Genomic DNA, 57,671 nt, shown 5'->3' on the forward strand with positions numbered 1-57,671 from the left:
TTCCGTTTTGAATCCCAGTTTCCCGGACATATTGCTGAACTTCATGGGTAATGTCTATCATGTCAGCGTGTTTGTCTGTTTGTACGTTGATTTTTTTCATTTCACTGGCTCCTTTTGATCATGTCTATAAAACCATACCCTTTTTATGTGAAATCAATCACTGCCGGTTGGCAGAAACAAATCTTCTTACCTAAAGTTTACCAAGCAAAAAAACCTCGTCAATAGCTCCGAGGTTTTTAGGAAAAGTGAACCTTTTTTACTTCTATGGTTCGAATATGATGATCTTCTGCATCGACAATTTTAAATTCACAGCCTTCTGCTTCAATGATATCTCCAATGTCAAAATCAATTTTATGCGTCATCATCCAGCCGGCAATTGTATCAACATCATCATTTTCAATCGCTAAATCCAATAAATCATTTACTTCATCGATCAAGGCTTTTCCATCCATGACATAGTGGAAGTCACCTTTTTTCACAATATGCGGGGTTTCATCTTGATCATATTCATCTCGAATCTCACCCACAATTTCTTCTAATATGTCTTCAACTGTGACGAGACCTGCTGTTCCGCCGTATTCATCTACAAGCACCGACATATGAATCCGTTCCTTTTGCATCAAAATCAGCAGTTCTTGAATCGGTGTACTTTCAATGACACGAATGACAGGGCGCATTAAGTCTTCAATGGACACCTCTTGATTGAGAAAACTTGCTTTAAATACGTCTTTGCTATTGATCACACCAATGACATGATCTTTGTCTTCTTTAATGACAGGATAACGTGTATACCTTTCGTTCAGCATATAATGCGTCACGTCTTCCAGGCTCTGTTCAATTTCAATGGCAGAGATTTCTGTGCGCGGGATCATGATCTCTCTCGCCACTCGGTTATCAAATTCAAATATTTTATTGACATATTTGTATTCAGATTGGTTGATCTCGCCCTTTTCGTAGCTTTCAGACAGGATGAGACGCAATTCTTCCTCACTGATCGCCACTTCATGTTCTTTGACAGAATGAAAACCAAATAATTTCACAATGCCTCGTGCAGCCCCATTTAATGCTTTAATAAACGGGTACATGACTTTATAGAAAAAAATAAGAGGTTTTGCCGTCACAAGACTGACAGCTTCTGCCTTTTGAATGGCAATCGTTTTGGGAGCAAGTTCCCCAACGACAACATGCAAAAACGTAATGATCACAAAGGCAATGATAAACGATATGATGTCTGTCAAAGCGGAATGAAGCCCTGCCTTTTCAAAAAGCGGATGCAGGAAATGTTCCACTGTTGGCTCCCCTAACCACCCTAAGCCTAATGCCGTGATGGTAATGCCAAGCTGACAGGCAGATAAATATTCATCAAGGTTGGTTGTCAGTTTTTGAACATGAATGGCTCTCTTATCACCGCTTTCAATCAGCTGATTGATTTTTGAGCCTCTAATTTTCACAATCGCAAATTCAGTGACAACAAAAAATGCTGTCGCAGCAATGAGTAATAGGACTAAAAATACGTTTAAAATATACAAAAAAACCCTTACCTAACACGGGTAAGGGCTCACCTCCTCTGGCGTCAATTAATCATTACGGCCATTTAGGAAGATCATTACAAAACGGAGCAATTCAAACAGGGAGACAAGGGCCGCTGCTACGTACGTAAGAGCTGCGGCATTTAACACCTTGTTCACGCCTCTTTCTTCACTGCTTCTAATGATTCCTTCTGAAACAATGATATTCTTTGCACGAGAACTTGCGTTAAACTCAACAGGCAATGTCACTAGCTGAAAGAACACAGCAGCTGAGAACAGAACGATCCCAAGCCCGATTAAGTTAAGGCTGCCGAGCAATAATCCACCTAGGAAAAGAAGCGGGGCAACACCAGATGCAAAGTTCACGACAGGGAAGATCTTATGTCTCAAGACAAGCGCACCATAGGATTCCTGATGCTGCAAGGCATGTCCAACCTCGTGTGATGCGACTGAAATGGCCGAAATAGAATGGCCATAATACACTGGTTCAGATAAACGAACCACACGCTGCGTCGGGTCGTAATGATCAGTCAAAGTTCCTCTTACCGGTTCAACGGGTACATCGTATAACCCGTTGCGATCTAAAATATATCGAGCGGTTTCAGCACCTGTTTTCATACTGGCAGCTTCAACCTTTGAATACTTTTCAAAATTATTCTTTACTTTAAATTGTGCCCAAAAAGACAATCCCAATGCGGCAAATGTTAAAAAATAAAAAAACAGCATGCTCATCAGCTTCCTTTTTATTTTATATATTTATTTACAATTTTAATGACTTTTATGTAACGTGTACAGCAAAAAGCACTAGGTCTTTTTAAGGGGAATCACTACACCAATGAAAAAGAAGAACATTCCGATGCATGCTGTATAAAATGTCACCGTTCCATATAGGTCTTGAAAAAAACGAAGCCACGAGAAATCGTTCATAAAATGGTTCACCGCATTTAAATCAAACACGAGTAAAATCACCGCAGATGATAAAAAGTGTGCGCCGATAAAAAGAAGTACGGTCTTTTGAACAAACGACATTCGCATTCCCTCCTTCTTCTCTCTTATTTTAAGATATGGGTTCTGTTTCAATACATGACGATGATGAAAAATTGTTTCCTAATCGGGCATACTGACATTAGCAGTCTCCCTGAAAGGACGAGTTCGATGAAATCAAACCGTATCTTCATTGCCTGGCTAAGATGGCCTCTTTATGTTCGCATTGCGATCATCATCTGTTTCTTGCTTCTCTTTTTTGGACAATTAATCGTCATACTTGAACCAAAGCAGTATCATACGATCTTTGATGGGATCTGGTGGGCTCTCATTACAGTTGCGACGGTAGGCTATGGTGATTTTGTGCCGCAAACCATGCCCGGACAAATCGCAGGTATGGCGCTGATTCTGATCGGGGCAAGCTTTGTCACGGCTTATTTTGCCACACTCGCTGCCGCTGTGTTCAGTAAGCAGCACCATTATGTAGAAGGAAAGGTCGCTTTTAAGGGGAAAGGACATGTCATTATCGTTGGCTGGAATGAGAAAACGAACAAACTGCTTCAATCGTTTCAAACCATTGATCCCGCCATGCCGATTGTACTCATTGATGATTCCTTAAAGGAAGGACCTCTTTTAGAGAATGTCCATTTTATTAAAGGCCATGGTACAGAGGATGCCACACTTCGCAGAGCAAATATTATGAGTGCTGATACATTGATGATTACCGCCGACCAGCATGAAAATGAAGTGACGGCTGATATGCAGAGTGTCTTAACCTTGCTTGCGGCAAAAGGATTAAACCCTTCGTTATATTGTTTAATTGAAATTTTAACCGATCGCTATGTGAAAAATGCTGAGCGGGCTGGCGCCAATCAAGTCATCCATACTTCTGATGCCGTGAATCATTTAATGGTGGAGCATTTTCTTTTAAAAGAACAGCTCATGGCGTTAAAAATCAAAAGAAACATGACCCTCCATAAACAGATCACCATCATTCCAGTACCGGCTTCATTAGCTGGAGAGACATTCTTAACGGCACTTCATCACTTTTTAGAGCATCATGTGATCATTGTAGGCGTACAAAAAAAAGAAGGACCCATGATGAATCCTCCTTTTGGATATGAGCTTCATCCAGAGGATGAGCTGATCAGCTTTTAAAGCAGTACATCTTCTAATTCTTTGACGAGTGAAAAGCCAATTTCGGCATAAGCCTTTGACACATCTCCGTCTTTCTCTTTCGGTTCTTGGAATTGGTTAAAAGATGCCCCTACATTTCCAACCATCGCATGGTCATCTAATTTATCTTGATAGACATGCTTTAAGAGAAATGGATGTCCCATTTTCACCACAACGCCTGGCTGATCCAGCTGTCCTTTCTCGGCTGTAAACGGAACTCTGAGAAAGGTATAGCCGTCACGGTTGTCAATTTTATAATCAAAATATCCATGATCATAATCCCAATTCCCATTAATGACATATCCGAGCGGCTTCATATTTTCTTCTAAATGGTACAGTGAAAAGCTTTCACCAGTCAGCCTAGATGGTACATGAATCATACAGAACCCTCCTTTTTGTATAGGGTTCGTTAAAGAGAGGAATTCATACATTTACCTTTCGTGATTTGCACATTGTTTGTAAAAGCAGCATCAAATAAGCTTTGGCTGGATGATGCATTTGTCTCGTTCACACTGCCCGCTCCTGATGTCTCTTTCGTAGCACTCATTGGACAAATCCGCCCAACATTCCCAAAGTTAACGATGGCCTGCCCGGAAATGTCATGGATATAAATATGATTTGTTCTCATCGCTTCATCAACCCCCTCCATTGATTATTCTATGTACAGAGCTTAGGGAGGCTTGCACTGACACCATGAGAACATAAAAAAAGGCACACCTTATGCAAAGATGTGCCTTAGCGTGTAGACAAACCCTCGCATTCGTTGTCAGTCCTGCGCACTGGTGCTCACGAATGTCAAATTCGCTCCGCTCCAGTGCTCGTCCTTCCTAGACTTCAAAGGTTTTCTATCACGCTAAAAAGAAGACAAAGGGCTAAAATACAGTTCATTTTAGCCCTTTGTCAACAATCTGAGGCACATCTTATGAAAAGATGTGCCTTTTATTCTTATGATTGTTTGAGACGGCTCTCAAGTTCTGCCTTTTTCTCTTCGAAGCCCGGTTTTCCTAATAAAGCAAACATGTTCACTTTATACGCTTCTACTCCAGGCTGGTCGAATGGATTGACGCCTAGTAAATACCCAGACATCGCACATGCTTTTTCAAAGAAGTACACGAGATATCCGAATGTATAAGCATCCATTTCAGGAATTGTCACAATCAGGTTCGGTACTTTTCCATCCGTATGAGCAAGCATTGTGCCTTCAAATGCTTTTTTATTGACGAAATCAACCGTTTTTCCTGCAAGATAGTTTAACCCATCAAGGTCTTGTTCTTCTGCTTCGATGACAAGTTCATGTCGTGGCTTGTCTACATTCACGATGGTTTCAAACAAGTCTCTTCTTCCTTCTTGTACATATTGACCAAGTGAATGAAGATCCGTTGAGAAGTTCGCAGATGAAGGATAGATTCCTTTTTCATCTTTCCCTTCACTTTCGCCGAATAACTGCTTCCACCACTCCGCAAAGTACTGTAAGCCTGGCTCATAGTTAATCAGCATTTCAATTGTCCGTCCTTTATTGTAAAGAACATTACGGACAACCGCATATTGATAAGCCGCATTTTCTGAGAGCTCAGATGATGCGAAGTCTTCACTTGCTTTCGCAGCACCTTCCATCATTTGATCAATGTCTGCACCGCTTACAGCGATTGGCAATAGACCAACTGCTGTTAAAACGGAATAGCGTCCGCCGACGTCATCAGGGATGATAAATGATTCATAGCCTTCTTCAGTTGCTAATGTTTTGAGTGCCCCGCGTGCCTTGTCAGTTGTCGCATAGATGCGTTTTTTCGCTTCTTCAGCACCATATTTTTCGATAAGGAGCTTTTTAAAGATACGGAACGCAATGGCTGGCTCTGTAGTTGTACCAGATTTTGAAATCACGTTAATGGAGAAATCGGCATCTTCTAGCAGATCCATTACATCTGTTAAATAAGAAGAACTGATGTTGTTTCCAATAAAGATGATTTGCGGTGTTTTGCGTTTGCCTTTTGGCAAACTATTATAGAAAGAATGGTTTAAAAACTCAATGGCCGCACGTGCGCCAAGATAAGAACCACCAATTCCAACAACGAGTAATACATCAGAATCAGATTTAATCTTTTCTGCACTTTTTTTAATGCGGGCAAATTCTTCGCGATCATATTGCTTCGGTAAGTCAACCCAGCCTAAATAATCACTGCCAGTACCCGTTTGTTCATGAATATTATGATGGGCCACCTTCACAAAATCTTTTAAATATGTAAGCTCATGTTCTTGAAAGAAAGGTAACGCTTTCGAGTAGTCAAATTGAATATGTGTCATCGCTTGTAAGCCCTCCATTACGTTAGTTCTGTCCCTTTCACTTTAGCGGAACTAGCTATTGAAATCAAGTGATCGTCATTGGTACAGCAAAAAGCCGCTCCTCATGAAGAGAAGCGGCCATCCAAATTATAGAGAAGCTTTCAAAATCGCTAAAATGTCATCACGGCCAAGTTTCATAAAGTTACCAAAACCACCATATTCCATTTCTTTTGCTGCGATATCAGCAATTTTGTCCAGTTGATCTTCACCAATATCATAATCCGCTAAACGACTCGGTGCACCGAGGCTTGTCCAGAAGGCTGACAGCTTGTCGATTCCTTCTAATGCGATGTCACGATCCGATTTTCCTTCTGTCTCAATGTCAAACATGTTCAACATGAGGTTTTTAAAACGTTCGACATTATGATCAAGTGTATGACGCATCCAGTTTGGGAAGAGGATCGCAAGTCCACCTGCATGCGGAATGTCATAGACTGCTGATACTGCATGCTCAATCGTATGTGATGCCCAGTCGCCAAAATAGCCCATTTGCAGCGTGCCATTTAAAGCAATTGTTCCTGCATAAAGGATGGTTTCACGGTGCTCATAGTTTTGTAAGTCTTCAAGTAGCTTTGGTGCTGTCTCGATGACTGTTTGAAGAACAGCAAAACACATCCGATCTTGTAGAGGCGTGTTTTTGACATTATGGAAGTATTGTTCAAACACATGGCTCATCATATCAACCATGCCATACACCGTTTGATTCTCTGGCACAGAATATGTGTGCTCAGGATCTAAAATTGAAAAAGCAGGGTGCGTGACTGAACTGCCCCACACGTACTTTTCATTTGTTTCCCAGTTCGTGATCACAGAATCCGGGTTCATTTCTGAGCCTGTCGCTGCAAGTGTCAATACTGTGCCAAATGGCAGTGCTTTTTGAGCGGTCGTTTTCTTTGAAATAATATCCCATACATCCCCGTCATATTCAGCTCCAGCTGCAATGGCTTTTGTACAGTCGATGACACTTCCCCCACCAACTGCTAATAAGAAATCAATGTTCTCATTTTGGCAAATGTCGATCCCTTTTTGCACTGTAGTGAGACGAGGGTTCGGTTCAACTCCTGACAGTTCAAATACGTCAGCCTCTGCTTCATTTAAAGCGCTGATAACCTTATCATAAAGACCATTTTTCTTAATACTGCCTCCACCATATACAAGAAGCACTCGCTTTCCATAACGAGCGAGTTCGCTTTTTAGTCCGTCTAGTTGTCCTTTTCCAAACATCAATTTCGTTGGATTATAGTAAATAAAGTTTTCCATCTGTTCTACATCTCCTTAAAACATTTATATCCAAAAACATGAAAGACTACTGTAACATATGTACATGCAAAACTCAAAAAAGATAACTGCTTAAAAGCAGCTATCTTTTCCATGTTCGATTATAAAGAAGCGTTTAAAATAGCTAGAACATCTTCTTTGTTCAGCTTTTTAAATTGGCCAAATTCACCACGTGCCATTGCACGGTCTGCAATCAGATCAATTTTCTCATCGTTGATGTCATAGTCAGCTAAACGATTTGGTGCGCCTAGACTTGTCCAGAAAGCAGAAAGTTTTTCGATTCCTTCTAAGCCAACTTCTTCGTCTGTTTTGCCCGCAGGGTCTACATCGAATACACGCACTGCTAATTGCTTGAAGCGACCTGGGTTTTCTTGAATGACATGCTTCATCCAGTTCGGGAACAAGATCGCAAGACCGCCTGCATGCGGGATGTCATACACAGCGGATACCGCATGCTCAATATTGTGAGATGCCCAGTCTCCGCGTGCCCCCATTGAAAGCATTCCATTCAGTGCAATGGTGCCTGTGAATAAAATCGTTTCACGAAGCTCATAGTTTTCCAAATCATTGATCAGCTTCGGTGCTGTTTCAATGACCGTACGAAGAAGTCCTTCACACATACGATCTTGGTAAGGTGTATTCTCCGTGTGATGGAAATATTGTTCAAATACGTGAGACATCATGTCGACCATGCCATAAATCGTATGGTTTTTTGGCACAGTAAATGTATTGACTGGGTCAAGAATAGAGAATTTAGGGAAGACAGCTGGACTGCCCCATCCGTATTTCTCATTTGTTTCCCAGTTTGTGATGACGGAGCCAGAGTTCATTTCAGAACCTGTCGCGGCAAGTGTTAATACTGTACCAAATGGGATGGCTTCCATTGGGACATGCTTACGAGTGACGATATCCCAAGCATCTCCATCGTATTTCGCACCAGCTGCGATCGCTTTTGTTGCGTCAATGACACTACCGCCGCCGACTGCCAATATAAAGTCAATTTGGTTCTCTTTGCAAAGCTCGACCCCTTTTCTGACCGTTGTTAAGCGCGGGTTTGGCTCAACCCCAGCAAGCTCAGTAATTGTAGCTCCTGATTCTTTTAAAATGCTGACAACTTGGTCATAAAGGCCATTTCGTTTAATGCTGCCTCCACCATATACAAGCAATACGTTTTTTCCGTAGTGTTTTAGTTCATCTGAAAGGGCTGATACTTCTCCCTTTCCAAAAATTAATTTCGTTGGGTTCCAATAAGTAAATCGATCCATGTGATCTCCTCCTCGCGCTACATTATGCGCTTCTTTCATTCCAAAAGTAAAGTAATTTGCTTTCATCCATTTTCTTACGCATAGTTTGGCTAAAAATCTGCAAAATATAAATGTATTGATACTGTAGCGAAAGGAGGAATCACGATGAGTGCTATTCAGCGTATTGCCCTCGTGCTCACGATTATCGGTGCTATTAACTGGGGACTAATCGGCTTTTTTCAATTTGACTTAGTAGCAGCGATCTTTGGCGGTCAAGGTGCTGCATTATCACGTATTATTTATGGTCTTGTTGGAATTGCAGGTCTTGTCAATCTTGGTCTGTTGTTCAAACCTAGTGAAGAAGCTGTCCGCCGTGACGAGCCAAATCCAGAGGTCCGCTAATGAAAAAGACATAAAAAAAAGACTGCCTATGAGGCAGCCTAAGGCACCGTTTGAAGCGGTGCTTTTTTTATTTCTTGATAAGGTCTTTACGGTTAGATTGCTCAATCCACTCTTCAAGTTTATCTTTCAGTGTATTGAAACCTTGTGGTGCAGCAGCTTCTTCTTTCGCTTGCTGTGGTCTTTGTTTCTTTGGTTTGCTTTCTTTTCTTTCAGGTGCATCTTGTGTCGCACGGATAGAAAGGCTGATTTTACCTGCATTTTCATCAACAGAAAGAACTTTTACTTGTACTTCGTCACCAATTGAAAGGTGCTCGTTGATGTCTTTTACAAAGCCATGTGTTACTTCAGAAATATGCACAAGTCCTTGAGTTTCTTCATCTAATGCAACAAACGCACCATACGCTTGTAATCCTGTTACTTTACCAGTGTAAACACTGCCTACTTCAAACTTTGTCGCCATGATAACAACTCCTAAATAAATGTTTTAATATTCGTTTATACGCAATTAAAAACTATATCACAGAACGCTCTTTTACGCAAAATATTTTTTAATTGGGTTTAGATCAGTTTAAAAGGGGGAATACCTGAAAACAAGAATGCTTTCTAGTATTCCCCCCTAATTTGAGAGGCATGAGTCCAGATGGATTGATGCCTTTTTTTATTTTAAGATAGCAGGTGCTTCTTCTTTCACTTGTCTATTCTGTAAAAAACGCTGGATTCTTGAAAGTGATTCTTGCAAGTGATCGAGTGATGACGCATATGAACAACGAATATGTCCTTCACCACTTGGACCGAATACATTTCCAGGGACAACCGCTACTTTCTCGCTAAGCAGCAGCTCCTCGGCAAATTGTTCTGAAGTCATGCCTGTGCTTTTAATGGACGGGAAAGCGTAAAACGCTCCGTTTGGCTGGTGGCAAGTGAGTCCAAGTTCATTGAGAGAGCCGACAAACAAATTACGGCGCCTTCTGTAGCTTTTCTTCATTTTCTCCACATCTTCAAGTCCATTTTTTAATGCTTCTTCTGCGGCATATTGTGCCATAGCTGGTGCACACATCATAGAATATTGATGTATTTTCAGCATGGCATCACGGAGGACTGGCGGTGCTGCCACATAGCCTAAGCGCCAGCCCGTCATAGCGAATCCTTTTGAAAAGCCTGAAATCAAAATCGTTCTTTCCTTCATATCTTGAATCGCCGCCACACTCGTAAAAGCTTCATCGTACGTCAGCTCTGCATAAATCTCATCTGTGATGATTAAAAGATCATGCTCCTTTGCAAACTGAGCAATATCTTCAAGCTCTTCTTTCGAGTAAACAGACCCTGTTGGGTTTGATGGAGAGCATAGCAAGATGGCTTTTGTTTTCGGCGTCAGCTTCGTACGAAGATCAGCAGAATCGGCTTTAAAATCTTTTTCAGCCGATGTACTTAAATAAACCGGTACACCGCCCGCAAGTGTCGTAAGAGCCCCATATGCGACGAAACAAGGCTCTGGGATGATTACTTCGTCCCCGTTGTTTAAAATGGCGCGAAAGGCCAAATCAAGCGCCTGGCTACCGCCAACGGTAATAATGAGTTCTTCTTCAGGACTGTACTCAATGTGAAACCGCTTATATAAATAATGACTCAATTCTTTTCGCAAAGAGAGCAGCCCAGCATTTGCTGTATAAGAGGTCAGTCCTTGCTCTAAAGACATAATACTGGCTTCTCTCACATTCCAAGCTGTCACGAAATCCGGTTCGCCGACCCCGAGGGAGATAACCCCTTCCATTGTGGCTGCCAAATCAAAGAATTTCCGAATACCTGACGGCTGAATGCTTTGTACCGTTTCAGATAAATAAGATTTTTTCATTTAAGGAGACACCACGATTCTTTTGTCATCGTCCCCTGTTTCAAAGACTTTCCCATCATGCTTATATCTTTTCAAAATAAAGTGGGTAGTGGTTGAAACAACAGAATCAAGTGTCGATAATTTTTCAGATACGAAGCGGGCGATATCAGACATGGATCTTCCTCTGATCACAACAGATAAATCATACACGCCTGACATTAAATACACGGACTCCACTTCTTGGAACCTGTAAATGCGTTCAGCAATTTCATCAAAACCGACGCCTCTTTTTGGGGTCACTTTCACATCAATCATCGCTGTAACGCCTTCGTGTCCGTCTACTTTTCGCCAGTCAATCATGGTCGAATAATCAATAATGACTTTTTGATCTTCGAGCTTTTGAATAATGGCTTCTGCTTCTTCTGATGTCACACCTGCCATTTTTGCAATTGTATTTAAATCGGCGCGGCTGTTTTCATCTAAAATCTCTAATATTTCAGTTTCTTTTTCGGTTAGTTTCATTGATTTCACACCTCTGATTGTAAAAAGCTAGTTTTAAAAAATCTTCTGAACATTATAGCACGTTTTTCCCATTATGCTAAGCAGGGAAAAGATTCTAATCGTAGCTTAAAATCCACTTTTTAGGGTACAATACAGTCACCTAACAGAGAGTGAGTATCAAATATCGGAGTTGATGAGTGTGGACATTGTACAGCCATCCTATATGAAAAGTAAATTCGGTTTAGATATCTATTACGAACACTATCCAAATGAAGGTAAGAAGACATTGATTTTGATTCACGGCCTTTTCTCATCTACCTTCAGCTATCGAAAGCTCATCCCGCTTATGAAACAAGACTTCAATTTAATTGCGATTGATCTGCCTCCATTCGGGCAGTCCGAAAAATCAAATACGTTCATTTACAGCTATCGCAACATGGCAAAAATCATCATTGAACTAGCTGGTTATTTACAGATTCAGCATGCGATCCTCGTGGGGCATTCCATGGGGGGACAAATTGCTTTATATGCTGCCTCTGAGCGTCCCGACCTATTTGAAAAAGCCGTTCTTTTATGCAGTTCAGGGTATATGAATAAGTCCAAAAAGTCGCTTGTTTACAGCACTTATATTCCTTATTTTTATCTCTATTTAAAAAGAAAGTTGTTCAAGCATGGTATTATGAAAAATTTAACCGCTGTTGTGCATGATCATTCGATTATTGATCAAGAGATGGTGGACGGATATTTAAAGCCTTTTTCAGATGACCAAATTTTCAGAGGTATTTTTCGTTTGATTCGGCACAGGGAAGGCGATTTAGCGTCAGATGTCTTAAAGAAAATGGAGACACCTGTCCTGCTGATTTGGGGGGAGGAAGACCGGATCGTTCCTATTCAAATTGGCGAAAGACTGCACAAAGATCTGCCGCATTCAACCTTTCACGCATTAAAAAAAACCGGGCACCTCATCCCTGAGGAAAATCCGGTCTTTGTGTCTGATCAAATTGGTCATTTCAGCCTGTCTTAAAACGAGCAGGAGCTACCTTCTCTTATGACAAAAAGCTGATTTGCGATATGCTGACAGCTTTCCATCGGAAGAAGCTGATCAAATGAGTGATGGTAAATGGCTTGAATGTCTTTCGCGAAAGATAACGGGTCTTCTGCGTCGTATAAGGCACTGATGACGTCAGCAGGCTCCGTTTCGTAAAAGTCCTCTCCATACTGAAAAGGGTCCCATGCCTTAATGATTTGAATCATCTCTTCTACAGCTTGACTATCTTTCATGGGGATCACCGCTTATAATAAATTTTGTGATGTTTATTTTAGCACAACCAAGAGTGGTTGAAAAACGGCTAGAGGTGGGTTTCATGAATTTCGACGAACAGATCATACGTAAAGGTTCAAAATCAGTCAAATGGGATCAAGCAGAGTCTTTGTTCCTGACAACAGATGCGCTGCCAATGTGGGTAGCAGATATGGATTTTAAAGCGCCCCAAGTCGTGCTTGATGCTTTAAAAGAACGATTAGATCACGGTGTATTCGGCTATGCATTTCAGGATCAGGAAACGCAGCAAGCAGTAGCTGACTGGCTCAAAAGAAGACACGGTTGGACGATACAAACAGATGCCGTCACCTTCACACCAGGTATCGTGACAGCACTTAGTTTTGCGGTACAAGCCTTTACAGCTCCGAATGATGAAGTGGTCATTCAGTCACCGGTGTATACGCCCTTCTATCAAATGATTGAAAGAAATGGACGTATCGTCTCAACCAATCCTTTAAAAATAGAAAACAACCGTTACATGATGGATTTTGATGATTTAGAGAAAAAATTAAGCAGACCAGAAGCAAAGCTGATGTTTCTTTGTCATCCGCATAATCCTTCAGGGAGAGCTTGGTCAAAAGAAGAATTAAAGCGTGTAGGAGACCTATGTGTACAGTACGGTGTCACCGTCGTGTCAGATGAAATTCATTCGGATCTGATGCTTTACGGACAGCCGCATGTGCCTTTTGCCAGCCTTTCTGATGAGATAGCTAACATCACGGTAACGTGTATTGCACCGAGTAAAACATTTAATTTAGCTGGTCTTCAGGCATCTGCCATTATCATTTCTGATGAAGAAAAAAGAACCCTTTTCACCAATGAATTGCAAAGAAATGGATTGTCTAAACTGAATGCCTTTGCGATTCCTGCCATGGAGGCGGCCTATCGCCACGGAGATGAGTGGCTTGATTCACTTGTTCTTTACCTCGAAAATAATATGAAGATCGCAATGGATTATATTGATGAATATCTGCCGAGCATGCGTTATATGAAACCAGATGCTTCTTATCTATTATGGCTGGATATTCGTGATTATGAGCTCACTCAAGCAGAATTGAAACGTAATCTGCTGAAAAAGGGCAAGGTCATACTAGAGCTCGGAAACGTATATGGGCACGAAGGAGACGGCTTTATTCGAATGAATCTAGGCTGTCCTGCCGGAACAGTAAAAGAAGGTCTGAAGCGCCTTCATCAAGCATTCACTCTATCATCCGAATAAAACCATTTCTATCAAAAGAACATCCTAACGGGTGTTCTTTTTAAAGAAAAAAACCCTCCTATTATCATATCTACTTTGTACATGAAATGATATAATGAGAGGAATTACAATTATTTACGAGGAGAGCATTTAAATGGAAATGTTCAAGGATTTTCTGCTCCATGTATCTTTTATTCTATTTCCAATCTTTTTATATCATGCACTATGGCTAAGCCGGACCCCTGCTCATTTCCCTAAAACGAATAAACTGCTCATCACCATATTTGCATCCATTTCATCAGCACTATGTATTATGTATCCAGTTGGTTCGATTTTAGATTTGCAGACTGGGCTTCAATCGATTCCCCTTGTACTGGCTATTTTATACGGGGGATATACCGCCGGAATCGTCGCTATCTTAGTTAGTTCAACCGTAAAGTTCGTGATGTATGGCTCTTTTTTATGGGTTGGATTGATTGTTGTACCGATTTACTTTTTCATTCCTTTCCTGCTTTACCGGAAATGGCGCCAATATTCTAAGCAGAGAAAGCTGTTATACGGAGTCCTAATTGCGTTATCAAAAGGGATGTTTATTTACATTGGACTGCTTGTGGTCAGCTTAATTGAGTACAGCCCTGCATTCATTATGCAACAAAAGCTGCTCGAATTATTTTTCTCAACTCTTTACTACATATTCTTTCTTGTGCTGAGTATTTATTCCATTGAGTTTGTGAAAGAGAATGCGCAAATGAGAACACAGCTTGTCCAATCAGAGAAACTGACGATTGTGAGTGAACTTGCAGCAAGTGTCGCCCATGAAGTCCGCAATCCACTGACGGTGGTGAGAGGATTTATCCAACTGCTCTTTTCAAGTGACAATACGAAAGAGCCGTCAACCAATAAAGATTATAAAAATCTCGTTTTATCTGAACTTGACCGTGCGCAGGATATTATTACGAGCTATCTTGATATTGCGAAACAAAATTATTATCAAATTGAGTCTCTCAATTTATCTAAATTACTTGAAGAATGTGCATCGCTGATGACATCCTATGCGAATTTTAAGTCGGTCACGATTCATCAATCGATTGAACCAGACTTATACATCCAAGGTGATGAAACGAAAATCAAACAAGTCATGATTAATTTAATCAAAAATGCAATCGAAGCAGCGCCCGAACACGAAGGTAAAATCGAACTGTTTGCTTCAAAAGAAAATCATCGAATCTGCCTTTATTTCGTTGATAACGGTGTAGGCATGTCAGAAAGCCAAATGAAAAAGCTTGGTGAACCCTATTACACATTGAAAAATAAAGGAACAGGGCTTGGGTTGACAGTGACATTTTCCATCATTGAAAATCATCATGGAACCATTCGTTTCAAAAGCTCATTGCAGTCTGGTACAACAGTCACCGTGAAGTTTCCTGAAGATACAAGAAGAAAATGATCAATCCATTTTTTTTGTCCTTTTTTCATCGATCTGCTCCTGCTTTTTAGAAGCACGAACGATCAGACGAAAGCAAATAAATGCAGCAGCAAAGAAAAGCACCGTCGTGATTGCCGCAGGGATATACTCCCTTTTATCTTCAGGAAAATACAGTAGAAAGAATATGATGAACGACATGTTCCGCTCTTCCCCCTTTTGCTCGTTTACTTCACTATATTGGCTAAAAGAAAGGAAATACCTTCTTATGCGAAGGAAATGGAGGAATTTCATATGACAGACATTCAGATTGGACAAATCGTGAAAGGTTTTTACAAAACAGGTGTTTACATTGGGGAAGTGACAGCCGTTAAACCATCTACTTATCTCGTTCAAGTAAAAGCGGTTTTAACACACCCCACTCAAGGTGACCTGCATCATCCAAAAGAAGCGGACGTACCTTTTTTTCAGGAAAGACGAGCTTTGGCCTTTAGGGAACAGACGAACATCCCTCATCATATGGTCAAGCCTTATGATGGCGACATCCCTGATTATCAAGTATCACTGAAAGACGCCGTAGACAAATTGAAAAAAGGGCTCAGTGCGGATGATTCCAAGTGGGCTGAAAAATCAAGAGCGTGCCTCTCTTCTCTTGAAAAAGATTATTTTCCAGAAGACGCCCGCTAATCTGCCGAATCAAAAAAGTGAGAGAAGTCAATGAGTTCACCAATTTTGGTTGTTTGCGGATTTTCCACATAGGATCGATCTTTTTCAAAAAGGGTGAACAGCTGATAAGTGGTCATGGCATCATCGAGTGCTTTATGATGCTTACCAGCTCCTTCACTGCCGTACTCCTTAGCTGCTTTCCGAAGTCCTGTGAGTGTTCTATCCCCAAAAAAGGTTTTATATTCAAAAGCCAGATCCCTTTGATTCCCCTTAAAAGGAAAACCAATATGATTGAGCATACAGTTTTGCTTCAGTACCTTCATGTCCATATTTCCCCATGTGATAATCTCACAGTCTTCTCCCCCATCGAGTGACACGAGCTTCTCGATAAACGCCTCAAAAGAAATCCCGCTTTCTACATCCTGCTGCGTAATGCCAAGGAACGATTTACAGCGCTTTGTCAGCTTCGGGAACTTTTTCGGTTTGACATAGCTTGAGAATGTGTCTATGATCGTTTCATTTGATGCTTTAACGACACCGGCCTCAATGATTTCCGGGAAAAAATTTTGCGGATGATATTTCCCATCAGGCATCGTAAATTCAAAATCGACCACAAGCAGCGTCTTCTGTTCCATCAGTCTCACCCCACTTTCTCGTCTGTTTTCCATCCTGCTACTATTATATTAAGACGGACTTTGAAATCACTTCATTTTCGTGAAAATAATGCAGATTCACTATGCCCAACCTATTCATCAGATGAAAGATCGTTTATTTTCCTTTATAATTATTAAGGAACACGAAATAAATAAAGAAGGTGGTCTTTATCACAAACAGGAAGAAAAACTTGTACATCATGTGGTTTGTGAACTTTTTTGTATCTGCCAGCATTACAATGATCGTCCCTTTTTTATCACTTTACATAGAGTCTCTTGATAGCAGTTATTCGAATGAATTTGTTCAAAGATGGAGCGGCTATGTCTTTGGGGTTACGTTTTTAACAGCCTTTCTCATTTCTCCAATTTGGGGACGGATTGGTGACCGGCATGGCTATAAAAAGATTTTGCTCATTAACGGCATTGGGATTGCAACAAGCATTTTATTAATGGGGCTTGTTCAAACCGTTTATCAACTATTTGCGTTACGGCTTTTCATGGGGCTTGTGACAGGCTTTATTTCGACTTCGATGGCACTGATTTCTGCACAGACCGAAAAGGCAACAGCCGGTAAGACCCTTGGTACAATGCAGATGAGTAATGTCGCCGGAGGGTTATTCGGTCCATTAATGGGTGGATTTATGGCAGACAGTGTCGGATTCATTTATACATTTTTCTTAACAGCTGCTGTCATATATGTATCAGCGATTGTCATTATCTTCGGTGTGAAAGAACAGCCGATCCGTTCAAAAGAAGCAAAACGGGTTTCTTACTCACGGAAGGACGTCCTTGTCCATATTTTCAAACAGCCTTTACTTGTAGTCACCATGCTTCTCACATTTATTACGCAAGTCGGGAACTTTAGTATTCAGCCGCTTTTAGCCTTGTATATTCATGATTTACACGGCCCAGTCAATCTTGCCTTTTATGCAGGGCTGGCGTTTTCTGCAACAGGGCTTGGCAATTTGCTGTTTACACGGAAATGGGGAGATCTTGGAGATCGTATTGGTCACGATAAGGTGCTGCTTGCCCTTCTCATCCTCTCCTCCATTTTATTTATCCCGCAAGCGATGGCAGATTCCTACGGGATGTTAGTCATCTTCCGTTTCTTATACGGGATGGCACTAGGCGGCATCATTCCTTGTACGACGGCCTATATTCGCATCAAAGCGCCTGCCTCTATGCAAGGGGAAGTGCTTGGTTACAATGTCAGCTTCCGCTTTCTTGGAAATGTCGTCGGACCCGTCATAGGCGGCATTGTGGCGAGTCATTACGGAATTCCAGCTGTCTTTTATGTCACCGCAGGCATTTTCCTTTTCGGGGCATTATTTTTATGGGCGGTCCGCTCACAATCAAAGACAAAAGAGAGGAGTGTCTGATCCATCATCAGATACTCTTTTCTTCTGTCTAAATGCCTTGTTTACTAGACTTCACGTCTATTCTTTTCTAAAAATAACCTTCTCGTAATCGCAAAAGAATGGTACGATATGGCTAGAAATCCGAAGAAAGTGAGTGACCTCATGTTTCGTGCAATCATTGGTTGGTTATTACTTGCTGCCCTCATCCCATTATTTGTTCTGACTTTTTATCTATCAAAGGAAGAAGCCGCAAGTGTAAAACCTGTTAACGAAGTGCTTGATCAAAAAATCAAGCTGGAAAAGGTAGACTTTTCCCAAAACAGTTATATGTATGATCGAGATGGTTCTCTTATCTCTGAGATCGTATCAAACGATGAGAACCGTGTTTTCGTGAAGTACGATAAAATTCCTGATTCCGTCAAGGAGCTGTTCCTCCGATCAGAGGACCGCAACTTTTATGACCATAAAGGCATTGACTTTATGGGCGTGATTCGTGCCCTTGCCGCAAATGTGAAAAACCATGGCATTAGCCAAGGCGCTAGCACCATCACACAACAGTTATCCCGTAATTTATATTTAAGTCATGAACGTTCATTCAGCCGAAAGTTTACAGAACTGCTCTATTCCTATGAGCTCGAGCGAAAATTTACAAAAGAGGAAATTCTCGAAAGCTATTTAAATACGATTTATTTCAGTAACGGGGTTTACGGTGTCGGTTCTGCGGCTAATTACTATTTTGATAAGCCGCTTAGTTCTTTGACGCTTGCACAGATGGCATTTATTTCTGCGATTCCTAACAACCCTACGCTGTATGACCCATTGAAACAATTCAAACATACAAAGAAACGCCAGGAACGGCTGCTTGGTATTTTAGAAAAAGATGGTGTCATTACTAAGAAGCAATACAAAAAAGCAGTGAAAGAAAAAATCAGCTTGTCCTTAAGTGAAAAGAAAAACCTTTACCCTGACTATGTGACATACGCCAATGAAGAATTTACCGATCTGGTGTCTGATCAGGAAGGCTTTACAAAACGATTGAAAAAAGCCAAAACAGCTGGCGCAAAAAAGGCAATTCAAAAAGAATTATCAGAAAAGGTCAGTGCATTGCTTCAAGATGGTGTGAAGATTTATACAGCACTAGACCCTTCCTTACAACAAAGAGCGGTTTATCAGCTCAATGCACAATTGCCTTATCAAGGTGTGGAAGGCGGTTCAGCAGTCATTAACCACCAAACCCATCAAATCGTCGCACTTGCTGGCGGGAAGAATTATAAAAAATTTGATTTCAACTACGCCTATCAAGCGCAAAGACAACCAGGTTCCGCCATTAAGCCGCTGTTAGATTATGGCCCTTATATTGATCAAACCGGTGCCACGGCATCAAGCAAAATCAGTGCCGGCAAGTTTTGCAGTAGCGGATATTGCCCGCAAAACTATAATCATAAAACGTATGGAACTGTAACACTTGAAACAGCCTTTAAGAACTCTTACAATACACCAGCGATTCGTATGCTTGATACAGTCGGTGTCAAAAAAGGCTTCAGCTATTTAGAAAAGTTTTCATTCGAACATATTGTCGCAGATGATTACCGTCTCCCTTCTGCACTTGGAGGATTTACAAAAGGCTTCTCGCCGCTAGAAATAACCGATGCATATACCGTGTTTGGCAATCAAGGTGCCTATACGCGAAATCACTCCATTACAAAGGTCACAGACTTAAACGGCAAAACCCTTTACAAGTGGAAAGAGTCGCCGAAGCAAATCTATTCTCAGCGTACAAATGAAACAATGCGCAAGCTGCTTGCCTCTGTTGTGAAAAGTGGAACAGGTAAAAAGGCGAATTTCAATTCTCCTTACATTGGGGGAAAAACAGGCACATCCAATGACTACAAAGACATTTGGTTTGTTGGTCTGACAGATCAATACACAATGGGTGTATGGGTAGGAAGAGATAGAGGAACCGTTGAATCTATTTATAGTTCAAGTCCGCACTTACGTATTTGGAAACAAACTATGCAATACGCTAGATAAACAGGAGGTTTGATTGCGATGCATTCAACACAACCCTCTCACTTCATTTTATTTGACGGTGTCTGCAACGTGTGCAGTGGTGCTGTTCAGTTTATCATCAAGCGCGACCCGAATGAGCGGATGATGTTTGCTTCTTTACAATCAGATACAGGGCAGCGTATTTTAAAAGAAAACGGCTTGCCTTTAGATGAGTTCAATTCATTCATTTATATTGAAAATGGGACCCTTTATATGAAGTCAACAGGCATCTTAAAAGCCGCGCGGCATTTAAAAGGGATATACAGATGGAGCTATTTACTCCTCGCGATCCCTCGTCCAATCCGTGACTGGTTTTATCAGCTCATTGCAAAGAATCGCTACAAATGGTTTGGTCAAAAAACATCCTGTATGATGCCTACACCTGATATTCAGAAGCGGTTTCTTCCATAAAAAAAGCATCCTCCATCATCGGAGGATGCTTTCTTTCGTCTGATTAAGCTGGCAGACTCGCCATCACACTGTTATAAAGCTTAATAAATAAGTACAAAATGCCGATCAAAAACGTGGCCCAAAACAGCAGATTAAACATCATAAACCCAATTAAATTCAGCATGGAAAGTGATTGATAAATGCGTACCACAACCCAGATAAAATAGACGAGACTTGCTAAAACAAAAAGTCCAACAAGCAGAATAAGCTGCTGCGTCAATAGAAATGCAAGTAAGCTGGCAAACAAATAGACAACCGATGCAATCCGAATTTTCTTTAAGTTCTCCCCTTCAGGGTCCTTTGCAAAAAAGAGCAGCGCCAACTCTAACACCGTATCTGCAATGAGTTTTAAAGCAGATAAAATCATAAAATAAACAAGTGCAAATGCGGCAAATAAAGCAAGACGAATGCCCTGTTCAGAGAAAAATTCCAGCATTCCTTTTAAAATTCCTGCTTGGGTCAAGAAGTCAGTCGTGATACCTACTGTAAAAATAGAAAAGGCAGAGCTGAATAGCAAAATTGAAATCAGCGGAAAATATCCAGTCAAATATGTATTTTTCATAAATAGATCCTTTCTCATAAGCTCATTTTTATTATGGCTCACTTAAAACGGATTGACAAGATGCTTTCCAAGTAAACTGGAATCTAAATCAAATTTGTGATTTTGCACGTACATTCCTTCACAAACTTACATTTTCCCGTTAAAGTATTACTATTACGAAAAAATTGCGCGTTAGGGGTATACTCGTGAAAAAAACTTTAAGACTGCAAACACGGCTGACGATCTTTGTCTGTATTGTTGTCCTGATCTCCCTCTGTATCACATTCTTTACGATCTGGTCAGAAACAGCCAAAAATATTCATCAGCAGGAACGTGATATCGCCCTCTCCACTGCCAAAATGGTCGCAGAGGCTCCGATCACAGCAAAATCATTGGAAAAAGATCAATCATATACAGCACTGCGAAAATATACAACAAGTGTTCAGCGTATTACCAAAACCGAATTCGTTGTCGTCATGGATATGAACGGTATCCGCAAAACACATCCGAATCCGCAAAAGATTGGGAAACGGTTTGCTGGCGGTGATGAAAAACCGGCATTACAGGGTAAAGAACATATTAGTACCGCATCTGGAACACTTGGCAAGTCCATGCGTGCCTTTGTTCCTGTTTATAACCAAGATGGCAAGCAGCTCGGGGCTGTGGCAGTTGGGATTACATTAAAGGAAATTGATTTAATTATTCATCAAAGCCTGCTCCCGCTCTACTTTGTCACATCGCTTAGCCTTTTATCTGGCATTATCGGCGCACTCATTGTGGCACGTAAAGTAAAGAAGATTATGTTTGGACTAGAGCCAGATGAAATTGCCACATTATTAAAAGAACGAAGCGCTATGCTAGAATCAACAAAAGAAGGCATTCTTGCCGTCGATCAGCACGGTAAAATAAAGCTGGCAAATGCAGAAGCTAAACGTCTTTTTCATAATATGGGCATTATGGTTGACCCTAGAGAACAAGATGTACAGGCCCTTCTTCCTTCAAGCGGCTTAAAGCAAGTAATCGAAACACGGAAACCGCTGCTTGATCGCGATGTCAGAATGAACGGACTGGAGCTGGTCTTTAATGAGGTGCCGATTACGGTAAAAGGGGAAATTGTCGGAGCGATCGCAACCTTCCGTGACAAAACAGAAGTCAAACACCTGGCTGAGCAGCTGAGCGGGGTGAAGATGTATGCCAATGCACTTCGTGCCCAGTCACACGAATTTATGAACAAGCTTCATGTCATTTTAGGATTGGTCCAGCTAAAGAACTATGATGACCTTGGCACCTATATTAAAGATATTGCGATTTATCAGCAGACAGAAACAAATGAAATCATCAACCATGTGAAAAACTCAGTCTTAGCCGGGTTTTTACTAGGAAAACAAAGCTACATCAGAGAACAAGGCGCAGCTTTAGAAGTCAATTGCAGTACACAGGTACCAAACTCGGAGGACCCAGCAGTCACACATGACCTTATTACGGTCATCGGTAATCTGTTAAATAACGCACTCGATGCCGTTTCCCATACAGAGAATAAAAATATCTCCATCTCATTCAGATATGTCCAAGAGCAGCTTCATATTGAAATTACAGACACAGGGGTCGGTCTGACAAAAGACGAACAGGACATTATGTTTGATCAAGGCTTTTCAACAAAAGGAGAAGACAGAGGATTTGGCCTTTACTTTGTTGACCAAAGCATCAAAAAACTGAACGGACATATGATCGTCACAAGCGAAAAAGGAGAAGGAACGACCTTTAGTCTCCGTATTCCATATAAACAAAAGGAGGATTCACATGATTAATGTGTTGATCGTAGAAGATGACCCAATGGTCGGGGAGCTGAATAAACGCTACTTGACCCAAATAGAAGGATTTGAATTAAAAGGGATTGCCACCTCATTTCAGAAGGCACTAGACATCTTAAAATCAGAAATCATTCACCTTGTATTGCTTGATATTTATATGCCTGGACAAAATGGGCTCGCCCTATTATCAGAAATTCGTGAGAAAAATCATTCCGTTGACGTCATCGTCATTTCAGCTGCAAATGAAGTGGATGTCGTACAGCAAACGATGCGAAACGGAGCTGTCGACTATTTAATCAAACCTTTTGAGTTTGAACGCTTCCAATCAGCACTGGCAGAATATAAAAGAAAACATGCCCTATACCAAACGATGAACAGCATCTCTCAAAATGATTTAGATGCGAAGCTTTTTCATAAAAAAGCAGAGGCGGAAAAAGTCCTGCTGCCAAAAGGCTTAACGAAGAGCACACTCAAACTCATCTGGACAAGCATTCAATCATTCGGTCAGCAGGCTTTCACGACCGAAGACCTAGCCAATCATACTGAAATCTCCCAAGTTTCAATTAGAAAATACTTGAAATTTCTTGAGGATATCGAAGTGGTTGATGTGGAGATGGCATACGGGACAATCGGCCGCCCTGTTTTCCAATATAAACTGAATACAAGCAACATGAATTTGATTCAGCAATATCTTTAATTTGACACATCTGACCTTTCACAAAGGCCAGATGTTTTTTTATGGCATACGATGTCACAAACCCCTTGATATCAGTGGTTCCACTGTAGTAGAGCACATCATAAAAGCGGCATTATATCATATTTCAGCACATAAAAAGACATCGAATTTAGCCTTTTAACATTTTTTTAAAAATAAAACAAATTTCTATTTATTTATTCGATGGGAAATGATAAATTATGATTGATTAGTTCAACGAGATATAAGTCTGATGTCTTACATCTTCTCTCCTGTTTCCAGCAATTTTAAAAGAATGCAGGATAAAATACCCTTTTCACAAGGATAGGAGAAGGCTAGAGTCGGTCTTTTTTCGCGAGACTTTTCTGAAACTTTTAAATTTTATAGGGGGTTATGTTTTGAAGAAGCGCAAAATTGGACTTGCATTGTCCTTAGTCGTAGCAGCAGGAACCATCCTTGGAGCATGCGGCAACTCTGGCTCAAACAGCGGTGAAAACAAAAAAGATAAAGATCAATTCACTGTTGCAATGGTAACTGATGTCGGTGGTGTCGATGACAAATCGTTTAACCAATCAGCTTGGGAAGGTTTACAAGCATTTGGGAAAGACAACAATTTAACAAAAGGTAAAAACGGCTTTGATTACTTACAATCCAAAACGGATGCAGATTATCCAACAAATTTAAATACACTTGTTAGACAAAAATTTAACCTGATTTATGGTATCGGCTATAAAATGGAGAGTGCCATTTCTAAAATAGCTGATCAGCGAAAAGATTCCAAATTTGCAATTGTGGATGCAGTTGTTGATAAGAAGAACGTAGCTAGTATTACATTTAACGAAAACGAAGGGTCATTCCTTGTAGGTGTTGCAGCGGCTCTTTCTACAAAATCAAACAAAATTGGTTTTGTTGGCGGCGTTGATTCTGAATTAATCAGAAAATTCGAAGTTGGTTTCCGTGCAGGCGTTGAAGCAGCTAATCCAAAAGCAAAAGTTGAAGTGAAATATGCTGGTGCATTTGATAAAGCAGACATCGGTAAAGCAACAGCTGAAAGTATGTACAAATCTGGCGTTGACATTATTTATCATGCAGCTGGAGGTACTGGAACGGGTGTCTTTACAGAAGCAACCAATTTAAAAAAGGCAGATCCAAATCGAAATGTTTGGGTCATTGGTGTTGATAAAGACCAGTATGACGAAGGTAAAGTACCTGGAACAAAACAAAGTGTCACTCTTACTTCTATGATTAAGAAAGTAGACACAGCGGTACAAGACTTAACAACAAAAGCAAAAGAAGGTAAATTCCCTGGTGGCGAAGTCATCACGTACGGTCTGAAAGAAGGCGGCGTTGACATCTCTCCATCTCAAGAGAATCTTGATAAAGATGTATTGAAGAAAATCGAAGAATGGAAACAAAAAATCATCAAGGGTGAAGTGAAAATCCCTGCAACACGTGATGAACTAAAAGATTTTAAAGCTTAATTTGTGCATCGGGATAAGCGCGTCTTATCCCCTTGCCTCTCCTTTACCTCCTCTTTATTCGTAAAAGGTGGTAAAAGAAAAGCTGCAGCCTTGTTTTGCAGCTTTTCTTTTGCTAGTTTTTATCTTCATCAGCACCCTAAAAAAGGAGCGGTTAAACCTGTGGATTATGTCATTGAAATGTTGAATATACGCAAAGAATTCCCTGGCATTGTAGCAAATGATAACATTACGCTACAGCTAAAAAAGGGCGAAATTCATGCGCTGCTTGGTGAAAACGGCGCTGGAAAATCAACGCTTATGAACGTGCTTTTCGGACTGTATCAGCCTGAAAAAGGTGAAATCAAGGTACACGGAAAACCGGTTACAATCTCAAGTCCAAATGATGCAAGTGATTTAGGCATTGGAATGGTCCATCAGCATTTTATGCTAGTTGATACATTTACTGTGGCTGAAAACATCATTTTAGGAAAAGAGCCAAAGAAATTTGGAAAGATTGACAAAGAACAAGCCATTCAGCAAGTGCAGGAACTTTCTGACCGTTATGGACTGAAAATAGACCCTGCCGCTAAAGTATCTGACATCTCAGTCGGTATGCAGCAGCGAGCAGAAATCTTAAAAACACTATACCGCGGCGCTGACATCTTGATCTTCGACGAACCAACAGCCGTCTTAACACCTCAAGAAATAAAAGAACTCATACAAATTATGAAAAACTTAATCAATGAAGGCAAATCCATTATTTTAATTACCCACAAACTAAAAGAAATTATGGATGCCTGTCATCGCGTGACCATTATCCGAAAAGGGCAAGGTATTCGTACACTTGATGTGGAACACACAAACAAAGACGAGCTTGCCAGCTTAATGGTCGGCCGCGAAGTCTCATTTAAAACAGACAAAAAAGCAGCCTCCCCTGCTGAAGAAGTCTTGCAAATTCAAGATCTCACTGTCAAAGATGCGCGAGGAATTGAAGCTGTGAAACAACTCAATTTATCAGTGAAAGCTGGTGAGATTGTCGGAATTGCGGGTGTAGACGGAAATGGTCAATCTGAATTAATTGAAGCCATTACAGGTCTGAAAAAATCCGAATCTGGCACGATCATGCTAAACGGGAAAGCCATTCAAAATCTCCCGCCTCGTAAGGTCACAGAATCTGGTATCGGACACATTCCTCAAGACCGTCATAAGCACGGACTTGTCCTTGATTTTTCAATTGGAGAAAATATTTCCTTACAAACGTATTATCAGCGTCCATATTCGAAGTTTGGCTTGATGAATATGAAAAATATTTATCAAAAAGCAAAACAAATCATTGCTGAATACGACGTACGGACGCCTAGTGAATATACAGAAGCACGTGCGCTATCAGGGGGTAACCAGCAAAAAGCCATTATTGGCCGTGAAGTGGACCGAAACCCTGATTTATTAATTGCCGCACAGCCGACACGCGGACTTGACGTCGGAGCCATTGAGTTTGTTCATAAGCGTCTGATTGAACAAAGGGATGCAGGCAAAGCCGTTCTGCTCATTTCCTTTGAGCTTGATGAAATTATCAATGTCAGTGATAAGATTGCCGTTATTTTCGAAGGCAGCATTATTGCCATTGTTGATCCAAAAGAAACAACAGAGCAAGAACTTGGTCTGTTAATGGCTGGAAGTACGCAACAGGAAGTGGGGAAAGAAGCAAATGTCTAATCGCTTAACAAATCTGCTGATTCCGCTTATAGCCATTGTACTTGGTCTTTTCGTTGGGGCCATCATTATGCTGGCAAGCGGTTATAGTGTCATCGAAGGTTATAGCGCCCTTTGGAATGGCGTATTCGGTGAAACGTATTATATGGGAGAAACCATCCGACAAGTCACGCCCTATATTTTATCAGGACTTGCTGTTGCCTTTGCATTTCGGACAGGCCTCTTTAATATCGGGGTAGAAGGTCAACTTCTCATTGGCTGGATTGCATCTGTATGGATAGGAACAACCGTCCATGCACCTGCGTATATCCACCTGCCTCTTGCACTGATCACTGCAGCTGCTGCTGGTGCATTATGGGGCTTTATTCCTGGGTTTTTAAAAGCACGTTTTTATGTTCATGAAGTGATTGTCACTATTATGATGAACTACATTGCACTTCATGTGACTAATTTTATTATTACAAATGTTCTTACAGATCATAAAGATAAAACAGATAATATTAATTCGACTGCCTCATTACACTCTGATTTTTTTGAAAAAATCACTGATTTTTCAAGCATGCATAACGGAATCATTGTAGCTGTCCTATCTGCCGTTATTATGTGGATCATTATCCAAAAAACCTCTAAAGGGTTTGAATTGCGTGCTGTTGGTATGAATCAACACGCATCCCAATATGCTGGAATGAATGTGAGAAAAAACATTATATATTCCATGCTCATTTCTGGTGCCTTTGCAGGTCTTGCAGGTGCGATGGAAGGGCTCGGAACCTTTGAATATGCATCAATAAAAGATGCCTTCACTGGCGTTGGTTTTGATGGAATCGCTGTTGCCTTATTAGGCGGAAATACAGCTATTGGTGTCGTCTTAGCGGCATTATTGCTTGGTGGATTGAAAGTCGGTGCTTTAAACATGCCGCTTGAATCTGGCGTACCGACTGAGGTCGTTGATATTGTGATTGCGATCATTATTCTTTTCGTTGCCTCAAGCTATATCATCCGTCTTGTCATTCAACAATTGAAGAAAAAGGGGGGAAAATAAGTGGGATTTCTGCAAATTCTTGAAATCATCGTCCCGGCTACACTTGTATATGCTGCACCACTTATTTTAACCGCTCTTGGAGGCGTCTTTTCAGAAAGATCAGGTGTCGTCAATATTGGTCTTGAAGGTTTGATGGTCGTCGGAGCATTTTCTAGTATTATCTTTAACTTAATGTTTGCTGATACGTTTGGTGCCTTGACCCCGTGGCTCGGTCTTCTTGTTGGTATGGCCATTGGCGGCGTGTTCTCACTCATTCACGCTGTTGCCACTATTACGTTCAGAGCAGATCAAACGGTCAGTGGTGTTGCGATTAACATGCTTGCCCTTGGTGCTACGCTGTTTGTTGTCAAACTGATTTATGGAAAAGCACAAACAGATAAAATTACAGAACCTTTCTATAAAGGAGATATTCCCCTTTTAAGTGACATTCCAATCATTGGTGATATTTTCTTTAAAGATGTGTATTATACGTCCATTCTCGCATTAGTTCTTGCGGTTGCCGCTTGGTTTGTTTTATTTAAAATGCCGTTTGGCTTACGACTTCGTGCAGTCGGAGAGCATCCAATGGCAGCTGATACAATGGGAATCAAGGTATACCGGATGCGCTATATCGGCGTCTTCATTAGTGGTCTATTTGGCGGTCTTGGCGGAGCTGTGTATGCATCGACCATCGCTCTTGACTTCTCACACGCCACCATTACAGGACAAGGCTTCATTGCGTTAGCCGCCCTTGTTTTCGGGAAATGGCACCCATTTGGCGCTATGGGCGCTGCTTTATTCTTTGGATTTGCACAAAGCTTAAGCATCATTGGCTCTCTGCTTCCGCTGTTTCAAGAAATCCCGAACGTGTACATGCTCATTGCACCATATGTGCTGACGATCCTAGCTCTTACTGGCTTCATTGGACGAGCAGACGCACCAAAAGCACTTGGTACTCCTTATTTAAAAGGAAAACGATAAATAAATACCATGTATGTTCAATCCCCTGAAGGACAAACTATCTTCAGGGGATTTTTGTATGATAAAAACAACAAAACCCCTGTTTATTTTACTTTTATTACACTTAATTTAGTTTAATAAATAGATGAGTGTCACAGAATCTTCTACAATTGAGACAAATAGCATTTGGGGGTGTTTATGTGGCTAATACACAACAATTGAAATCGATTACAAACGATTCTGACAATAATAAAAGCGTTTTCCGAAAAATTCTTTCTTGGAAAATTGGTGTTATTGATCTACCTGTGTATATAGTACTTGCAGCGATTATTTTAACTGCCGCTTATTTTAATAAAATTCCAGCAAATATGCTTGGTGGTTTCGCTGTTATTATGATTTTGGGGATTTTCCTAGGAGATGTAGGACAACGTATTCCAATCTTAAAAGATATTGGTGGACCGGCGATTCTTTCTTTATTCGTACCATCGTTCCTGGTCTTTTTTCATGTTCTGAATCCAAACTCGTTGGAAGCGGTTACGTCTCTGATGAAAACGTCGAACTTCCTATACTTCTATATATCTGCTCTTGTAGTAGGTAGTATTCTTGGAATGCAACGAACTGTTTTAGTGCAAGGCCTTATTCGTATGTTTGTTCCTCTTGTTGCAGGTACAATTACAGCTGTAGCTGCTGGAATTCTAGTGGGTCTTCTAGTTGGTTACACACCGCATCATTCGTTCTTCTTTATCATTGTACCGATTATTGCCGGTGGTGTCGGTGAAGGGATATTGCCATTATCAATTGCTTATTCACAAATTCTTGGTGTATCAGCAGAGTCATTAATTTCTCAATTGATTCCGGCTGCTGTCATTGGGAACGTCATTGCCATCATTTGTGCTGGCGCAATGAAAAAGCTTGGTGAAAAACGTCCTGAACTAAACGGGAATGGACGACTTGTTAAATCAAAAGAAGCAAATGAAATCTTTGAACAGCCTGACATGGATACTAAAGTTGACTTCAGCTTAATGGGTGCAGGTGTACTTGTTGCTTGTACAACCTTTATCTTTGGCGGCTTATTAGAAAGTTTTGTTCATATTCCAGGTCCAATCTTAATGATTGTTCTTGCTGCATTAATCAAATACTTAAACGTGATGCCTCAGCATTTGCAAAACGGCTCACAGCAGTTCTACAAGTTTGTATCGAAAAGCTTTACATGGCCTCTAATGGTTGGTTTAGGAATTCTATACATTCCACTTGATGATGTGGCCACTGTTATTTCGATTCCTTTCGTATGTGTATGTATTGCTGTTGTTCTAGGCATGGTTGGTTCTGGTTACTTTGTTGGTAAATTCATGAACATGTATCCAGTTGAATCTGCCATTGTGACTGGTTGTCACAGTGGATTAGGCGGTACTGGTGATGTTGCGATTCTTTCAGCTTCTGGAAGAATGGGCCTTATGCCTTTCGCTCAAGTCTCTACACGTCTTGGCGGAGCAGCAACCGTTATTTGCGCAACAATCTTACTTAGAATGTTTACTTAAAAAAGAAACAAAAAGCATGTCCTTTTCGTAAGGGACATGCTTTTTTTTATATTTCTTTTCTCCCATACATCCTCATTCATCAGCTAATACAATTCGTATATACTCCCGAGGCTGAAAAGGATACTGTTTCGCCTGCGGATAGGTCATATGGAGGAGTTGTTCAGAAAATAGCGGCCATTCACTCCCGGCCTGCCACCTTTTTTGATCATTTCGTTCAATCAAGAATGCTCCTCCTAAAATCGTGCAGAATATGCTTAAGCTGATGGCGATCTTTCGTTTCATTTGATCAGCTCCTTTAAGAAAAGCATGTACGAAATACAAAACAATATACAACGAGTTTCATTTTTGATAAAATATTTTTTGTGGTCAAAAGAACTCAAAACAAATTCAATTTGCCGTAAATCAGTTCAAACCAATGCACTATGTCTGTATTTACGCTATAATTTTAATTACCAGTTCTTTAGAACGTGAATTTATATTGATCAAAGGAGGTTCATTTTCTTGCAGCTTATTCACTTCGCCATCCTATCACCTTTTTTACTTGCCTTTGTCGTCCCTTTTCTCTTTAAATACGTAAGGCGTATACATACAGGATGGTTTGTTCTCATCTTGCCTATTCTTTTATTCACCTATTTCATCCAAATGCTCCAGATCACTTCGAATGGACGAACGTTGTTCTCACAAGCTGAATGGATTCCCTCTCTAGGGATGAATTTCACTGTGTATGTAGATGGTCTCAGCCTGTTATTTGCTTTACTCATCACAGGTATTGGTGCACTTGTGGTACTGTACAGTATTTTCTACTTATCAAAGGAAAAAGAACAGCTTGGCTCTTTCTATACGTATTTATTAATGTTTATGACCGCTATGCTTGGTGTTGTTCTCTCTGACAACATGGTCGTACTTTATTTGTTCTGGGAGCTAACAAGTATCTCTTCCTTCCTCTTAATTGGGTATTGGTATAAGCGTGAGCGTTCTCGTTACGGAGCAACCAAATCACTGCTTATTACTGTGTTTGGCGGATTAGCTATGCTTGGCGGCTTCATCCTCATTTACCTGATCACTGATTCATTCAGTATTCGCGAAGCAGTCAATCAGCTTCAGCTCATTATGGCATCACCTTATTTCATCCCTGCGATGGTTCTCATTTTACTAGGGGCCTTCACGAAATCAGCGCAGTTCCCATTTTATATTTGGCTGCCTGATGCTATGGAAGCACCAACCCCTGTAAGCAGTTATCTGCATTCTGCTACTATGGTCAAAGCCGGTATTTATCTGGTTGCCCGCTTTAGTCCGATTTTTGCTATATCAGAGGTGTGGTTTTGGACCATTTCGATTGTCGGACTTATCACACTATTCTGGGGATCTTTCCACGCCGTTCGGCAAAATGATTTGAAAGCCATTCTGGCCTTCTCGACAGTGAGTCAACTCGGTATGATTATGCTCATGCTAGGAGTAGGCGCAGCTGCCATTCATGAAAACAACCCTGCCTTTTTTGGCGCAGCCGTTCTTGCTGCTATTTTTCATCTCATTAACCACGCGACTTTTAAAGGAAGTCTCTTTATGGCAGCAGGGATTATCGATCACGAAACAGGTACACGTGATATTCGCAAATTAGGTGGATTAATGACCATCATGCCAATTACCTTTACAATTACGTTAATTGGTACATTCTCGATGGCTGGACTCCCGCCTTTTAATGGATTTTTAAGTAAAGAGCTATTTTTCACAAGTATGATTCGGATTTCTGACATCAGCTTTACGGATGTTTCAACATGGGGGGCTGTCTTCCCTGCTATCGCTTGGCTCGCTAGTGTGTTTACGTTCATCTACAGTATGATGATCGTCTTCAAAACATTTAGAGGCCGTCTGAATGTCGATCAATTGGAGAAAAAACCGCATGAAGCACCGATTGGTATGCTGATCCCGCCAATTATTTTAGCTGCACTTGTGGTCACGTTTTTCTTTTTCCCTAATATTCTTGCCTATTCTGTCATTGAACCTGCCATTCAAGCGATCATTCCAGAAGCCATTCAAACAGGAAGCCGCTTTGCCGTAAAAATTGAAGCGTGGCATGGATTCCAGCCAGAGCTTTACATGACAATTGGTGTAGTTGCGCTCGGTACCATTGGCTATTTAACGCTGTCAAAATGGCGCCCAATGTACAACATATTTAAGGAAAAATGGTCATTCAACGCTTTGTATGATCGTTCACTTATAGGTGTAGAAAAAGGGTCATACCGCCTAACAAACAGCTATATGACAGGATTCCTTCGTGACTATCTTGTCTATGTATTTGGTTTTATGATTATCGTGCTGGGCAGCGTGATGTTCTACAAGCAAGCCTTCTCATTTCAAACTGAGCACGCTGCATCAATCGGCACGTACGAAGCCATCCTTTCACTTGTGATGGTCGCAGCGACAGTCACGACTGTATTTGCTCGTTCACGCTTAACAGCTATTATTGCGCTAGGTGTTATGGGCTACACGCTGTCACTATTCTTCGTGATTTTCAGAGCACCTGACCTTGCGCTGACACAGCTCATTATTGAAACCATTTCTGTCGCGCTGTTTTTACTTTGCTTCTATCATTTGCCAAAGCTGAGTCTGAAGCAAAAAACACGAAGATTTAAATTAACAAATTTGATCATCTCATTAGGTGTTGGAGTCGTTGTCACCTGTCTTGCTTTCGCTTCCACAAGCCAGCAGTCTCTTGACACGATTTCAACGTACTTCATTGAAAACAGCTACAAACTGGCTGGCGGAGACAATATTGTCAATGTCATTCTTGTCGATTTCAGGGGCTTTGATACACTCTTTGAGATTACAGTGCTGGCCATTGCGGCACTCGGTATTTATGGATTATTGAAGGTAAAAGCACAAGGAAAACGGAAGAGAGGCGTACGGCGATGAGAAAGATTGATACGAATGATATGCTCTTACAAGTCACTACTAAAATTACAGCATTCATCATCTTGCTTTTCTCACTTCACCTATTTCTTGCAGGACATAACAATCCTGGCGGAGGATTCATTGGCGGTTTGATGAGTGCTGGTGCTGTCGTCCTTCTGCTTTTAGCCTATGACCTTAAAACAGTCAGACGCATTTTACCATTTGACTTTATTTATGTGGCTGGTGTCGGTTTGCTCGTTGCCATCCTAACAGGCATGGGATCTTTTCTGTTCGGAGCACCTTTCCTATCCCATGCATTTGATTATTTCCAACTGCCGTTTCTAGGGAAAACAGAACTGGCGACAGCAGTCCTGTTTGATATCGGTGTGTATTTAGTTGTTGTTGGTGTCACCATGACCATTATTCAAACGATTGGAGAGAAGGAATAATGGAATTTCTAATGTCTATTATCGTCGGAATCATTTTTATGGCAGCGACCTATTTAATGCTTTCAAAAAGCCTTCTGCGGGTCATCGTCGGTACTGCCGTTTTAAGTCACGGCGTCCATTTGCTTCTATTAACAATGGGCGGCTTAAAAAAGGGAGCACCTCCTATTTTGAAAGAGGGGCTCACATCCTATGTAGATCCATTGCCACAAGCATTAATTTTAACAGCCATTGTCATTGCTTTTGGTGTAACATCCTTTTTGCTCGTGATGGCCTTCCGTGCCTTCCAAGAGCTGAGAACAGATGACATGGATCAAATGAGAGGAAATGATCAGCATGAATAATCTCGTGATCCTGCCTATATTAATACCATTACTAGCTGCTACATTATTGATTTTTATGAATAAAAACACCATGCTGTCGAGAGGCTTTAGTGTATTTGCATCTCTTTTAGCCATTATCTGTAATGTCTATTTGGTCCAAACGATTTTCACAAACGGCATACAAACCCTTTACCTAGGCGGCTGGAAAGCACCGTTTGGCATTGCCCTTGTGGCCGATCAGTTTGCTGCACTTCTTGTTTTGACCGCTTCCATTGTTGGACTTGTCACAGTTCTTTTTTCCTTTCAAACGATTGGGAAAGAAAGAGAGCGGCTGTTCTATTATTCTGGTGTCCAATTCTTGTTAGCTGGCGTGAGTGGTGCCTTTTTAACGGGAGATATTTTCAACCTGTTTGTCTTCTTTGAATTGTTGCTGATGGCATCTTATATGCTCATTGTTCTGGGTGGTTCAAAGCCTCAGCTTCGTGAATCACTGAAATACATTGTGTTTAATATTATCTCATCGGCATTATTTATTGTTGGCGTAGCGTGTTTATATGCAGTCACAGGCACACTGAACATGGCTGATTTAAGTGTGAAAATAGCTGAATCTGGGCAAACAGGGTTAATCACCGTGATTGCCATTCTGTTCCTGATTGTATTTGGCTTAAAAGCTGGGGTCTTCCCGCTTTATTTCTGGTTGCCAGGGTCTTATCATGCACCGCCAGCAGCGATTTCAGCTTTGTTTGGCGCACTGCTGACAAAGGTCGGGCTATATGCGATTGCCAGGGTCTTTACGCTCATCTTTATACATGATACAGGTTTTACACATACACTTATGGCTTGGCTAGCCGCTCTAACGGTTATATTCGGTGTCATTGGCTCTATCGCCTATTCTGATGTGCAAAAAATTGTGATTTATAACATTGTCACAGCTGTTGGTGTCATTTTGTTTGGGATTGCGGCCAATACACCGGCATCACTTCAAGGCGCCATTTATTACCTCATTCACGATATGGTGATCAAAGGAGCTCTATTTATGCTCGCAGGGGCACTGTTTGTGTATGCTGGAACCAATCATCTGAAAAAAATGGGTGGGCTGATTCAATCCCAGCCTCTACTCGGCTGGATGTTCTTCATATCGGCTTTATCACTTGCGGGTATTCCTCCGCTAAGTGGATTTGTTGGCAAGCTGAAAATTGTTGAAGGTGGGTTTTCTGCTGGGTACATGACGTTCTCTATCCTTGTTTTACTGTCCAGTCTTCTTGTCCTTTATTCTGTTATGAGGATTTTCATGCTCGCGTTTTGGGGAGAGGATCAGGATATGCGAAGAAGAAAGCCATCCATTAGAGGAATGGTGTATCCTGGGGTACTGCTTGTTATCTTATCGCTTGCGATTGGATTAGGCACAGAATTCATTGCACCTTATATCAATCAAGCTGCGGAAATGCTTTCAACACCAGAAAAATATATTCAAGCTGTGCTGAAGGAGTAGATGAACATGGCCTTTCAAATATTATTAAACGCTCTCCTCGCCTTTACATGGATGTTTATGAATGATACATACAGAGCTGCAGACTTTGTATCAGGCTTTGCACTAGGGATGATCGCCATTTTTATGCTACGGCGATTCTTCCCGCAACGTTTTTACGGCTATGCCCTTTATGCGATTTTCAAGCTCGTCATCATTTTTATCAGAGAGCTGCTTCTTGCCAATTTGAGTGTACTCAAGACGGTGTTATCTCCAAAGCTTAAGATCAAGCCTGGTATTTTCGCCTTTCGTACAGATTTAAAAACAGATTGGGAAATCACCATACTGGCCAATATGATTACATTAACACCTGGTACACTGGTCATCGATATTTCCGATGATCGTTCGATTTTATACATTCATGCGATGGATATTGAAGATGCTGAAAAAGCCATCCACGATATTCGGGTATCATTTGAAAAAGCGATTCAGGAGGTGAGCGGTAAGTAATGGAACTGATCTTGCAAATGTCACTTGGAATTCTTGCGCTGTCTACTTTGCTTTTTGTGATACGGGTCATCAAAGGACCTTCTATCCCAGATCGCGTTAGTGCGCTTGATGCGATAGGAATCAATTTAATTGGGATGACAGCCATCGTGTCTATCTTACTGAAAACCACTACGTTCTTTGAAATTATTTTACTGCTCGGTATTCTTGCCTTTATCGGCACTGTCGCTTTTTCCAAATTCCTTGAGAAAGGGGAAGTGATTGAAAATGATCGTCATCGCTAAAGCGATCGTGATTTTCTTTATTCTGCTTGGCGCCATCCTCTGTTTGATTTCAGCCATTGGTGTCCTTCGCCTGCCGGATGTTTACACACGTATGCATGCTGCATCAAAAGCATCGACACTTGGTGTTGTTCTCATTTTAGTTGGTGTGTTCTTTCATGAATGGTTTCTTGCAGGGATCATCTCTGCGAAAATCCTGCTTGGGATTGTCTTTATCTTTCTGACCGCACCAGTCGGCGCTCATTTGATCGGAAGAGCCGCTTACAACACTGGTGTGAAAATGGACAAACGAAGTGTCCAAGATGATTATGGCGGTTTCCGTAACTTTGTCATTAAACGAAAAGAAGACTCTTATTTATAAATGAAGAACATGACATTCAGGTCCTGTTCACTTTACCTGTATGTTCATAAAAGGGTATTAAAAAAAGCTTCCGCTGCACCGGGAGCTTTTTTATATGCGATCAATGACAGCGAGTGTACATCTTGACGTACAGATATGACGGTCTCGATCATCTTTTATATCGATTTGGAATACCATTGTACGCCGTCCAACATGTACAGGAACAGCTGTAGCTGTCACCACTCCATCACGTACAGATTTTAAATGATTGGCATTGATTTCAATACCTGAACAAACCTGCTTCGTTAAATCCAAATGAGCAGCAGCACCCATGCTTGCCACTGTTTCTGCTAGAGCAGCTGATGCTCCTCCGTGCAGTAATCCAAATGGCTGTTTTGTTCGGTGATCGACTGGCATTGTCGCCACGCATCGTGACGTATTGCATTCCACAATCTCAATCCCCAGTGCCTCAAGCAGTGTATTTGAACCACTCACATCCATCAAGGCCCTCTCCCTTCACACGTTTACAGGACACTTTCCGATTTTGCAATTAACACCGCTTCCGTTCGAGATCCAACATTCAGCTTATTAAAGATGGAGGTCAAACTGTATTCAATCGAGCGTTTGCTCAAATGAAGCACATCGGCGATCTCTTGGTTTGTGTACCCTTTTTCCACTTCTCTTAAGATTAAACATTCACGCTCTGTTAACAGCTCATGATCCGTCTGCTGCGCCTGTTCTGGCTTCTCTTGCTGCTGTGAAATTAATTTCTTTAAATAGGATAGCTGAATGACAACTTCTCCTTGCAATGTGCGGTGTATGTATTCAATGATTTTGTCTTTTGTCTCTGTTTTACTTATTGCACCATGCAATCCAGCTCGAATGGCCTCTTCGAAATAATCATCTACTTCATATCCTGTATAAATGATAATTTTCACTTGTTGATTCGTTTCTAGAATTTGTTTGGCAATGTCCATTCCATTGATATCCCCGAGATTTAAATCCATCAAGATCACATCATAGATGGAAAAGTCATGCGTCTTTAAAAAGGCGCCTTCTGCATCAGGACTTAAACAATCGACTGATAGCTGCTGATCTGATTCTAATATGCTTTTTGTCCCTTCCATGACAGCCGGATGATCATCAATGACCAATATCTTCTTCATGTCTTCCTCCCTTTAAATCACTCACTTCCATTTTATATAAAAGACTTGGCAGATGCCAAGTCTTATTCCTTAAGAAATCGTTACAATTCCATTTCAATTTTCACCTTGAGCCCTTTTTCAGGTGCTGTGTGAATTTGAAGCTTTCCATTTAGAGCTTTGACTCGTTCCCTTATGCCAGAAAGACCCATGCTCATCGTGTGCTGATCAAGCTGGCTTGCATCAAATCCGACTCCATCGTCCTCATAATGGAGAACAACTTGATCTTTAATACAAATGAGCATCACTAAGACTTGGCTGGCCTTAGAATGCTTCAACGCATTGGATAACAGCTCCTGCACAATCCGGTAAATATTCAGCTGTGAGTCAATATCAATGTCCAGTTCTTTATCAAAGCGGGTTGTATTCAGTCTAATATGAAATGGCGCTTCCTCTTGAATTTGCGAAGTCAGCTTCGAAATTGCCTTCACTAACCCCAAATCATAGAGGAGCTGCGGCCGAAGTTCATGACATGTTTCTCTAGTGGTTTGAATCACCTTAGACATTTGTTCATTCCATGAGATCAATGAATTTTCAATAGATGTTGGGCATTGGTTGTTTTGGAAATTGGTTAAGAACATCTCGGACTGTCTCTTCAGTGAAATCAAATCCTGCAGCACAGAATCATGAAGATCCCTCGCTAAATCTGAGCGCTGCTTCTCTTCCATGGCGAACATGACTTTCTTCAGCCAGGCGGGATTGGCTTCCCGCTGTTTCAAATCCTCAAGATGCTCCATCAGTTCTTCGATCTTGACGACATTTTCTAAACTGACACTTGTGTAAAATGCCAATGTTTTCAGCCATGAGATTTCATCGCGGGTCAATTTCGGCGTCTGTATATTGGATAAGCAGCAAATCATAAACGAGTGACCGCCCCGCTCTCCAATTTTCATCATAAACCCTTTATCAAGCTCGATGATTTTCCCAACTTCACCTAAAATATCTTGAAATTGATCCACGTATTCTTTCCATAATTTACTATCATTTGTTGATTCATCAATTTCAATCATTTCTCCATTAGCCTTCACCTCTAGCACAAAGGCTTTATTCACAACGAGCACTTCTAAAATGGTGTATTTCAAATGATACAGTACTTGATGAAGTGATGACGCCTCACGAATAAGCTGCGTAAATTTAAACACGCTGTCTTGGTAATTATACTTCTCTGAAAAACGTTTCAAACGAAAACGGAAATCTAAAATTTCTTTAAAATAGAAAACAGCCAACATGAGTGTATATGTGATGAATGCGAGCTTCAGTGTGTACTTTAAATCTTCTGGTTTTTGCAGAATATAAAACGTGACAACAACTAAAATGGTCGGTGTAATGGCAATAAATCCATAGTATTTAAGTCTACTAATCAAGAAATCCATATTGTAAAGTTTGTTCGTCATGAATTGATACACGAGTGAAAAAGGAATGAGCAATACAAAAGAAGTTAAGAAAAAGGGATCTACAACATAAATACGAAACAAAACATATGGAATTGCAAATAAAAAAATAAACGGACAAAATGCTATGATATTAATCATGACAAAAAACTTTAAAACAGACCCCTGCTCTGTCTCTTTATATTTCTGCATTCCATTAATAATGACTTTGAATGACATGATAATAGAAGCAAAAAAGAATAAAAGATTTAAACTCGGCATGTATCTGGCTATCGCCGAATCAATTGGAACAAACAGCTCTATTACTAGATTAGTTATAGGAAGACTATATAAAATATAAATTGTTTTTCGAGTCGTTATATGCAGGTCAAACTCTTTGAAATATTGATAAATGAAATGAATATAAAAGATAAATACACTTGATAAACAAAATGTGATGACATAATGGCTAAATCTATCACCAATACCCGAAGTACCTGCACTAAGATATCCGATACAAATCGTTAATAAAAATAAAACTAAAAGAAATGCTGATTTTCGTTGGACCTCTTTGTTAATACGAATGATAAAGAAGATACAAAATAAACATATTGAATACAGGATAAGAGGAATTATATAGACAAATAAACTTTCTTGACCAATCAATGTCTTATTTTTTAGGGTGATCATTTGGTTGCCTCTTTGAATATCAATTCTTTGCACATTCCTAAGCTCACCATTGATCAAATGATCTTTATTGTTAGCAGGTTCTCCATTAATTTTAAGTATAATATCTCCTTCTTCTAATCCTGATGTGTAGGCTAAAGAAAGATATTCGACTTTGACAACTTCTGCTTGACCATTCTTGTTCTCCGCAACACGTGCTCCATTAAAAATATCAAATACATAAATATATGAAACATAGATCACAAATAAAAAAGACAGAAAAACCAAAAAAGCAGATAGTTTCGTATAAGTTATCTTCATGTATAAAACATCCTTAACTGGAGAACTTTTAAATCATTTTTAAATGAATAGTATCATTTATAGTACCATATATAATCTGCAGACATTTGCCCTTTTTTTATGCCTTGAATGATTGCTTTCATCGTTTCCTCATCTGTGTGAATTAAACTTGCATTCCCTAAGTCCAATTCATTCACAACACTAGGATTTTTCACTAAATATGCAATAACATTTTGAATGTTCAATCATTGCCCTCCTTTGTCATATATGCATATAATTGTTCCTTTTTCGTTTTAGGCAAATCAAGTTGTGCAATTCCTTGCTTCATTTTTAACAGCATAATCTCTCTCATCGAAACCATGTACTGAGTCAAACCAGCTTCAAGTAACTTTTGCTTCAGTTGAAACGGCTTTTGCTCTGACTCATCCAGCCGGTTAGAAAAGAAGGAAAGAAGCTCTAGACTGACATCGTTAAAATGTCTTTGTAAATAACTAAATGCCAGCGTTTGTTTTTTTTGAAAATCTCCGTTTGTTTTTGAAAATAACGCAAAAAAATCGTTACTGATTTGTTCAGCAACACCATAATATATCGAATAAGATTCTACAGTGGCATTCATTTTTCTTGTCGCTAAATAAACACCCAGTACGCTAGAAAGAGCTGTTAAAGATCCAGATTTTTTCCTTAAAACCTCTACACACTCTTCTTCTGTTCCATACAAATGACTCAAATCCTCATGCTGCCCTTCCATAGACATTTTGATGAAGTGGAACAGTTTCTCTATTAGTTGAGAATTATTTTCACAAATTGATGTGATGAATTGGATACTCACCGTATACAAATACGTAGAAGCATTGATGGCCACTCCTTGGTTTACGTTCATCCAAGGATACGAATCATTATCCTGATCTTCAATATCATCTAATATATCGGCAGATAAGATGAGAAGTTCAATCCCTGCTGCCAGTTTTGTAATCGCTTGCTTGTCTTGTCCGCCAAATGCCTCATAATGTTGGTAAGCCAATTGCCCAAAAGGAAATTCATTCTTTATATCTGTAAATTCGAGAAGCAGCTTTTGTAAATCATTTTGCCTGACTGCATGTTGAATAAAATCAGACATTTTCTGCTTGATTTTTGTATTCTCTAGATAGTTTAGCATACTCGATCTTGATCCTCACCCTCTCGCCTCTTATTTTACTAAAAAGAAAGAAGCAAATGTCCACTGACATCACTATTTAACAATTATATAATAATATATCCTTTTTTTGTATGTATTTGGATAAAAAAAAGACTTGATGGTTATCAAGTCTTTAAGAAATTTTCACATATTCATATTTGTCGTATTGATCAATGCTTTTGTTAATGTTATGAAGAGAAGCCGTTGTTTCTCTAATTTCGTTTTCAAGTTTCCATAATAGTTGTTTAAGTTCTTCGATTTCATACTTTTCCATCGATTCCACTCTCCTTTTTTGGAAGATCAATGTATTTGTGTATGTTGATTGGGTCATAAGTATTTGATCTGTTACTAACAGTGTAAATGCTATTGAGTATTTTTTCACCGAAAAGTATGCACAAAATGTGTGCGTGATACCGCAAAATTCAATAGGTCTTTTTTCATCATTTTCAGACTTTTCAAATGATACTTTTATCTCAATTTCAAAGGAAATACGTCATTTTCGCGACATGAACAGGCATCATTCGTCACAATTCTCATGATGCAGAACGTACGATCCCCTCTGTTTCCTCGGTTTTTCATGTTATAGGTCAGACGACAGGCTCTACTGTAGACACCGCAATTTTTTGGCGACATTCACCGAAATTGACCGCAAAAGTACCTATTTTTATGATGAATATGCAAAGGTAGAAAGATCATTTTGATTCTTTATTCGGATTTTCTTCATACATTTAGAACAGATATCCGTCCAAATTCACTTCAATGAGAGAAGAGGTGACCATGTGTTTTACTATGTTCCTTATCCGCCTTTGCAGGTTCCCGCAATAGGGAACGCATACCCGCGAACACCCATGACTTTTCCTCCAGTAGATGCTCATGCGTTTCAAAAGGCTGCAAAGGAATCAACCCGTCTCGTGGCTGATGCATCCCTCATTACACAGCAGATTTCCGGTTCGCTTTCGTTTGGACAGCGAATCATGGAAGCTGCTGAACGTGCTGACACCGCAAGTGTGATTCGAATGCTGAAGCAGATTGGGGTGAAAAGCAATATCGATATCCGCTTTAGTCCAGAAGGCATCCGCATCTACTTATCCCTCTCTTCCAGCAGGCTTTTTCTACTTTTACAGTGGGGATAACAAAGAAAGAAGCCGCTCTAGTGTGAGCGGCTTTTCTTAAGATTCAAACATTTTATGACACCATTCAATGGCTTCTATATAACAGCCGTAGGCTTCCTGCTTAGGGAGACTTCCACCTAACATCTCATCATCCCATTCATTTCGTTCAATACGTTTGGCAACGTCTAACACAAGGAAATAGTCATTTTCATAGCCAAGCAGTGCCTCACCTACTTCATCCGAAAGAGGCAGTTCTTTCACAAGTTCAGTAATGTCCGCCCTGACAAGCGTATCAATGAGTGAAAACATACCTGTTAGCATATAAGAAGCGGGATGCTCTCGTTCAGTCCGACTAGCAATGAGTTCACACGTTTTGGCACGAATGAACGACATTTTGATGATTTCCTTTTGGCTTGAGTTGGCTTGGACATTCAGTTCTTTAAATGAAAGGATAAAGATCCATCGCCGTATTTCATTAAACCCAAGCAGGATAATCGCCTGACGAATGCTCTTGATTTGATAAAGACGTCTCATGCCGCCAGAATTCAGCATTTTTAATAATTGATATGAAAGGGAAAGATCACTTTCTATAAAGTGCGTCACGGTCTGAATATTCGGCTGCTCCTTGCTCAGCTCATTCAATAGCTGATGGTATGCGTGGAAGCTAGTCGATAAGGCTCGTCCCGAAATGACGTGCGGCTCACTAAAGAAATATCCTTGAAACAAATGGAAGCCAGCTTCTAACGCTTCTTCATATTCTTTTCGCGTTTCTACCTTTTCAGCAAGGAATCGAAGTCGATACTTTTTATATGTATGTAAAATGTCTCTTCGTTCTTCACATGTTGTTTTCAGAAAATCAATTTTTAAAATATCAATGCAATAGAGGAGTTCATCGAGTAACTTGTCATGAAAATGTGTTCCGCTCAGAAAGAAATCATCGAGCGCAATCGTGTATCCCCACTTTTTTAATTGCTTACATCTCATAATAAGTGCCGGGGTAATCGGTACATTTTCTAATATTTCGATCACAAGCTGATGTGGATCAAAATAAGTGAGCAGATCAGACGAAAGCAAGCTTTCGGTGAAATTGATGTAGCATCGTTTTCCTTCTGTCAGTGTTTCGATGCCAATGTTTAAAAAACTATTGATAATGAGGTCCGTTGTCGCTTGATCACCATCTTCAGCGCTATATGTATTGGTTTCACTATCTCTATAAAGCAGCTCGTATGATACGACTTGTTCTTTTCTGTTAAAAATAGGCTGCCTTGCAACAAACACCCTCAACTGCTCCATTCCTCCTTTATGCAATGACAAACAAGATGTGCTTTCAGTATACCAAATGATTGCCCACAAGGTTCATTTTGAATCGTCCAACATGAAAAAAAAGAGACCATCTGGCTTGATGATCTCCTTTCCCGGGGTAATCAGCTTTCATAAAGCTCTTTTTTGATTTTATTTTTCACATCATGGATAAACTGCATCTTATTATCCCAGCATTTTTGACTCAAATCGACTGGGTATTCTTCTGGTTTGCTGATTCGTTTGTATTCCTCCCAGAAGAGTCCGAGACTGTCCTGCACATATGCTTGAATCGTTTGGATATCTGGATTATCATACACCAGCTTCCCTTGTTCAAAAATTGGGACATGAAGGTCCTTTGCCACAAAATTTGTCACAAATTTGCTGATAAATGTATGAACTGGATGGAACATTTTCAGCTTATCTTCACTTTGAACATCTTCTTCTTCAAGGGCAATGTAGTCTCCCTCAGAGTGATGATTCAATTGATTGATAATGCGATACACTCGTTTACGGCCTGGTGTTGTCACTTTCTCTGGATTAGAAGAAATTTTGATCGTGTCATTCATCTGACCGTTTTCTTCAATCGATACAAGCTTATATACAGCACCAAGAGCTGGCTGATCGAACGCGGTAATCAGCTTCGTTCCAACACCCCATACATCAATTTTTGCACCTTGTGCTTTTAAGTTCATAATGGTGTGTTCATCAAGATCGCTTGATGCAATGACTTTGGCGTCATGGAATCCAGCTTCATCCAGCATCGTTCTCGCCTTTTTAGACAAGTAGGCAAGGTCTCCACTATCAAGTCTGACCCCAATAAAGTTGATTTTATCACCGAATTCTTTCGCTACCTTAATCGCATTTGGAATGCCTGATCTGACCGTATCATATGTATCCACTAAAAAGACACAGTCTGTATGTGTTTCGGCATATTTTCTAAATGCAGTATATTCGTCGCGATATGCTTGTACAAGGGCATGGGCATGTGTGCCTGATACGGGAATATTGAAGCGTTTCCCTGCACGGACATTACTTGTTGCCTGAAATCCGCCGATCAGTGCTGCTCTTGCTCCCCACATGGCTGCATCCATTTCATGCGCACGTCTTGTTCCGAATTCTAATGCTGTCTCATCTTCAATGATTCCTTTAATACGAGCCGCCTTTGTTGCAATTAGCGTCTGGAAGTTCACGATGTTGAGCAGTGCCGTTTCAATTAGCTGCGCTTCAACAAGTGTTGCCTCGATGCGCATAATAGGTTCATTCGCAAAGACAATTTCTCCTTCTCGCATTGAATGAAGTGTCCCTGTAAAAGACAATCCGCTTAAGTATTCAATGAAATCGCTTTTATAACCGAGTTCATCTTTTAAATATGCAAGGTCGCTCTCGGTGAAGGAGAAGTCCGATAAATATTCAATCGCTTTCTCTAAACCAGCAAATACAGCGAAGCCGTTGTCAAATGGAAGCTTTCTAAAGAAGAGTTCGAAGACTGCCTTCTTCTCATGAATGCCGTCTCTCCAATACGTTTCTGCCATGTTAATTTGATAAAGATCTGTATGTAGTGATAAACTGTCGTCAATAAACCGATGCTCCAACTTCCATTCTCCTTCCCTTACTTAACCACTTTCGCACCAAGCGTATGCTCAAAGTGAGAAAGTGCCCACTCGTGCCCCGCTTCATTAAAACTCGCTACGGCATTCTCATGAATCACAAGTTCAAAGCCTTTATTGTACGCATCAACAGCTGTATGAAGTACACAAATATCGGTACACACTCCGGCTAGGTGAAGTTCAGTGATGCCACGCTCGCGCAGTTTCATTTCTAATTGAGTGCCTGCAAAAGCAGAGTATCTTGTTTTTTCCATATAATAGACATGATTTAAATGTGTTGACGTGTGAAATAGTGAACTTAGTTTTCCGTAAAGTTCAATTCCTTCTGTCCCGCGAATATTATGGGGCGGAAATAACTTTGTCTCTGGATGATATGGATCTTGCTCTTCATGATGATCGACGGCAAAAACAACAAAGTGTCCTTCATCAATAAATGAAGAAGTGATCTCTGTGATCTTCGACTCAATCGCCTGTCCAGGCTTTCCGCACGTCAGTTTTCCATCGTCTGCAACAAAATCAACTGTATAATCAATACAAATCAATGCTTTGCCCATCCGCATCTCTCCCATATGCTCTTTTGAATCATTATAGCTTATTCATTTCACTAGGGAAACCTATTCAACAGATTCACGAGAAAAAGCTTTTTGAAAAAGCTCATCTTCTATATAGATATGCTCTTGATTGATCGCATGCGGCACCTCTATCACAAGCCCAAAAGGTGAATGTGACTCGTGATGGTTGACCACTTTAAAAGAACAACCAGCGGCATTTGCCATTTTGACATATGGAGAATAAGAAGCATATGACAATTCACCATTTAAAAGAATAGTGGCCTCTCGGTTTGCCTTCAATACTTGCTCTACCTCTTGATACGATTTATGTCTCGATACTTGCCCTTTTGTCAGAGCGAGAAGAGCACGTTCTCTTAATGAGCCGAGAAACATTCTTCGTTCATCTGGTTTTGTTTCAGCATGTCCAAATATCCCTTGCTGCAAATAAAAGTCTACGGATTCTTCTTTCATTGCTGTGTTCACTCCTGGTTTCTGAATTTACATTTCTGTGACCCAGTGCACAATTTTTTGTGCAAGTTCACGGGCTTCGTCTATTTCTACTCTTTTGTTTAAAGATTGTTCTAGTGCTTGCTCAAGCTGCGTTTTTTCGTCTTCATATGCAATAGAAATACTCCATTCTATGTCAGGTACAGCGACAAGCGTTTTATATTCTTTTTTATTTTCATGTAAATATACATTGTAGGTTGTTGGTTGCCCGCTTGTCAGATGCGCTTTTCTTATTTTCATTTGATTTGTTTTACCCCCCTTTTTCTTCTTCCTTCTTCTATCCATTGTACCATAAAAAAAGACAGCTTCTGAAAAGGAGACCCTTTCAAAGCTGGCTATGCGTTAAAGCTCTTTTGCTGGCTGATCAGGTTTGAATCCCAAACAAATGTGACGTTCGGATTGTTGAAAAATTGAACAAAGTCTCCTGCATTATAGGTACCTGAACCACCAGCGGAATGATCCACACTTTTTGGCGAAATGGCAAACACATCGCCGAAATGTGCAGAACCGTTTCCTATCACACGGTCAATATGAATGGGTCCAACAATTGCTGGCATCTTTCCACCACCTTTACTACCCTCATCATATGCCTAGCGGAACAATACGTGTCTATCCAACATAAAAAAGACAGCTGATATGTCATATGATCAGCTGTCTTTCTATGCATTAAATGATTGAGGCTGGCCAAACAGTGTAAAGTCCCAAAGCATGGTGGCATTCGGATCGCTTGTAAGGGACATATAATCACCTGAATTAAAAGCTCCCGCTCCACCGGTCGAGTGATCTACAGCCAAAGGGGCAATGGCGAGAACGTCACCAAAAGTAGCCGAGCCGTTTCCGCCTAAAGACTCAATATGAATGGGTCCAACAATCGCAGGCATCTTCCTTCTCCTCCCTATTCGCTTATGTGAGTTATGTTATGCAAAAAGGGAAAAGTGGTGCATCTGCCCTAAACGTTTAAATGCTGTTCTTTTCGAGAGCGCTGACGCAGCTGAACCAATCTGACAATATTGAGTGTGATGGCTTTCAGTAGCGCATAGACAGGGACGGCAAAAATCATGCCAAGGATTCCGCCAAAACTTCCTGCCCCAATTAATAGCAAGATAATTGTTAACGGATGTGTGTTGAGACGTTTTCCAATGATCAATGGAGAAATGACGTTTCCATCGATCTGCTGAACAACAAGAATGACAATAACAGTCACAACCGCTTTTCCAGGCGAATCAAGAAAAGCAATGAGCACAGCTGGTGCCGCACCAAGATATGGCCCAAGATATGGAATGACGTTTGTCACCGCAATAATGATGCCGAGAATGAGCGCATATTTCACACCAATTAATAAGTATCCGATAAAACAAGCAACTCCGACAAATAAACAAACAACGATTTGCCCTTGTATGTAAGCAGCAAGCGTATCGTTTAATTCTTTAAAAATCTTCAATCCTTCCTTACGGTAAGGCATTGGCAAAAATTGAACGAGCTTGTCCGGAAACTTATGCCCGTCTTTTAGCATGTAAAATAAAATGAATGGAACGGTAATGACAGCGAGGGCAATATTCGCAATCACACCAAACACCGCCGACATACTGGAAGCAATATTTTCCGGTAAATCTTTTAATGTCGAAACGATCGACTGTTCAAACTTTGAAACAGACACATAATCTTGGTTCATCATCCACGTAAATGTTTTAGAATGCGAGAAGTCGTTGATAAATTTCTGCATGTCCGTGACATACCCTGGGAAGCTTTTGACAAGTCCACCCACCTGCGTGACAATGACAGGTCCAGCAGCATTGACAACAAACGTGATAAGCCCGATGAATAGAAGATAAATAATCAGAATGGCGAGCGTCCTAGGTATCTTCTTCGACAAAAATCGCACAATCGGATTAAAGATGAAAAAGAGAATACCTGCCAGTAAAATAGGAACAAACAACGTTGAAGCAAATAAAATGATCGGCTGAAATAAAAACGAAACTTTTGTTGATACGTACACAATTAGTAAAACCAGTAATATTTGGAATGTCCAAAAATGAACTTTAGATTTTAACAAAGATGCTCCTCCTGTTACGTATTGACCTTATTAAAAAACTACTATTCAACCCACCTTCTGTCAACTGCTTCTTGTTTTAGAACCATATTTTTTGAAAAAAAAAGAACAATTGGTATATCATGCACTTTTTCCAGATATACATTCTGTAAGCATTGAAAAAAGCAGACACCTGTGCGTCTGCTTGTTACACTCTTTCACTGTGATCAGGCATCACCGACACGATTTGCTGGATCCGCACATAAAACACTGATTTTGCCCCCGCCTCAATCACAATATGATCCGGCATCACTTCCTTCAACTTTCCACGTACTGTATCTTTCACTGTTTGAACAATCAATCTCATACCGACTACTTTCTGCAATGTTTGATAAACATATGGATCAACTAATGAAACAAGCTGTGGACTTCCTTGTTGTGCCATGCTACCTGCCCCTTTACTTGTGTATTTACCCACAGCGTATGCAATGACCCATGTGAGTGTCACTCAGCAAACCCACAACATTATTACCGTATTTTTACATTACGTATTTTTTTACAATTTTTAGAAGTATAATAGATTGGTGCTGCCAACATCTTAAATTATTTGAAGAGGTGAATGATCTTGAAAAAATTAATCTGTATCGTTGCTGTCATGCTCTTACTATCCTCTGCAAGTTATGCGCACGCAGGCACAATTGGAGATGCACCTGGTACACCAGGGAAGTGGTTTAAAGGAGAAGAACCGGTACAAAAAGACCTGTCAAAACCCCCACTTGTTTTTGTTCATGGCATAAACAGTTCTTCCTCCACATGGTCTGATCGAAACGATATGGCAAAACAAGCTGTTCTGAACGGATACGAAAGCGCGTTCATAGATTTATATCCAGATCAGGACATGAAAAAGAATGGGAAACTATTAGCAGAAAAGTTAAAAGAAATCTATGAATTTTTCGGCAGAAAACTGATCATAATCGGTCATAGTAAAGGCGGAGTGGATACGCAGGCTGCACTCGTGTATTACAACGCTCATCCATATGTAGAGAAAGTCATCACACTTGGCTCTCCACATTATGGGACGCCGCTTGCGGATTTAGCCTATAGCAAAGGCGGAAGCTGGCTTGCGCAAATCCTTGGACAAAAGAGCGACGCGCTCTATTCTCTGCAAACCGGGATGATGGCAGCTTTTCGAAGTGAAACCGACCGGTTGGAGACGTTTCCTCATAAATATGTGACCTATTCTGGTTCAGAATGGGGAACCTTTGGCGGAGTGCTTTATTTAGGCGGCATGTATTTAAAAAGCTTTGGTGCAAACGATGGCGCTGTGACGGTCAGCAGCACAAAGCTAGCATATGCAAACAATATTTTAACAGGAAAGTGGGATCACTTTTCGATTAAAAACGGCACAAGCATGTTCCCCGTATTTCAGGCACAGCTGCGTGCAAGTACCGCAAGCGCTGAAAGTGAAGACGAACAAGAGCAAGAACCAGTCTCTTCGGAGCTAAATACAAACGTTTATGTGAAAGGTGGAGAAAGTGAAAAGGATAAAACAGAAGCGTTCTATGTAGAGGAAGGAACGAATGGCCTATCGATTCAGTGGTTAAATGAAAGACAGGAAGCCAATCCGGAAATCGTTGCGCCAAATGGCGATGTCTTAACCAATTTGACGACATCCGAAGCATCATTCCCATATGAAGGCGCCTATTCACACCATGTGCAAATCAATAAACCCGTTCCAGGAAAATGGACGATTCGATCAAATTCAGGAAAAAAAGATCCTTATTTGCTACTTGTATCCTTTGATTCACCATTAAATGAAGAAATCAAAATCGCTGCAGCGAAATCAGGAGATGCATCGACACATTCGAGCAAGCTGATTAAACGATTAAGCAAAACTGTAGAGACCATTTATTTTAAAGATGCCGAGAAGGATCATCCACTGAAAACGAGCTCTTCATCAGCCGTTCAATTGAAAAAAGAAGGTGCTTATTCCGTCACGGTTCATTACACAGGTCTCACTGCGTCAGGGACATCGGCATTTAACCGTACTGTGATTCGCACATTGTATGTGGATCAGCACGGAACGATTCATGGAGATATTCCATATTAAACAGAGCGTTTCATGGGCTGAAGCGCCTGCTGCACCTTCTCATCCAAATCAGCAATTTTTTTGAGCGCAAGTGATTCATCTATTTGTCTGTAATGATGGTGTCCACCAGGCTCTTCGTCCATTTCATCTGCTTTCTTCACAATTTGCTGGAGTGTGTCCTTATGCAGGTCGCCCTCTGGCAAATATGAATCTGTGTGAAGCAAAATCGCAAGGGCAATCTCTTTGGCTGCTTTTGGTTCCTCGCCGAGCCGTATGAGCAGTTTATGTGCCCGCTCTGCCCCTTTAATGGCATGAATATCATTTCGTCTATATGTCTCGTAATCCCACTCTCCGCCTGCTGTATACCATTCATAGTGGCCGATGTCATGCAAGAGTGCTGCTTTCACAGCAAGATCCGGGTTAATCCCCGCCTGCATCGCCAGTTTGAATGCGTGATAAGCACAAGCAATGGCGTGGGCTTTTCCTGAACGATTTAAATATTTTTGAGCGACTGGATGGGTGTAAACATCCATTAATGTAACCTTTCTCATGGAAACCCCTCCTTATCTATATTTTTAGCATCCTAACATATTCTGAAAAGAAACTCAAATGTTCTGTCATATTTCCGATGAGTCTCAAGATTAGCTTATGCTCGATAAGCTGTCTTTGCTTGTACAATACGAAAAAAGCAGCCGTTATGACTGCTTTTTTCCATACTCACGGGCATCATATACACAACCGCTAGCTGGGTCATCTGCCAGAAGGTCGAGTAAAATACCGGCCACTTCATCTGGGCTCTTTAGCGTACCTGTTTCATATAATTGCTGAAACCGTTCAATTTGTTCAAAGTCCTGTTTGGAGGATTTCCGAATCTCTCCCTGCATCTCCGTATCAATCGTACCGGGTGAAAAGGAAAACGTGGTGACAGGATATGCTTCGTCCTGCTGTTCCTCATGTAAAGTTCTCATAAACATATCAAGCCCTGCTTTTGAACTGCAATAGGCACTCCATCCTTTGTACGGATTTTTAGCTGCTCCAGAAGAAAGATGCACGATGGTTTTCTTCCCTTCAAGAGATTGTGTCTCTCTCACAAACACATGACTGAGCAAAACAGGGATGACAAGGTTCAGCGTATAATGCTGATGAAGCGTATCTTCTCCGCCTTGCCCTGCACGCTTGATAGGAGTGACCATTCCTGCATTATTGACAAGCAAGACGTCATCAGCGTCTGCGAGAGTTTGCGAGGACAAGATGCCCTGAAGCCACTTTGCAGCCGATTCCTCATCAGTGAGATCGACCTGTGAATGCGTGAGGTGTGGATGGGATAGTGGCGACTCACTTCTTGCAGCGGTATACACGTTATCCCCGCGTGAAAGTAGCTGTTTGACAAGTGCTAAACCAAATCCTTTTGATCCGCCTGTGACGATTGAAATTCGAATGACAATCTCCTCCCTTGATAACACTATTTTAAATAGTGAATCGGTATCACATCAAGCAATCTGCATAAAGAAAAGCCTGCCCTTTTCATAAGGCAGGCTATTTCTTTTCCGTCTTCACATTCACCTTTGGAATGAGAATGATCATGACAATGATGCCAAAGGCGATCAAGATGCCAAAAATGATTGGCAGAAGTGCCGATCTCTGCTTTTCATGATCATCGCCAGAAGGCGTTGATACAGCGGAATCGCTGAAAGAGATATCCATCTCTTTCATCATACGAGCTGGCGTTTTAGGCGGATTGTCTTTCAGATCACTAAAAAGCTGCGGCGAAAGTTGACCACCAGAGGTCTTAGGCGGGTCAGCAAAGTGAATGTCCGTTTTGACTTTAGATGTTGTTTTGCTTTGTTCGTATTTCGTTTGATCCCTCAATATACTCGAATTAATATTGAGGTTCTTTTCTTGATATTCATTCGGCTTGACATTCGTATCCGTATCTTCACCTGTAGCAGCAAAAGCAGCAGGACTGAGGAGAAAAAGGGATATGACACCAAGTGCCATCCCTTTGACGAATAGATTAAGCCTCATGAGTGACATCACGTTCCTCTGTTTTGTCTTTCCATAGCTTCTTCACTAGTGGAATGACCATGAACAATATCGTTAAAATCAGTAGCCCTGTGATGCCCATACCGAAGTTGTCTCCATTTCCATATTGGATGGACAGATACACGTCTGTCACTGGATTTGTAAAATGGAAGTTTGGCATGACCAAATCAATTAACGGTGCAACAAAGAAGAAAATAAGCACCGTTGCTGCCATCCATCCGGCAATTGAACCGAAAAGGAAAGCTGTGCGAATAAAGGCAGAGCATGCCACTAGCAACAAAATCGTAAAGATCGACCATTGAATGGCTTGGTCATCAGCTAGTTTGTAAATGTTGAGTCCAAACAGGCTGATCATGAGCCCGACTAGCAGATTTAAAATACCAAAGAGTGCACCTTTGACCAGCATTGGCGCTGACGCATAGTACGAGCTAAAAAAGCCAATCAACAAACTGCTGATCATCACAATAACCAAAATGACTACTGGCGGTACAGTCTGCGTTTTTTCTTCTGGCACATCGCCGCTAATTTTCAGCGGATTAGCTAAATGGTTATACACATAGTTGCTGTTGCCTTGATCGTCTAAAGTGTTGCCTAAAATACCCTTTAAATCTTGTTGAACAAGCTTCGTAGAATTGACATTCTTACTCCAGTTTTCGTTCAACGTGTCTGCTTTTTCTTGGACGGTTGTGACACTTTCTTCAATATTATTCGTATAATCGGCCACCCCTTTTTGGCGGTCGGTTAACGAGCTCATATTTTCAGAAAGACGAAGCACTTCCTGACCAATTGAATCCTGTGCACTCACAACAATCGAACTGCCCGCAAGGTCTGCTGTATACACCGCATCTCCTTGATCAGCCATTTGTTCAGCTACTGTGTCCGCACTTTCAGAAATGGCATTTAACTCCTGTTCCATACTTGCCTGCTGAGTCGAAATGTATTCTGCGTAGCCATCTGAGAATTTTTGCATCTCATCAATAAAGGTAGACACATCATCATTTGACGTCAGCATCTGATTTTTGAGTGTATCCCAGTTTTCCGTTTCTTCTTTTTTAATGGAAAGGATAGACTGGATTTCATCTCCTTTTGTGTCTAGTAGAGATGAGTTGTTTGTTGGTTGATATAGATTCCCAAGCATCATCTCTAGCTGAGACAGTTGATTGGAGTATTCCATTAACTTTTTGGTGCTTGTTGAATTTGTTTTAAACTCTTGATCAAATATTTTCGTATTCACAGTGTTGCCAATCGGCGAGTTTACTCGTTTCAGCTCTTGCACTCTGTTTAAAATAGAGGATTCCTGATTTTTGATTTCATTCGGAATGACGTTATATCGATCTTGTAACCTCAGAATCATCTTTTCAAGCTTCTCTACTTTTTTCGTGAGGCTTTCAAGCTCCTTACTCATTTGACTTACTTTGTCCTTCAATTGGTCGTTATGAGCGGTCGCTTTTTCTTGAATCTTCTTTTTCACTTCTTCTAAACGATTAGACAGTGCTTTTAGGTCATCTTTTGATTGATTCGTGCTGCTGTTATCTGGCTGAACAGCATCCTGACCATTTTCCCCCTCTTTATCATCTTCATTAGTAGGAGGTGCAGTCTGATCTTCTAATTGATCAGCTAGATCGTTCATTTCCGATGAAATTTGCGAGAGTTCATTTGTTTCATCATCTAAGTTAATGCCAATCTCTTCTGGGTTCTCATTATCTTGATCTGATTGCCCGTCATCATCAGGATCAGCTGGCTGCTCGGGTGCGTTGATTAGCTCTTGCCTTTTTGTCTCTAGCTTATTCTGCAAGGCGATGATCTTACTTTTATAGGCCTCTAAGTATTGACCTTCATAATTCTTCAACAGCTCTTCTTGAGACGCCTTCACAAGGTCCGTTAATCCCGACGATTGCTTAGGGATTGCGTCTTCTCTTGCCTTTTGAACAGATTGAATTGCGCTGTCCGTTGTTTTAAGCTGATTTTGGACCCCATTGATATCGGTTTTGAGTCCGCCCATTTGATCGCTAAAGCTGCGGGCATTTTGGTTTTGAATCTCCGCAAGCTGTTTGAGTCCTTGCTGGATTTGTTTTTTACTTGTCGATTGCGCTTTGATCAAGAGATCCTTTTGTTTGTCTTGATACTGCTGATATTGATCGACTACTTTTACGAAATCCTTCAGCTGGCTTTTCGCTTCTTCTGTTGTACTTAAACCGTCTTTATACTGTTTTTGTGAATCGGCCATCGCATTTTTTAGTTCTTCTATTTGTTTCTTCTGCTGCTGGACGGCATCAGATAGTTTGTTTGAATTTGGCTTATAGAAGTTGTACATCGTGTTTTGGAATTCGACCTCTTTGCCAACAATATGCTCAAACTCTTCTCTGACATTGCCGATTTCCTGTGATACAAAACTCCAATATAAAGTCGACATTTGTTCATTCATTTTCTTTTGAGCATTTTCTAGCTCTCTTTGTACTTTTTCTTTATTTACTGCATTCAGCTGATCTTGGATTGAGAATTGGATAGATGCCTTCTCAGGATGATCCTTATCATAGCTCAGCACATTTTTAGAGAAGTCAGATGGAATATAGAGAACTGCATCGTACTTTCTATTTTTCAGGCCATTTTCTGCCGCACTTCGATTGACGACTGTCCATGTGTAATCTGGACGCTCTGATAATGCCGCCACCACATCCTGTCCGAAACGAGCGGTATTTTCACTTTCGCTCGCCCCCATATCCTCATTGACCACGGCAATGTTACGTGTGGCATTCTTTTTCTGTTTTGCCGGATCATCCCCAATGAGATGGAAAAATAGAACCGGCAAGACGAGAATCAGTATCATGGTCGACACGATTTTGATGGAGCTTTTTTGCTGCTCTGTCATTGAACACTCTTCCTTTCTACCGCACATAAAGGAACCTGGATTTTCTTCTCTTTCCCGTTTTCAACCAAATATCCGAAGCCTGGCTGAATCTCTGGTTCTTGTCTTGCATACGGAAGCGGTATGATGTTTTGCTCTGATTTTTTCATCAGTAACATGGCATGACGAACCTGTTTGATTTCGTTTGTGAGTGCATCATAGCCTTTACTGAATTCGGTATGATTTCCTGACGCAATCAGGCTGAAGCCTAAGTGTGCATATGACTTCATGAAATCAGCCAATTGATCTTGAAGACGCGGGTCGATTGTCTGCTGAAAACGCGTAATGCCATCAATCACAAGCACAATTTGAGAGAACGACAACTGATCAGTCTCTCCTCGGCGCACAGCTTCGACGTACATCTCTTCACGCACCTTGAATAAACGATCTATTTCCTCTGCCCATTCTGTGATATCATCCTTTGTTTCAAGGTAATCAATGTTCTCTTCTTTTGCATAATGAGAGAGCCCCCGATCAATCGAATCAAAGACAGCCAGCTTCTCAGGTTTTGCTACTAATAGCTGATCAAGCATCAGCTTTGTCACATTTGTTTTCCCTCGCTGCGTTTGACCGATGATGAGGCAGTGTTTATTCTTCTTCAAGTCAAAGTAAACAGGTGCAACAGATTCCTCATCTAGTCCGACTGGAATGTCATACGGCTGTTTTTGTTCTTCTAAGCGACTCTCTAGCTCCCAAATGGTCAGTTTATCAGGAAGCATTGGTACAGGTTTTGGTTTTTCAGCTGATTCAAAGCGATCATGAAGAAGCTGGATCTCTTGTTTTAAATGCTCAAACAATTCGAGATCGTTCTCTCCTTCAACTGGCAGGAACATTTGGGCAAAGTAAAGCTCTTCTTTGTTGATAATGACTCGTCCTGGAATCGGCTCTAAGCTGAATTTCGGTCTGCCAATGATGGAGTATGCCTCTCCTTGATCCATTAAGTAATGGACAATCTTTGTTTTCAAGTTGTTCATAAGAGATTGACGGACTGCGTTGACACGAGTCGCTGTGATTAAGAAATAAATGCCTAACGATTGTCCATCACGGCTTAACTGAATAAATTCAGATTCGAGTTCATGCATTTCGTCTTTCACAATGTCAAAGTTGTCAATCACGATAAATATGAATGGAAGCTTTTTCTCATTCAGCGCATTGTACATTTTGATATGACTCATTTCCTGCTGTCTAAATAAACGCTTGCGATATTCAACCTCTTCACGAAGACGCTTCATCGACTTTTGAATCTTTCTCATTTGATCCATTAAGAAATAATCAGCCGTATGCGGAAGTTTGGCAAGCGGTAGCAAGGTGCCGTTACCGAAGTCATAAATATATGCATGCCATTCTTCAGGTGAATATCTTTCTGCGAAGCTCATAAGCAGTGTTGTTGCAGCAAGTGATTTGCCGTAGCCGGATGAACCGAAGATGCCAATATTTCCATCCTCCATCATTTGATAAGAAAGTGGATGCTGGCTTTGCTGATCTGGCTCATCGACAAGAGCGAAATGGAAGACGTGCTCTTCACTTGATGCATAACGTGTTTTCGGAATCCGTTCTTCAAGCGGTGGAAGCCATGGACTCGGAAGCTTTTCAATTCCAAGCTCCTGCTGCATACGTTCAATTTCATCCACAACAGCGGAAATTTCCGTCACTGTCTCTTTTTTCACAGCCGGCTCTGTACTTACCCCTGATAATGGGATCAGTCCAGTGTCCGTTACAATGGCGATGTCATCTTCTGATCCGTAGCCATCTTCCATATACGGTGCACCGCTCCAAGCCGACTGGAATAATTCATAGATTTCATTGTTCCCCACTTGTAAATATCCACGACCTGTCACGGTAATCGACGCTGCATCACTATTTTTCAAAATTTCCTTACTGTCTGATGCATCTTGTACCTTTAATGCGACTTTAAAGCGGGAGTTACTCCAAATTTGATCATCAATGACCCCGCCAGGCTTTTGTGTCGCCAAAATGAGATGGACACCGAGACTTCGTCCAATCCGCGCAGCACTGACAAGCTCTCTAATAAAATCTGGCTCTTCACTTTTTAATTCAGCAAACTCATCAGAGATTAAGAACAAATGAGGCATCGCCTGTTCCGCCTTTTTCTCTTTATAGAGTTTCGTATAGTCATTGATATGATTCACATGATACTGATCAAACAAGCGCTGCCTTTTCTTCAGTTCACTTTTAATAGAGGCAAGCGCTCTTTCACTAAAGTTTTTGCTGCCTTCAATGTTTGTGATCGTACCAAGTAAGTGTGGAATATTTCGGAACGGCTGTGCCATTCCGCCTCCTTTGTAATCAATGAGCAGGAACGCCACTTCATGCGGGTGAAAGTGTACAGCCAAGGATAAAATATACGTCTGTAAAAACTCACTTTTTCCTGATCCCGTTGTTCCTGCTAATAGAC

At 40.8% G+C, this 57,671-nt stretch carries 62 protein-coding genes (2 of these 62 running past the window's edge); 25 read left to right on the top strand and 37 right to left on the bottom strand.

Annotated features, from left to right (window positions below; all coding sequences use genetic code 11):
- The 4 genes from M2369_RS03770 to M2369_RS03785 all read right to left on the bottom strand — a co-directional run.
- Positions 1-100, bottom strand: the beginning of a protein-coding gene (locus M2369_RS03770; protein ID WP_041507695.1) for a secondary thiamine-phosphate synthase enzyme YjbQ. It extends 302 nt beyond the left edge of the window; 100 of the gene's 402 nt are visible here — the first part of the coding sequence; its start codon is at positions 98-100; its stop codon lies beyond the left edge, outside the window.
- A 136-nt stretch (positions 101-236) separates the two neighbouring features.
- Positions 237-1,529 carry a hemolysin family protein gene (locus M2369_RS03775; RefSeq protein ID WP_024719710.1) on the bottom strand — a complete coding sequence of 431 codons (1,293 nt, stop codon included), beginning with the start codon at positions 1,527-1,529 and terminating at the stop codon, positions 237-239.
- A gap of 48 nt (positions 1,530-1,577) precedes the next feature.
- Positions 1,578-2,252 carry a zinc metallopeptidase gene (locus tag M2369_RS03780; protein WP_024719711.1) on the bottom strand — a complete coding sequence of 225 codons (675 nt, stop codon included), beginning with the start codon at positions 2,250-2,252 and terminating at the stop codon, positions 1,578-1,580.
- Between the two features lie 81 nt (positions 2,253-2,333).
- Positions 2,334-2,558 carry a YuzI family membrane protein gene (locus tag M2369_RS03785; protein WP_008345775.1) on the bottom strand — a complete coding sequence of 75 codons (225 nt, stop codon included), beginning with the start codon at positions 2,556-2,558 and terminating at the stop codon, positions 2,334-2,336.
- 126 nt (positions 2,559-2,684) lie between these two features.
- On the opposite strand from M2369_RS03785, the gene M2369_RS03790 reads away from it, so the two are divergent.
- Positions 2,685-3,671, top strand: a complete 987-nt coding sequence (locus tag M2369_RS03790; RefSeq protein WP_041507696.1) for a potassium channel family protein — start codon at positions 2,685-2,687, stop codon at positions 3,669-3,671.
- On the opposite strand, the gene M2369_RS03795 is transcribed toward M2369_RS03790, so the two are convergent.
- The 5 genes from M2369_RS03795 to M2369_RS03815 form a co-directional block, all read right to left on the bottom strand.
- Complete coding sequence (locus tag M2369_RS03795) at positions 3,668-4,069, bottom strand: YugN-like family protein (protein WP_024719713.1); 402 nt, start codon at positions 4,067-4,069, stop codon at positions 3,668-3,670. The genes M2369_RS03790 and M2369_RS03795 overlap by 4 nt on opposite strands.
- A gap of 29 nt (positions 4,070-4,098) precedes the next feature.
- Complete coding sequence (locus M2369_RS03800; RefSeq protein WP_024719714.1) at positions 4,099-4,317, bottom strand: spore germination protein; 219 nt, start codon at positions 4,315-4,317, stop codon at positions 4,099-4,101.
- Between the two features lie 317 nt (positions 4,318-4,634).
- Positions 4,635-5,990, bottom strand: a complete 1,356-nt coding sequence (locus tag M2369_RS03805) for a glucose-6-phosphate isomerase (protein ID WP_024719715.1) — start codon at positions 5,988-5,990, stop codon at positions 4,635-4,637.
- 126 nt (positions 5,991-6,116) lie between these two features.
- Complete coding sequence (locus M2369_RS03810) at positions 6,117-7,289, bottom strand: iron-containing alcohol dehydrogenase (protein WP_039169723.1); 1,173 nt, start codon at positions 7,287-7,289, stop codon at positions 6,117-6,119.
- A gap of 119 nt (positions 7,290-7,408) precedes the next feature.
- Positions 7,409-8,572 carry an iron-containing alcohol dehydrogenase gene (locus M2369_RS03815; protein WP_008345790.1) on the bottom strand — a complete coding sequence of 388 codons (1,164 nt, stop codon included), beginning with the start codon at positions 8,570-8,572 and terminating at the stop codon, positions 7,409-7,411.
- Between the two features lie 144 nt (positions 8,573-8,716).
- On the opposite strand from M2369_RS03815, the gene M2369_RS03820 reads away from it, so the two are divergent.
- Complete coding sequence (locus tag M2369_RS03820) at positions 8,717-8,953, top strand: DUF378 domain-containing protein (protein ID WP_008345792.1); 237 nt, start codon at positions 8,717-8,719, stop codon at positions 8,951-8,953.
- Between the two features lie 67 nt (positions 8,954-9,020).
- Here M2369_RS03820 and yugI read toward each other — a convergent pair whose 3' ends face one another.
- From yugI to M2369_RS03835, 3 genes are all read right to left on the bottom strand, one after another.
- Positions 9,021-9,413: a S1 domain-containing post-transcriptional regulator GSP13 gene (yugI, locus tag M2369_RS03825; protein ID WP_024719717.1), complete on the bottom strand. Its 393-nt coding sequence runs from the start codon at positions 9,411-9,413 to the stop codon at positions 9,021-9,023.
- Positions 9,414-9,611: 198 nt separating this feature from the next.
- Entirely contained in the window at positions 9,612-10,805 is a 1,194-nt protein-coding gene (locus tag M2369_RS03830; protein WP_039169726.1) for an aminotransferase, read from the bottom strand.
- A complete protein-coding gene (locus tag M2369_RS03835) occupies positions 10,806-11,306 on the bottom strand; it encodes an Lrp/AsnC family transcriptional regulator (RefSeq protein ID WP_007500517.1) in 501 nt (166 codons plus the stop codon). It lies immediately after the preceding gene.
- A gap of 178 nt (positions 11,307-11,484) precedes the next feature.
- Between M2369_RS03835 and M2369_RS03840 the strand changes: the two genes are divergently transcribed.
- Complete coding sequence (locus tag M2369_RS03840) at positions 11,485-12,309, top strand: alpha/beta fold hydrolase (RefSeq protein ID WP_203143612.1); 825 nt, start codon at positions 11,485-11,487, stop codon at positions 12,307-12,309.
- Here M2369_RS03840 and M2369_RS03845 read toward each other — a convergent pair.
- Positions 12,306-12,566, bottom strand: coding sequence for a YugE family protein (locus M2369_RS03845; RefSeq protein WP_045034535.1), 261 nt, complete (start codon positions 12,564-12,566; stop codon positions 12,306-12,308). The two genes, M2369_RS03840 and M2369_RS03845, sit on opposite strands and share 4 nt — an antisense overlap.
- A gap of 83 nt (positions 12,567-12,649) precedes the next feature.
- On the opposite strand from M2369_RS03845, the gene M2369_RS03850 reads away from it, so the two are divergent.
- Together M2369_RS03850 and M2369_RS03855 are read left to right on the top strand one after the other, a co-directional pair.
- On the top strand, positions 12,650-13,825 hold the full coding sequence (locus tag M2369_RS03850) for a MalY/PatB family protein (protein WP_039169733.1): 1,176 nt from the start codon (positions 12,650-12,652) through the stop codon (positions 13,823-13,825).
- A 133-nt stretch (positions 13,826-13,958) separates the two neighbouring features.
- A complete protein-coding gene (locus tag M2369_RS03855) occupies positions 13,959-15,251 on the top strand; it encodes a sensor histidine kinase (RefSeq protein ID WP_008345807.1) in 1,293 nt (430 codons plus the stop codon).
- Here the strand turns inward: M2369_RS03855 and M2369_RS03860 are convergent, their stop codons facing one another.
- Positions 15,252-15,428, bottom strand: coding sequence for a hypothetical protein (locus tag M2369_RS03860; protein WP_008345810.1), 177 nt, complete (start codon positions 15,426-15,428; stop codon positions 15,252-15,254). It abuts the gene before it with no gap.
- Positions 15,429-15,521: 93 nt separating this feature from the next.
- Here M2369_RS03860 and kapB point away from each other — a divergent pair, with 93 nt between their 5' ends.
- Positions 15,522-15,914 carry a kinase-associated lipoprotein KapB gene (gene kapB / locus M2369_RS03865; protein WP_017358956.1) on the top strand — a complete coding sequence of 131 codons (393 nt, stop codon included), beginning with the start codon at positions 15,522-15,524 and terminating at the stop codon, positions 15,912-15,914.
- On the opposite strand, the gene kapD is transcribed toward kapB, so the two are convergent.
- Positions 15,911-16,528 carry a 3'-5' exonuclease KapD gene (kapD, locus tag M2369_RS03870; RefSeq protein ID WP_008345814.1) on the bottom strand — a complete coding sequence of 206 codons (618 nt, stop codon included), beginning with the start codon at positions 16,526-16,528 and terminating at the stop codon, positions 15,911-15,913. The two genes, kapB and kapD, sit on opposite strands and share 4 nt — an antisense overlap.
- A gap of 218 nt (positions 16,529-16,746) precedes the next feature.
- On the opposite strand from kapD, the gene M2369_RS03875 reads away from it, so the two are divergent.
- The 3 genes from M2369_RS03875 (at position 16,747) to M2369_RS03885 (ending at position 20,364) form a co-directional block, all read left to right on the top strand.
- Positions 16,747-17,925 carry an MFS transporter gene (locus M2369_RS03875; protein WP_220482436.1) on the top strand — a complete coding sequence of 393 codons (1,179 nt, stop codon included), beginning with the start codon at positions 16,747-16,749 and terminating at the stop codon, positions 17,923-17,925.
- 108 nt (positions 17,926-18,033) lie between these two features.
- The gene (locus M2369_RS03880) at positions 18,034-19,935 is read left to right on the top strand and encodes a transglycosylase domain-containing protein (protein ID WP_017358954.1); all 1,902 of its coding nucleotides are present in this window, start codon (positions 18,034-18,036) and stop codon (positions 19,933-19,935) included.
- An 18-nt stretch (positions 19,936-19,953) separates the two neighbouring features.
- On the top strand, positions 19,954-20,364 hold the full coding sequence (locus tag M2369_RS03885) for a thiol-disulfide oxidoreductase DCC family protein (protein WP_017358953.1): 411 nt from the start codon (positions 19,954-19,956) through the stop codon (positions 20,362-20,364).
- 43 nt (positions 20,365-20,407) lie between these two features.
- Here the strand turns inward: M2369_RS03885 and M2369_RS03890 are convergent, their stop codons facing one another.
- The gene (locus M2369_RS03890) at positions 20,408-20,965 is read right to left on the bottom strand and encodes a YufK family protein (protein WP_017367952.1); all 558 of its coding nucleotides are present in this window, start codon (positions 20,963-20,965) and stop codon (positions 20,408-20,410) included.
- A gap of 185 nt (positions 20,966-21,150) precedes the next feature.
- Here M2369_RS03890 and malK point away from each other — a divergent pair, with 185 nt between their 5' ends.
- The 7 genes from malK to M2369_RS03925 all read left to right on the top strand — a co-directional run bounded on the left by malK (position 21,151) and on the right by M2369_RS03925 (position 30,141).
- On the top strand, positions 21,151-22,752 hold the full coding sequence (gene malK, locus M2369_RS03895; protein WP_259253400.1) for a malate sensor histidine kinase MalK: 1,602 nt from the start codon (positions 21,151-21,153) through the stop codon (positions 22,750-22,752).
- Positions 22,745-23,452 (top strand): response regulator, encoded by a 708-nt coding sequence (locus M2369_RS03900; RefSeq protein WP_024719723.1) that lies wholly within the window; start codon positions 22,745-22,747, stop codon positions 23,450-23,452. The genes malK and M2369_RS03900 overlap by 8 nt, the downstream gene beginning before the upstream one ends.
- Before the next feature lie 395 nt (positions 23,453-23,847).
- The gene (locus M2369_RS03905) at positions 23,848-24,930 is read left to right on the top strand and encodes a BMP family lipoprotein (RefSeq protein WP_017358951.1); all 1,083 of its coding nucleotides are present in this window, start codon (positions 23,848-23,850) and stop codon (positions 24,928-24,930) included.
- A 159-nt stretch (positions 24,931-25,089) separates the two neighbouring features.
- Positions 25,090-26,625, top strand: a complete 1,536-nt coding sequence (locus M2369_RS03910) for an ABC transporter ATP-binding protein (protein ID WP_058213661.1) — start codon at positions 25,090-25,092, stop codon at positions 26,623-26,625.
- On the top strand, positions 26,618-27,664 hold the full coding sequence (locus M2369_RS03915; RefSeq protein ID WP_025207902.1) for an ABC transporter permease: 1,047 nt from the start codon (positions 26,618-26,620) through the stop codon (positions 27,662-27,664). Before M2369_RS03910 ends, M2369_RS03915 begins: the two co-directional genes overlap by 8 nt.
- Positions 27,665-28,624, top strand: coding sequence for an ABC transporter permease (locus M2369_RS03920; protein ID WP_259253401.1), 960 nt, complete (start codon positions 27,665-27,667; stop codon positions 28,622-28,624).
- 179 nt (positions 28,625-28,803) lie between these two features.
- Positions 28,804-30,141 carry a 2-hydroxycarboxylate transporter family protein gene (locus M2369_RS03925; protein WP_017367956.1) on the top strand — a complete coding sequence of 446 codons (1,338 nt, stop codon included), beginning with the start codon at positions 28,804-28,806 and terminating at the stop codon, positions 30,139-30,141.
- Between the two features lie 72 nt (positions 30,142-30,213).
- Here the strand turns inward: M2369_RS03925 and M2369_RS03930 are convergent, their stop codons facing one another.
- Positions 30,214-30,423, bottom strand: coding sequence for a hypothetical protein (locus tag M2369_RS03930; protein ID WP_019744044.1), 210 nt, complete (start codon positions 30,421-30,423; stop codon positions 30,214-30,216).
- A 219-nt stretch (positions 30,424-30,642) separates the two neighbouring features.
- Here M2369_RS03930 and M2369_RS03935 point away from each other — a divergent pair, with 219 nt between their 5' ends.
- The 7 genes from M2369_RS03935 to mnhG are packed head-to-tail and all read left to right on the top strand — an operon-like array spanning position 30,643 to position 36,419.
- Positions 30,643-33,054: a Na+/H+ antiporter subunit A gene (locus tag M2369_RS03935; RefSeq protein ID WP_058336866.1), complete on the top strand. Its 2,412-nt coding sequence runs from the start codon at positions 30,643-30,645 to the stop codon at positions 33,052-33,054.
- A complete protein-coding gene (locus tag M2369_RS03940; protein ID WP_008345843.1) occupies positions 33,051-33,482 on the top strand; it encodes a Na(+)/H(+) antiporter subunit B in 432 nt (143 codons plus the stop codon). Before M2369_RS03935 ends, M2369_RS03940 begins: the two co-directional genes overlap by 4 nt.
- Positions 33,482-33,823: a Na(+)/H(+) antiporter subunit C gene (locus M2369_RS03945; RefSeq protein ID WP_003213576.1), complete on the top strand. Its 342-nt coding sequence runs from the start codon at positions 33,482-33,484 to the stop codon at positions 33,821-33,823. The genes M2369_RS03940 and M2369_RS03945 overlap by 1 nt, the downstream gene beginning before the upstream one ends.
- The gene (locus tag M2369_RS03950) at positions 33,816-35,294 is read left to right on the top strand and encodes a Na+/H+ antiporter subunit D (RefSeq protein ID WP_079920595.1); all 1,479 of its coding nucleotides are present in this window, start codon (positions 33,816-33,818) and stop codon (positions 35,292-35,294) included. Before M2369_RS03945 ends, M2369_RS03950 begins: the two co-directional genes overlap by 8 nt.
- Before the next feature lie 6 nt (positions 35,295-35,300).
- Entirely contained in the window at positions 35,301-35,780 is a 480-nt protein-coding gene (locus M2369_RS03955) for a Na+/H+ antiporter subunit E (RefSeq protein ID WP_008345848.1), read from the top strand.
- Positions 35,780-36,061: a Na(+)/H(+) antiporter subunit F1 gene (locus tag M2369_RS03960; RefSeq protein ID WP_008345849.1), complete on the top strand. Its 282-nt coding sequence runs from the start codon at positions 35,780-35,782 to the stop codon at positions 36,059-36,061. The genes M2369_RS03955 and M2369_RS03960 overlap by 1 nt, the downstream gene beginning before the upstream one ends.
- Positions 36,045-36,419, top strand: coding sequence for a monovalent cation/H(+) antiporter subunit G (mnhG, locus tag M2369_RS03965; RefSeq protein WP_003213369.1), 375 nt, complete (start codon positions 36,045-36,047; stop codon positions 36,417-36,419). Before M2369_RS03960 ends, mnhG begins: the two co-directional genes overlap by 17 nt.
- Before the next feature lie 90 nt (positions 36,420-36,509).
- Here mnhG and M2369_RS03970 read toward each other — a convergent pair whose 3' ends face one another.
- The 6 genes from M2369_RS03970 to degQ form a co-directional block, all read right to left on the bottom strand.
- The gene (locus M2369_RS03970; RefSeq protein ID WP_017358943.1) at positions 36,510-36,899 is read right to left on the bottom strand and encodes a hotdog fold thioesterase; all 390 of its coding nucleotides are present in this window, start codon (positions 36,897-36,899) and stop codon (positions 36,510-36,512) included.
- A gap of 23 nt (positions 36,900-36,922) precedes the next feature.
- Complete coding sequence (gene comA, locus M2369_RS03975) at positions 36,923-37,564, bottom strand: two-component system response regulator ComA (RefSeq protein WP_007500477.1); 642 nt, start codon at positions 37,562-37,564, stop codon at positions 36,923-36,925.
- 80 nt (positions 37,565-37,644) lie between these two features.
- Positions 37,645-39,957 (bottom strand): ATP-binding protein, encoded by a 2,313-nt coding sequence (locus tag M2369_RS03980; protein WP_045034542.1) that lies wholly within the window; start codon positions 39,955-39,957, stop codon positions 37,645-37,647.
- Between the two features lie 53 nt (positions 39,958-40,010).
- Positions 40,011-40,181 (bottom strand): competence pheromone ComX, encoded by a 171-nt coding sequence (gene comX, locus M2369_RS03985; protein ID WP_074041927.1) that lies wholly within the window; start codon positions 40,179-40,181, stop codon positions 40,011-40,013.
- A complete protein-coding gene (locus M2369_RS03990; protein ID WP_168948551.1) occupies positions 40,178-41,092 on the bottom strand; it encodes a polyprenyl synthetase family protein in 915 nt (304 codons plus the stop codon). Before M2369_RS03990 ends, comX begins: the two co-directional genes overlap by 4 nt.
- Positions 41,093-41,243: 151 nt before the next feature.
- Positions 41,244-41,384, bottom strand: a complete 141-nt coding sequence (gene degQ, locus M2369_RS03995) for a degradation enzyme regulation protein DegQ (RefSeq protein WP_003213123.1) — start codon at positions 41,382-41,384, stop codon at positions 41,244-41,246.
- Between the two features lie 505 nt (positions 41,385-41,889).
- Here degQ and M2369_RS04000 point away from each other — a divergent pair.
- The gene (locus M2369_RS04000; RefSeq protein ID WP_017367963.1) at positions 41,890-42,243 is read left to right on the top strand and encodes a YuzC family spore coat inner layer protein; all 354 of its coding nucleotides are present in this window, start codon (positions 41,890-41,892) and stop codon (positions 42,241-42,243) included.
- 36 nt (positions 42,244-42,279) lie between these two features.
- Here M2369_RS04000 and M2369_RS04005 read toward each other — a convergent pair whose 3' ends face one another.
- The 9 genes from M2369_RS04005 to M2369_RS04045 all read right to left on the bottom strand — a co-directional run bounded on the left by M2369_RS04005 (position 42,280) and on the right by M2369_RS04045 (position 48,663).
- A complete protein-coding gene (locus M2369_RS04005) occupies positions 42,280-43,506 on the bottom strand; it encodes an EAL and HDOD domain-containing protein (protein ID WP_035701209.1) in 1,227 nt (408 codons plus the stop codon).
- Between the two features lie 140 nt (positions 43,507-43,646).
- The gene (locus M2369_RS04010; RefSeq protein ID WP_007500472.1) at positions 43,647-45,116 is read right to left on the bottom strand and encodes a nicotinate phosphoribosyltransferase; all 1,470 of its coding nucleotides are present in this window, start codon (positions 45,114-45,116) and stop codon (positions 43,647-43,649) included.
- Positions 45,117-45,133: 17 nt separating this feature from the next.
- The gene (locus tag M2369_RS04015) at positions 45,134-45,685 is read right to left on the bottom strand and encodes a cysteine hydrolase family protein (protein WP_008345872.1); all 552 of its coding nucleotides are present in this window, start codon (positions 45,683-45,685) and stop codon (positions 45,134-45,136) included.
- Positions 45,686-45,745: 60 nt separating this feature from the next.
- Entirely contained in the window at positions 45,746-46,153 is a 408-nt protein-coding gene (locus M2369_RS04020; protein ID WP_073412609.1) for a YueI family protein, read from the bottom strand.
- Between the two features lie 27 nt (positions 46,154-46,180).
- Entirely contained in the window at positions 46,181-46,429 is a 249-nt protein-coding gene (locus tag M2369_RS04025; RefSeq protein WP_024719734.1) for a YueH family protein, read from the bottom strand.
- Between the two features lie 95 nt (positions 46,430-46,524).
- Positions 46,525-46,746 (bottom strand): spore germination protein, encoded by a 222-nt coding sequence (locus M2369_RS04030; protein WP_008345878.1) that lies wholly within the window; start codon positions 46,744-46,746, stop codon positions 46,525-46,527.
- Positions 46,747-46,848: 102 nt separating this feature from the next.
- Positions 46,849-47,070 carry a spore germination protein gene (locus M2369_RS04035; RefSeq protein ID WP_008345880.1) on the bottom strand — a complete coding sequence of 74 codons (222 nt, stop codon included), beginning with the start codon at positions 47,068-47,070 and terminating at the stop codon, positions 46,849-46,851.
- Positions 47,071-47,138: 68 nt separating this feature from the next.
- Complete coding sequence (locus tag M2369_RS04040) at positions 47,139-48,242, bottom strand: AI-2E family transporter (RefSeq protein WP_008345881.1); 1,104 nt, start codon at positions 48,240-48,242, stop codon at positions 47,139-47,141.
- 184 nt (positions 48,243-48,426) lie between these two features.
- Positions 48,427-48,663: a YuzF family protein gene (locus M2369_RS04045; protein WP_003213721.1), complete on the bottom strand. Its 237-nt coding sequence runs from the start codon at positions 48,661-48,663 to the stop codon at positions 48,427-48,429.
- A gap of 180 nt (positions 48,664-48,843) precedes the next feature.
- On the opposite strand from M2369_RS04045, the gene M2369_RS04050 reads away from it, so the two are divergent.
- Complete coding sequence (locus tag M2369_RS04050; protein ID WP_045034544.1) at positions 48,844-50,328, top strand: esterase/lipase family protein; 1,485 nt, start codon at positions 48,844-48,846, stop codon at positions 50,326-50,328.
- Here the strand turns inward: M2369_RS04050 and M2369_RS04055 are convergent.
- The 5 genes from M2369_RS04055 to essC form a co-directional block, all read right to left on the bottom strand.
- Positions 50,325-50,858 carry an HD domain-containing protein gene (locus M2369_RS04055; RefSeq protein WP_007500462.1) on the bottom strand — a complete coding sequence of 178 codons (534 nt, stop codon included), beginning with the start codon at positions 50,856-50,858 and terminating at the stop codon, positions 50,325-50,327. The genes M2369_RS04050 and M2369_RS04055 overlap by 4 nt on opposite strands.
- A gap of 144 nt (positions 50,859-51,002) precedes the next feature.
- Positions 51,003-51,746: a (S)-benzoin forming benzil reductase gene (locus tag M2369_RS04060; protein ID WP_041508103.1), complete on the bottom strand. Its 744-nt coding sequence runs from the start codon at positions 51,744-51,746 to the stop codon at positions 51,003-51,005.
- Between the two features lie 97 nt (positions 51,747-51,843).
- A complete protein-coding gene (essA, locus tag M2369_RS04065; protein WP_072368217.1) occupies positions 51,844-52,341 on the bottom strand; it encodes a type VII secretion protein EssA in 498 nt (165 codons plus the stop codon).
- A complete protein-coding gene (gene esaA, locus M2369_RS04070; RefSeq protein WP_259253402.1) occupies positions 52,322-55,219 on the bottom strand; it encodes a type VII secretion protein EsaA in 2,898 nt (965 codons plus the stop codon). Before esaA ends, essA begins: the two co-directional genes overlap by 20 nt.
- Positions 55,216-57,671, bottom strand: partial view of a type VII secretion protein EssC gene (essC, locus tag M2369_RS04075; RefSeq protein ID WP_259253403.1) — the 3' portion only. The gene runs 2,020 nt beyond the window's last position; the window shows 2,456 of its 4,476 coding nt (coding positions 2,021-4,476); its start codon lies off the right edge, out of view — the gene reads right to left on this strand; it ends in the stop codon at positions 55,216-55,218. The genes esaA and essC overlap by 4 nt, the downstream gene beginning before the upstream one ends.

The organism is Bacillus sp. JUb11, from assembly GCF_024807925.1.
Classification (GTDB): Bacteria; Bacillota; Bacilli; order Bacillales; family Bacillaceae; genus Bacillus; species Bacillus altitudinis.

Bases quoted from the DNA above. Each gene is read 5' to 3' on its own strand.
- M2369_RS03830 (WP_039169726.1), bottom strand. From the start codon at position 10,805: ATGAAAAAATCTTATTTATCTGAAACGGTACAAAGCATTCAGCCGTCA.
- M2369_RS03795 (WP_024719713.1), bottom strand. From the start codon at position 4,069: ATGATTCATGTACCATCTAGGCTGACTGGTGAAAGCTTTTCACTGTAC.
- M2369_RS04020 (WP_073412609.1), bottom strand. From the start codon at position 46,153: ATGAAAGAAGAATCCGTAGACTTTTATTTGCAGCAAGGGATATTTGGA.
- M2369_RS04055 (WP_007500462.1), bottom strand. From the start codon at position 50,858: ATGAGAAAGGTTACATTAATGGATGTTTACACCCATCCAGTCGCTCAA.
- M2369_RS03930 (WP_019744044.1), bottom strand. From the start codon at position 30,423: ATGAAACGAAAGATCGCCATCAGCTTAAGCATATTCTGCACGATTTTA.
- M2369_RS04045 (WP_003213721.1), bottom strand. From the start codon at position 48,663: ATGGCACAACAAGGAAGTCCACAGCTTGTTTCATTAGTTGATCCATAT.
- yugI (WP_024719717.1), bottom strand. From the start codon at position 9,413: ATGGCGACAAAGTTTGAAGTAGGCAGTGTTTACACTGGTAAAGTAACA.
- M2369_RS03810 (WP_039169723.1), bottom strand. From the start codon at position 7,289: ATGGAAAACTTTATTTACTATAATCCAACGAAATTGATGTTTGGAAAA.
- M2369_RS03885 (WP_017358953.1), top strand. From the start codon at position 19,954: ATGCATTCAACACAACCCTCTCACTTCATTTTATTTGACGGTGTCTGC.
- esaA (WP_259253402.1), bottom strand. From the start codon at position 55,219: ATGACAGAGCAGCAAAAAAGCTCCATCAAAATCGTGTCGACCATGATA.
- M2369_RS03960 (WP_008345849.1), top strand. From the start codon at position 35,780: ATGGAACTGATCTTGCAAATGTCACTTGGAATTCTTGCGCTGTCTACT.
- kapD (WP_008345814.1), bottom strand. From the start codon at position 16,528: ATGGAACAGAAGACGCTGCTTGTGGTCGATTTTGAATTTACGATGCCT.
- kapB (WP_017358956.1), top strand. From the start codon at position 15,522: ATGACAGACATTCAGATTGGACAAATCGTGAAAGGTTTTTACAAAACA.
- essA (WP_072368217.1), bottom strand. From the start codon at position 52,341: ATGTCACTCATGAGGCTTAATCTATTCGTCAAAGGGATGGCACTTGGT.
- M2369_RS03815 (WP_008345790.1), bottom strand. From the start codon at position 8,572: ATGGATCGATTTACTTATTGGAACCCAACGAAATTAATTTTTGGAAAG.
- M2369_RS04030 (WP_008345878.1), bottom strand. From the start codon at position 46,746: ATGCCAGCAATTGTTGGACCCATTCATATTGACCGTGTGATAGGAAAC.
- M2369_RS03970 (WP_017358943.1), bottom strand. From the start codon at position 36,899: ATGGATGTGAGTGGTTCAAATACACTGCTTGAGGCACTGGGGATTGAG.
- M2369_RS03955 (WP_008345848.1), top strand. From the start codon at position 35,301: ATGGCCTTTCAAATATTATTAAACGCTCTCCTCGCCTTTACATGGATG.
- M2369_RS03890 (WP_017367952.1), bottom strand. From the start codon at position 20,965: ATGAAAAATACATATTTGACTGGATATTTTCCGCTGATTTCAATTTTG.
- M2369_RS03945 (WP_003213576.1), top strand. From the start codon at position 33,482: ATGGAATTTCTAATGTCTATTATCGTCGGAATCATTTTTATGGCAGCG.
- M2369_RS03860 (WP_008345810.1), bottom strand. From the start codon at position 15,428: ATGTCGTTCATCATATTCTTTCTACTGTATTTTCCTGAAGATAAAAGG.
- M2369_RS03980 (WP_045034542.1), bottom strand. From the start codon at position 39,957: ATGAAGATAACTTATACGAAACTATCTGCTTTTTTGGTTTTTCTGTCT.
- M2369_RS03940 (WP_008345843.1), top strand. From the start codon at position 33,051: ATGAGAAAGATTGATACGAATGATATGCTCTTACAAGTCACTACTAAA.
- M2369_RS04025 (WP_024719734.1), bottom strand. From the start codon at position 46,429: ATGAAAATAAGAAAAGCGCATCTGACAAGCGGGCAACCAACAACCTAC.
- mnhG (WP_003213369.1), top strand. From the start codon at position 36,045: ATGATCGTCATCGCTAAAGCGATCGTGATTTTCTTTATTCTGCTTGGC.
- M2369_RS03855 (WP_008345807.1), top strand. From the start codon at position 13,959: ATGGAAATGTTCAAGGATTTTCTGCTCCATGTATCTTTTATTCTATTT.
- M2369_RS03790 (WP_041507696.1), top strand. From the start codon at position 2,685: ATGAAATCAAACCGTATCTTCATTGCCTGGCTAAGATGGCCTCTTTAT.
- M2369_RS04035 (WP_008345880.1), bottom strand. From the start codon at position 47,070: ATGCCTGCGATTGTTGGACCCATTCATATTGAGTCTTTAGGCGGAAAC.
- M2369_RS03915 (WP_025207902.1), top strand. From the start codon at position 26,618: ATGTCTAATCGCTTAACAAATCTGCTGATTCCGCTTATAGCCATTGTA.
- M2369_RS04015 (WP_008345872.1), bottom strand. From the start codon at position 45,685: ATGGGCAAAGCATTGATTTGTATTGATTATACAGTTGATTTTGTTGCA.
- M2369_RS03805 (WP_024719715.1), bottom strand. From the start codon at position 5,990: ATGACACATATTCAATTTGACTACTCGAAAGCGTTACCTTTCTTTCAA.
- M2369_RS03950 (WP_079920595.1), top strand. From the start codon at position 33,816: ATGAATAATCTCGTGATCCTGCCTATATTAATACCATTACTAGCTGCT.
- M2369_RS03850 (WP_039169733.1), top strand. From the start codon at position 12,650: ATGAATTTCGACGAACAGATCATACGTAAAGGTTCAAAATCAGTCAAA.
- comA (WP_007500477.1), bottom strand. From the start codon at position 37,564: ATGAAGAAGATATTGGTCATTGATGATCATCCGGCTGTCATGGAAGGG.
- degQ (WP_003213123.1), bottom strand. From the start codon at position 41,384: ATGGAAAAGTATGAAATCGAAGAACTTAAACAACTATTATGGAAACTT.
- M2369_RS03990 (WP_168948551.1), bottom strand. From the start codon at position 41,092: ATGCTAAACTATCTAGAGAATACAAAAATCAAGCAGAAAATGTCTGAT.
- M2369_RS03835 (WP_007500517.1), bottom strand. From the start codon at position 11,306: ATGAAACTAACCGAAAAAGAAACTGAAATATTAGAGATTTTAGATGAA.
- M2369_RS03845 (WP_045034535.1), bottom strand. From the start codon at position 12,566: ATGAAAGATAGTCAAGCTGTAGAAGAGATGATTCAAATCATTAAGGCA.
- M2369_RS03900 (WP_024719723.1), top strand. From the start codon at position 22,745: ATGATTAATGTGTTGATCGTAGAAGATGACCCAATGGTCGGGGAGCTG.
- M2369_RS03800 (WP_024719714.1), bottom strand. From the start codon at position 4,317: ATGAGAACAAATCATATTTATATCCATGACATTTCCGGGCAGGCCATC.
- M2369_RS03875 (WP_220482436.1), top strand. From the start codon at position 16,747: ATGTGGTTTGTGAACTTTTTTGTATCTGCCAGCATTACAATGATCGTC.
- M2369_RS03880 (WP_017358954.1), top strand. From the start codon at position 18,034: ATGGCTAGAAATCCGAAGAAAGTGAGTGACCTCATGTTTCGTGCAATC.
- M2369_RS03820 (WP_008345792.1), top strand. From the start codon at position 8,717: ATGAGTGCTATTCAGCGTATTGCCCTCGTGCTCACGATTATCGGTGCT.
- M2369_RS03785 (WP_008345775.1), bottom strand. From the start codon at position 2,558: ATGTCGTTTGTTCAAAAGACCGTACTTCTTTTTATCGGCGCACACTTT.